The sequence below is a fragment of the Pseudomonas sp. L-22-4S-12 genome, assembly GCF_009799935.1.
In the GTDB taxonomy this organism is placed as follows: domain Bacteria; phylum Pseudomonadota; class Gammaproteobacteria; order Pseudomonadales; family Pseudomonadaceae; genus Aquipseudomonas.
In genome coordinates this window covers 222,541-277,558 of record NZ_WELL01000001.1, presented here as the reverse complement: position 1 = coordinate 277,558, position 55,018 = coordinate 222,541, and the positions used below count along the sequence as shown (strand labels likewise).

Here is a 55,018-nt window from a genome sequence, read left to right as displayed (position 1 = left end):
AGTCGGGCAGGGGATGCTGGCGGCTGTCGAAGACGAAGTTCAGGCTGACCGCGCCGTCGGCCTGCTCGATGCCCTGCAGCTGCCAGTCCAGGCCGCGCACCGCGCCATGCGCCGGGCTGATCGTGCCGCCGGCGTACTGCGCCTGCACCGCCGGCGGGTTGCGCCGCAGGTCGCCGAACCAGGGCCAGCACACCGGCACGCCGCCGCGCACCGACTGGCCGCGGTGGTAGGCGGCCTGCTCGCTGAGCCAGATGATCGGCGCCTGCGCGCCGTGCTGGTAATGCAGGATCTGCGCGCCCTGCTGGGCCACCAGCAGTTCGGCGTCGCCGACATGCACGCGCCAGCAGGTCAGTTCATCCAGCTCGACGCGTTCGACAGAGGGGAGGGCGTTCATCTCGGTATCCGCACGCTAAAAGTAGAGGTGTACCGCAGACTTCGGCGAAAGGCCAGTGCCGCGGCGCGGCGCGTGGGTGGGTGCGGCTTGTCGCTGCCGCCGGCGTGCTAGAGCGTCCGCGTGCCCCATGCGGGGCGGCGCGCGCCGGCAGCCGATGGCTGGTGCGCGGGCTGCGGCCTGGGGCCGGCTCAGCCGCGGCGCGGCGGTACCGGGCGGGTGCGGCCGCTGCCGTCGATGGCGACGAACACGAACACCGCCTCGGTGACCTTGCGCCACTCGCTGGACAGCGGGTCGTCGCTCCACACCTCGACCAGCATCTGGATCGAGCTGCGGCCGATTTCCAGGGCCTGGGTATAGAAGGACAGCTGCGCGCCGACGGCCACCGGGACCAGGAAGGCCATGCGGTCGATGGCCACGGTGGCCACCCGGCCGCCGGCGACCTTGCTGGCCATGGCGGTGCCGGCCAGATCCATCTGCGACACCAGCCAGCCGCCGAAAATATCGCCGAAGCCGTTGGTTTCGCGCGGCAGCGCGGTCAGCTGCAGGGCCAGATCGCCTTGCGGTATCGGATCTTCCTGTTCGAGCTCGATCATGGTGGGCCCCGTGCCGGTGTTCTTATGTTTGGAGTGGTATGGGAGATTCTGCAAAGGCTTGGCCGGCGGCCAGGCCTTTGCGCAATCGCCCGCGGCCCAGCGGGCCTGACGCGCAGTATATCGGGCGGCGCGTCAGACGACGACCGCCCGGTTCTGCATTTGTCGCCCGATTGTGCGGCCCAGACGGCGCTTTCGGCGCCCCGAAGCCTCGCGGCGACGGCAGGTCCTAAGACCGCTGCAATTTGCTATCGTGCCCCGGCTGCCGCTGGCAGCCGTCCCTCGACTCTTAGAAGAAGCTGCCGACCATGCCTTCCGTGCCCTCCAGCGCTGCGCCCGCGGCGCGCCCGTTGACCCGTGGCGATTACAAGACGCTGTCGCTGTCCGCCCTGGGCGGCGCCCTGGAATTCTACGATTTCATCATTTTCGTGTTCTTCGCCGCGGTGGTCGGCAAGCTGTTCTTCCCCGCCGACATGCCCGAGTGGCTGCGCCAGCTGCAGACCTTCGGCATCTTCGCCGCCGGCTACCTGGCGCGGCCGCTGGGCGGCATCATCCTGGCCCACTTCGGCGACCTGCTCGGGCGCAAGCGCATGTTCACCCTGAGCATCTTCCTGATGGCCGTGCCGACCCTGCTCATGGGCCTGCTGCCGACCTACGCGCAGATCGGCATCTGGGCCCCGCTGGCGCTGCTGGCGCTGCGCGTGGTGCAGGGCGCGGCGATTGGCGGCGAGGTGCCGGGGGCCTGGGTGTTCGTCGCCGAGCACGTGCCGGCGCGGCATGTCGGCTTCGCCTGCAGCACCCTGACCGCCGGGCTGACGGTGGGCATCCTGCTCGGCTCGCTGACCGCCAGCCTGATCAACCGGGTGTTCAGCCCCGAGGAGCTGGCGGCCTACGCCTGGCGCATCCCGTTCCTGGTCGGCGGGGTGTTCGGCCTGATTTCCGTGTACCTGCGCCGCTGGCTGCACGAGACCCCGGTGTTCGCCGAGATGCAGCTGCGCCAGGCGCTGGCCGCCGAGCTGCCGCTGAAGGCGGTGGTGCGCGAGCACAGGCCGGCGGTGTTGCTGTGCATGCTGCTGACCTGGGTGCTGTCGGCCGGCATAGTCGTGGTGATCCTCATGACCCCGAGCCTGCTGCAGACCCTGCATGGCTTCAAGCCGGCCGATGCGCTGCAGGCCAACAGCCTGGCCATCGTCTGCCTGAGCCTGGGCTGCGTGCTGGCCGGCTGGGCGGCCGACCGCTTCGGCGCCAGCCGGGTGTTCGTGCTCGGCGGCCTGCTGTTGCTGCTCAGCTCCTGGGCCTTCTACAGCAGCCTGGCCAGCCAGCCGCAACTGCTGCTGCCGCTGTACGCCCTGGCCGGCCTGGGCGTGGGCAGCATCGGCGCGATTCCGCTGGTGATGGTCCGCGCCTTCCCGGCCGTGGTGCGCTTCTCCGGGCTGTCGTTCTCCTACAACCTGGCCTATGCCATCTGCGGCGGGCTGACGCCGATCCTGGTCAGCCTGCTATTGAAGTGGAGCCCGCTGGGCCCGGCCTACTATGTCGGCGCCCTGTGCCTGCTGTTCATGCTGATCGGCGGCTGGCTGTGGCAGCGCCGCGATGCGGCGCAGGTGCTGGCGTAGGTTGGGTTGAGCGCAGCGAAGCCCAACGGCGGTGCCCGGTCCAGCCTCGCGGCTGGCTTGTCGGCAGGCCGTTGGGCTTCGGCGCTACGCACCTCAACCCAACCTACGCTCACCAGGCCCGCAGGCGCGCCTTGGTAATTTCCCGCGCTTTAATCTAATTGTCACAATCCGTTCATAGAGTGGTCATGCGGCCTGCAGATACTTGGCCCCGTTCAATCCAACCCTATCCTGCTTGGAGCAAGGCATGAAACTGAAGCGTTTGATGGCGGCCCTGACTTTCGTCGCCGCTGGCGTAAGCGCCGCTACCGCAGCGGCTGCTATCGACCCGGCTCTGCCGACCTACGAAAAGACTTCCGGTGTATCGGGCAACCTGTCCAGCGTCGGCTCCGACACCCTGGCCAACCTGATGACCCTGTGGGCCGAGGAATACAAGAAGCTCTACCCGAACGTGAACATCCAGATCCAGGCCGCCGGCTCCTCCACCGCGCCGCCCGCGCTGACCGAAGGCACCTCCAACCTCGGCCCGATGAGCCGCGAGATGAAGGACAACGAGCTGCAGGCCTTCGAAGAGAAGTTCGGCTACAAGCCGACCGCCATCCCGGTCGCCGTCGACGCCCTGGCCGTGTTCGTGCACAAGGACAACCCGATCAAGTCGCTGGACATGGCCCAGGTCGACGGCATCTTCTCCGCCAACCGCCTGTGCGGCGGCAGCAACGTGCAGAACTGGGGTGACGTCGGCCTCTCCGGCGAGTGGGCCGGCAAGCCGGTGCAGCTGTTCGGCCGCAACTCGGTATCCGGTACCTACGGCTACTTCAAAGAAGAAGCCCTGTGCAAAGGCGACTTCAAGCCTAACGTCAACGAGCAGCCGGGTTCGGCTTCCGTGGTGCAGTCGATCTCCAGCACCGTGAACGCCATCGGTTACTCGGGCGTCGGCTACAAGACCGCCAGCGTCCGTGCCGTGCCGCTGTCGAAGAAGGGCGGCGAAGCCTTCGAGGCCAACGAGGCCAACGCCCTGGCCGGCAAGTACCCGCTGTCGCGCTTCCTGTTCGTCTACGTCAACAAGGCGCCGAACAAGCCGCTGAGCCCGCTGGAAGCCGAGTTCGTCAAGCTGGTGCTGTCCAAGCAAGGCCAGGAAGTCGTGCTCAAGGATGGCTACATCCCGATGCCGGCCAAGGTGGCCGCCAAGGCGCTGAAGGATCTGGGTCTGTAACCGGCCCCGCCAGTGCCCGGGCCACAAGCCCGGTGCGCCAGCCGATACGCCCGCTACTCTTTGGAGTCGCGGGCGTTGTCATGTCACCACGCTGTAATCTTTCTGTCACACAAGGTGGCTAGATTTAAGCGCCTGCTCAAATCAGGGGCGCGCGTGCGCAACCGCCCAGAGAATTTCGCATGAACGACTTGGCCAACGACACCATGACCGCTTCCTCGGACAACAGCCAACGGCTGGACTTCAACACCCCGGCCCTGCTGCGCAAGCGCCGCATGCGCGCGCTCAAGGACCGGATGACGCGCTGGTACGTGAGCGTCGGTGGTCTGGCCGTGCTGGCCTGCATCACCCTGATCTTCTTCTACCTGGCTCACGTGGTGCTGCCGATGTTCGGCGGCGCCGAGCTGACTTCGCGCAAGGCCCAGCAGCCGGCCTGGCTGGCCAGCCAGGGCGAGGCCCTGTTGCTGGCCGTGGAAGAGCAGAACAAGGTCGCGATGCGCCTCAGTCGCGCCGGCCAGGTGCAGTTCTTCAGCCTCAAGGACAGCGCCCTGCTGAATGACTACCAGCTGCCGCTGCCGGCCGGCGTTGGCATCAGCTCGGTCAGCCAGGACCAGCCCGGCAGCCGCCGCGTGGTACTCGGCCTGTCCAACGGCCAGGTGCTGCTGTTCCAGCACGACTACAAGGTCAGCTACCCGGACAACGTCAAGACCATCACCGCCAAGGTCAACTACCCCTTCGGCGAGGTGCCGCTGGTGCTGGATGCCCAGGGTCGCGCCCTGGAACACGTGGCCGTCAGCCAGAACGACGATACCCTGCTGCTCAGCGCCTCCACCGGTGCCGAGCTGCACCTGCTGTCGATCACCCGCAGCGAGAACCTGCTCACCGGCGAGTCGAGCCTGGAGGAGCAGCGCATCGCCCTGCCGCAGATCGCCGAGCCGATCAAGGCCATGGTCATCGACCCGCGGCAGATGTGGCTGTACGTGATCAACGGCAAGGCCACCGCCGATGTCTTCGACCTGCGCAGCAACAGCCTCAACGGCCGCTACAAGCTGCTCGAGGGTTCGGCCGAGGTGACCAGCGTCAGCCAGCTGCTGGGCGGCATCTCGCTGATGGTCGGCGACAGCCAGGGCACCATCGCCCAGTGGTTCATGGTCCGTGATGCCGACGACAAGTCGACCCTGACCCGTATCCGCGACTTCCAGCTGAACGGCCAGGCGATCACCCAGATCCTCCCGGAAGAACGCCGCAAGGGCTTCCTCGCCCTGGATGCCGCAGGCCGCATGGGCATCTTCCACAGCACCGCGCACCGCACCCTGCTCACCGAGCAGGTCGCCGATGGCGCCGCCATTGCCGCCCTGTCGCCGCGCGCCAACCGCGTGCTGGTCGAGTCCCAGGGCCAGGTGCAGCGCTTCGTGGTCGACAACCCGCACCCGGAGATTTCCTGGAGCGCGCTGTGGAGCAAGGTCTGGTACGAAAGCTACGACGAGCCCAAGTACGTCTGGCAATCGACTTCGGCCAACTCCGACTTCGAACCGAAGATGAGCCTCGCCCCGCTGACCTTCGGCACCCTCAAGGCGGCCTTCTACGCCATGCTGCTGGCCGCGCCGCTGGCCATCTGCGCGGCGATCTACACCGCCTACTTCATGGCCCCGGCCATGCGCCGCAAGGTCAAGCCGGTGATCGAGCTGATGGAAGCGCTGCCGACGGTGATCCTCGGCTTCTTCGCCGGCCTGTTCCTCGCCCCCTATGTGGAAGGCCACCTGCCCGGCATGTTCAGCCTGCTGCTGCTGATGCCGGTCGGCATCCTGCTGGCCGCCTACGCCTGGAGCCGCCTGCCGGAGAAAGTCCGCCTGCTGATCCCGGACGGCTGGGAAGCGGCGCTGCTGATCCCGGTGATCCTGCTGATCGGCGCCGGCTCCCTGGGCATGAGCGGTCACCTGGAGAACTGGTTCTTCGGCGGCGACATGCGCCTGTGGATCAGCAATGACTTAGGCATCGCCTTCGACCAGCGCAACGCCCTGGTGGTCGGCCTGGCCATGGGCTTCGCGGTGATCCCGAACATCTACTCGATCGCCGAAGACGCCGTGTTCAGCGTGCCGAAGAGTCTGACCTTCGGTTCCCTGGCCCTCGGCGCCACGCCCTGGCAGACCCTGACCCGGGTGGTGATCCTCACCGCCAGCCCGGGCATCTTCTCGGCGCTGATGATCGGCATGGGCCGTGCGGTGGGCGAGACCATGATCGTGCTGATGGCCACCGGCAACACGCCGATCATGGACATGAACATCTTCGAAGGCCTGCGCACCCTGGCCGCCAACGTGGCGGTGGAGATGCCGGAGTCGGAAGTCGGCAGTACCCACTACCGCGTGCTGTTCCTCTCCGCGCTGGTGCTGCTGACCTTCACCTTCGTGATGAACACCCTGGCGGAAGTGATCCGTACCCGCCTGCGCAAGAAATACGCATCGCTCTGAGAACTGGGAAGGTAGATGTCCGTGAAAAGCAAAGAGCAAAACCTCAAGTCCTGGTTCAAGAGCGGCGCGCCCTGGGTGTGGATGACCGCCGGTGGCGTGTCCATCGCGGTGATCATGACCATCGGCCTGCTGGCGGTGATCGCCACCCGCGGCCTCGGCCACTTCTGGCCGGCCGACGTGATCGAGTCGCGCTACCAGGTGCCGGGCGAGGAATCGCGCATCATCGCCGGCGAGCTGGTGCAGGCCGAGGAAGTGCCGCGTGCGCGCCTGGCCGCCGCCGGCCTGCCGGTGGACGTCAAGGGCGGCGAGTTCATGACCCGCGAGCTGCTCAAGGTCGGCAACCGCGAGCTGTTCGGCGCCGACTTCAGCTGGGTGGTCGCCGAGTGGATGAGCGAATCGCGCACCCCGGAAAACCTGCTGGTGATGGAGCGCCGCGAGTGGGGCAACTTCTACGGCTACCTGGTCAACGTCAAGCAGAGCGGCCAGCTGGTCGCCGAGGGTGAGGCGGCCTGGGGCGAGCTGCAGCAGCGCATCGCCCGTATCGACGAGCTGCACGCGCAGATCGCCAAGCTGGAGAAGAAGGACATCGGCCGCATCAACGCCGGCCTCGAGCGCCTGCGTCTGCAGACCCGCGGCCTGGAGCTCAAGGGCCAGCTGGACGCCGCGGCCCAGGCCGACCTGGACGCCCAGCGCGCCGAGTGGGACGCCCAGTACAAGGTCCTGGAAGCCCAGCTGACCGAGCTGCACAGCGCCTTCAACCGCGACAGCGTGACCGTCAAGACGGTCGATGGCCGCGAAGAGGAAATCAGCCTGGGCAAGGTGGTGCGCGCCTTCCAGCCGAACGCCATGGGCACCTTCGACAAGCTCGGCTTCTACTTCGCCAAGCTGTGGGAGTTCGTCAGCGACGAGCCGCGCGAGGCCAACACCGAGGGCGGCATCTTCCCGGCCATCTTCGGCACGGTGATGATGACCCTGATCATGGCGGTGATCGTCACCCCGTTCGGCGTGATGGCGGCCATCTACCTGCGCGAGTACGCCAAGCAGGGCCTGATGACCCGCATCATCCGCATCGCGGTGAACAACCTGGCCGGCGTCCCGGCGATCGTCTACGGCGTGTTCGGCCTGGGCTTCTTCGTCTACGTGCTGGGCGGCTCGATCGACCGCCTGTTCTTCCCCGAGTCCGCGCCGGCGCCGACCTTCGGCACCCCGGGCCTGCTGTGGGCCTCGCTGACCCTGGCGATCCTCGCCGTGCCGGTGGTGATCGTCGCCACCGAGGAAGGCCTGGCGCGCATCCCGCGGGCCCTGCGCGAAGGCTCCCTGGCCCTCGGCGCGACCAAGGCCGAGACCCTGTGGAAAGTGGTGCTGCCGATGGCCAGCCCGGCCATGATGACCGGCATGATCCTCGCCGTGGCCCGCGCCGCCGGCGAAGTGGCGCCGCTGATGCTGGTCGGCGTGGTCAAGCTGGCGCCGGCGCTGCCGGTGGACGGCAACTACCCGTACCTGCACCTGGACCAGAAGATCATGCACCTGGGCTTCCACATCTACGACGTCGGCTTCCAGAGCCCCAACGTCGAGGCCGCCCGCCCGCTGGTGTACGCCACCGCGCTGCTGCTGGTGCTGGTGATCGCCCTGCTCAACCTGAGCGCGGTGTTCATCCGCAACCACCTGCGCGAGAAGTACAAGGCGCTGGATCATTAATGCATTGCGCCGCCGCAGCCAGGCTGCGGCGGCAACCACGAATTGTTAGCGTAGGGAGCATCCCATGCAGCACGAAGTACACACCCACGGCATCAACATGGCGGCCCTCGGTCGCGAGAAGCAGGGCCTCGACCTGACGCAGGAAAGCGTGGCCCTGGAAGTGCCCGGCCTCAACCTGTTCTACGGCGACAAGCAGGCGCTGTTCGATGTCAGCCTGAACATCCCGAAACAGCGGGTGACCGCCTTCATCGGCCCGTCCGGCTGCGGCAAGTCGACCCTGCTGCGCACCTTCAATCGGATGAACGACCTGGTCGACGGTTGCCGCGTGGACGGCCAGATCCTCCTCGACGGCCAGGACATCTACAAGAAGGGCGTGGACGTCGCCGAGCTGCGCCGCCGCGTCGGCATGGTGTTCCAGAAGCCCAACCCGTTCCCCAAGAGCATCTACGAGAACGTGGTGTACGGCCTGCGCATCCAGGGCGTGAACCAGAAGCGCGTGCTCGACGAGACCGTGGAGTGGGCGCTGAAGAGCGCGGCACTGTGGGACGAGGTCAAGGACCGCCTGCACGACTCGGCCCTCGGCCTGTCCGGCGGCCAGCAGCAGCGCCTGGTGATCGCCCGTACCGTGGCGGTGCAGCCGGAAGTGCTGCTGCTCGACGAACCCTGCTCGGCGCTGGACCCGATCTCCACCCTCAAGGTCGAGGAGCTGATCTACGAGCTGAAGAGCAAGTACACCATCGTCATCGTCACCCACAACATGCAGCAGGCCGCGCGGGTTTCCGACTACACGGCGTTCATGTACATGGGCAAGCTGATCGAGTTCGGCGACACCGACACCCTGTTCACCAACCCGGCGAAGAAGCAGACCGAAGACTACATCACCGGGCGCTACGGCTAGGTCGTCACCCGTAGGGTGCGCCAGGCGCACCATGGGGCGGTGCGCGCGGCGCACCCTACACACAGCTTCCGCGGAGCCAGACAATGATGAACAAAGACAACCTCACCCAGCACATCTCCCAGCAGTTCAACGCCGAGCTGGAGGAGGTGCGCAGCCACCTGCTGGCCATGGGCGGCCTGGTCGAGAAACAGGTCAACGACGCGGTCACCGCGCTGATCGAGGCCGACTCCGGCCTGGCCCAGCAGGTGCGCGAGATCGACGACCAGATCAACCAGATGGAGCGCAACATCGACGAGGAGTGCCTGCGCATCCTCGCCCGCCGCCAGCCGGCCGCCTCCGACCTGCGCCTGATCATCAGCATCTCCAAGTCGGTGATCGACCTGGAGCGCATCGGCGACGAGTCGTCGAAGATCGCCAAGCGCGCCATCCTGCTGTGCGAGGAAGGCGAGGCGCCGCGCGGCTACGTCGAGGTGCGGCATATCGGCGACCAGGTGCGCAAGATGGTGCAGGAGGCGCTGGATGCCTTCGCCCGTTTCGACGCCGACCTGGCCCTGTCGGTGGCGCAGTACGACAAGACCATCGACCGCGAGTACAAGACCGCCCTGCGCGAGCTGGTCACCTACATGATGGAAGACCCGCGCTCGATCACCCGCGTGCTCAACGTGATCTGGGTGCTGCGTTCGCTGGAGCGCATCGGCGACCACGCGCGCAACATCGCCGAACTGGTGATCTACCTGGTGCGCGGCACCGATGTGCGGCACATGGGCCTGGCGCGCATGCAGGAAGAAGTGCAGGGCACCGGCAAGACCGAGTGAGCCGCGCCAGCGCGCGCAGCGGCTGGCTCGGCCGGGCGCGCGGCAATTTCCGGCGGCGCCATGGTTGGCCTTGAGCCATCATCCGCGGCTATGCTGTGAGGATTGTCGCAGGAGTGGCCGATGAGCAAAGTCAGTGTGCTGGTGGTGGACGACGCAACCTTTATCCGCGATCTGGTGAAGAAGGGGTTGCGCGACCATTTCCCCGGCATCCAGATCGAGGAAGCGATCAACGGGCGCAAGGCCCAGCAGATGTTGAGCCGGCAGGCGGTCGACCTGATCCTCTGCGATTGGGAGATGCCCGAGCTGTCCGGCCTGGAGCTGCTCAGCTGGTGCCGCGAGCAGGACAGCCTGAAGGTCGTGCCGTTCATCATGGTCACCAGCCGCGGCGACAAGGACAACGTGGTGCAGGCCATCCAGGCCGGGGTCTCCGACTTCATCGGCAAGCCGTTTTCCAACGAGCAGCTGGTGACCAAGGTGAAGAAGGCCCTGCACCGCGCCGGCAAGCTGCAGACGCTGATGTCCAGCGCGCCGCCGAAGATGCTCAGCACGGGCGCCTTCGCCAATGATTCCCTGGCCGCCCTGACCGGCGGCAATGCCGATGTGATCAAGCCGGCGGCCAAGGCCGTGGCTCCCGCTCCGGGCTTTGCCAAGGCCGCCGCGCCCGCGGCCAAGTCGGCGGCCAGCGCCGCACCGAGCGGCCGTGGCCAGGGCCAGCTGCGCCTGCCCGGCGGCAACATGGCCTGCGTGATCAAGGCGCTGAGCATCAAGGAGGCGCTGCTGGTGGTCAAACGCGGCGAGCCGCTGCCGCAGGTGCTGGAAAGTGCGGTGCTCGACCTGGAGCAGGGCGAGGCCGCCGAGACCGCGCGGCTCAATGGCTACCTGCACGCGGTGGCGGCGCTGGAGCCCACGCCGGCCAGCGAATGGCTGCAGATCACCTTCAAGTTCGTCGACCGCGACCCGCAGAAGCTCGACTACCTGTCGCGCCTGATCGCCCGCGGCAGTGCGCAGAAACACTTCGTCCCCGGCGCGTAGGCTGGGTTGCGGCGCGCAGCGCCGAAGCCCGGCATGGGCCGGCTCTGCCACTGCGCGTTGCGCGTTGCGCGTTGCACGTTGGGCTTCGCTGCGCTCAACCCAACCTACAACTGGCCGCGTTGATCGCCAGCAGGCTGGCCCCTACAGAAAAGCCGTTGCCTCGATGCAAAAAGCCGCTTCCACCGGTGAGGTGAAAGCGGCTTTTTGTCGGGCGGCTGGCTTAGCCGGCCAGCATGCGTCCGCACTCTTCCAGGTTGATGTGCCACTGCAGCGCCTCGCGCAGCAGGTGCGGGGTGTGCCCGCCCTTGGCGCAGGCGCGCTCGAAGTAGTCGTTCAGCGGCCCGCGGAAGTCCGGGTGCACGCAGTTGTCGATGATCACCCGCGCCCGCTCGCGCGGCGCCAGGCCGCGCAGGTCGGCCAGGCCGACTTCGGTGACCAGGATGTCGACGTCATGCTCGCTGTGGTCGACGTGGCTGACCATCGGCACCACGCTGGAAATCGCCCCGCCCTTGGCGATGGATTTTGTGACGAAGATTGCCAGGTGCGCGTTGCGGGCGAAGTCGCCGGAGCCGCCGATGCCGTTCATCATCTTGGTGCCGCCGACGTGGGTCGAGTTGACGTTGCCGTAGAGGTCGAACTCCAGCGCCGTGTTGATGCCGATGATGCCCAGGCGCCGCACCACTTCCGGGTGGTTGGAGATTTCCTGCGGGCGCAGCACCAGCTTGTCCTTGTACTTTTCCAGGTTGCCGAACACCCGCGCGTTGCAGCGCTCGGACAGGGTGATTGAGCAGCCCGAGGCGAAGTTCATCTTGCCGGCGTCGATCAGCTCGAAGGTCGAGTCCTGCAGCACTTCGGAGTACATGGTCAGGTTGTCGAACGGCGAATCGATCAGGCCGCACATCACCGCGTTGGCGATGCTGCCGATGCCGGCCTGCAGCGGGCCGAGGTTGCTCGGCATGCGCCCGGCGGCCACTTCCTTCTCGAAGAAGGCGATCAGGTGGTCGGCGATGCCCTGGGTGTCGGCGTCCGGCGCGGTCACCGTGGAATAGGAGTCGGCCTGCTCGGTGATGACGATGGCGACGATCTTCGCCGGGTCGATGGGGATGGCGCTGCTGCCGATGCGGTCGTCCACGCGGGTCAGCGGGATCGGCGTGCGGGTCGGCCGGTAGGTGGGGATGTAGATGTCGTGCAGGCCTTCCAGGTTCGGGTTGTGCGCCAGGTTGATCTCGACGATCACGCGCTCGGCGAAGATGGCGAAGCTGGCCGAGTTGCCCACCGAGGTGGTCGGCACGATATGGCCCTGCTCGGTGATGGCCACCGCCTCGATCACCGCGATGTCCGGCTTCTTCAGCTGGTGGTTGCGGATCTGCTCGACGGTATCGGACAGGTGCTGGTCGACGAACATGACTTCGCCGGCGTTGATCGCGCGGCGCAGGGTCGGGTCGACCTGGAACGGCATGCGCCGGGCCAGCACGCCGGCTTCGGTGAGCTGCTTGTCGAGGTCGTTGCCCAGGCTGGCGCCGGTCATCAGGCTGATCTGCAGCGGCTGGCGCTTGGCCCGCTCGGCCAGCGCGCGCGGCACCGCCTTGGCTTCGCCGGCGCGGGTGAAACCGCTCATGCCGACGGTCATGCCGTCCTCGATCAGATTGGCGGCGTCGGCCGCGCTCATCACCTTGGCCAACAGCGCGGGCAGGCGCACACGATCGCGATACATGGGGAAACCTCGGGGGCAGCGAAAACGAGGCCGGAAGTCTAGGCGCTGGGGGCACGCCCGCCACTCATACCTAAGTCGAATGGATCGCTCTGTTCCGGGCTTTGCAGACGAGCGGTCGAATTCCGCCGCGGAGGCAATGCCGACTGTCGCACAGCCGCGCCCGCCGGCTCTCGCGCGGCCTGGGCGGCGCTGCTAGTCTTACTAACCCCCGGATAACCAAAAACCACTCGATCCGTGAAGTCATGCTAAGGCCCGTATTGCTCTTCTGCGCTCTGTTGCTGGCCACCGGCCAGGCCAGCGCGCTGACCATCTACAAGTACGTCGACGCCAACGGCGTGGTGACCTATAGCGACAAGGCCGTGGCCGGCGCCCAGGTGTTCGTGTTCCGTGACCGCATGATCGAGCGCCTGGACAACCTGGTGAAGCTGGAAACCAAGAAGCACGAGGCCGGCGAGACCCTGCTGATCCGCAACGACCTGTATGCCCCGGTGGAAATCGAGCTGAGCCTGAACCGCGTGGTCAACGCCACGGGCGCCCCGGCGCAGCCTATCCGCTGGGTGCTGCCGCCGCGCAGCAAGATCCGCCTGGCCACCCTGGCCCCCGTCGACGCCAGCCAGCCGATGAGCTACAAGCCGCGCCTGCGCTACGCCATGGGCGACCCGCGGCTGCAGCCGCAGCTCTACCGCTACCCGCTGCCCTGGCGCGGCGGGCCGTTCAAGCTGACCCAGGGCGCCAACGGCCGCTACAGCCATTTCACCCCCAAGGGGCGCTATGCCCTGGATATCGCCATGCCGCAAGGCACGCCGATCGTCGCCGCGCGCGGCGGCATGGTGGTGAAGACCGAGAATCAGCAGAGCGGGCGCGGCACCAACCCCTCCGGCAACTTCGTGCGCATCCTCCACGACGACGGCACCATGGGCGTCTACCTGCACCTGCTGCGCGGCTCGGTGAGCGTGCACGAGGGGCAGCGAGTGGAGGCCGGCACGCGCCTGGCCAGCTCCGGCAACACCGGCAACAGCACCGGCCCGCACCTGCACTTCGTGGTGCAGCGCAACGTCGGCCTGGCGCTGGAGTCGATTCCCTTCAACTTCGCCCAGCCGGTCGACAGCCTGCCCAACTTCGCCGTCGGCGGGGAGTAGGCTGGGAACGCCGGTGCAGGGCTCCTCGTGGGGGTAGGTTGGGTTGAGGAGCAACGCGACGAAGCCCAACGGCGGACGGATAAGCCGCGACGCTGCCTGAGCCTTCGCTCGTTGGGCTTCGCCGCTACGCGGCTCAACCCAACCTACAGCGCCTTTGCGGCGCCACTTAATCCAGCTTGAGCACCTTGGCCAGGACGATCTTCGGCCCCTTCATCTTCTTGACGATGATGCGCAGGCCTTCGCTCTCCAGCACTTCCTCCTCTTCCGGCACGCGGTTGAGGCTCTCGTAGACCAGCCCGGCCAGGGTCTCGGCCTCGATGTGGTCGAGGTCGATGCCGAGCAGGCGCTCGATCTTGAACAGCGGGGTGTCGCCACGTACCAGCAGCTTGCCTGGCTGGTAGGCGAGGATGCCGCGCTCGGCCTTGTGGTGTTCGTCCTGGATGTCGCCGACCAGGGCTTCCAGCACGTCTTCCATGGTCAGGAAGCCGACCACCTTGCCGTCCGCCTCCTCGACCAGAGCGAAGTGCGCGCCGCCCTGGCGGAACTGTTCCAGCAGGCTGGACAGCGGCATGTGCTTGGTCACCCGCTCCAGCGGATGGAGCAGCTCGCTGAGCTTGAACTTGGACGGCAGCATTTCCAGCAGCGACAGCTGCAGCAGCAGGTCCTTGATGTGCAGCAGGCCGATGAAGTGGCCGGCCTCCTCGTCGTACACCGGGAAGCGGCTGTACTTGTGGCGGCGGAACAGGCTGAAGACATCCTCCAGCTTGGCGTCGCTGTTGAGGAACACCAGGTCCTCGCGCGAGTTGGCCCAGTCGACCACCTCCAGCTCGCCCATTTCCACGGCCGAGGCCAGCACGCGCATGTCCTGGTCGCTGGGGTCGCTGGCGCGGCTGGAGTGGAGGATCAGCTTGAGTTCGTCGCGGCTGTAGTGGTGCTCGTGGTGCGGCCCCGGCTCGCCCTGGCCGGCGAAGCGCAGGATGGCGTTGGCGCTGGCGTTGAGCAGGAAGATCGCCGGGTACATGGCCCAGTAGAACAGGTACAGCGGCACCGCGGTCCACAGCGACAGCAGCTCGGGCTTGCGGATCGCCCAGGACTTGGGCGCCAGCTCGCCGACCACGATATGCAGGTAGGAGATGATGAAGAAGGCGACGAAGAAGGCGATGGCATGCACCAGCTTCGGCGAGTCGATGCCGGCGTATTCCAGCAGCGGGCCGAGCAGGTGGGCGAAGGCCGGCTCGCCGACCCAGCCGAGGCCGAGGGAAGCCAGGGTGATACCCAGCTGGCAGGCCGACAGGTAGGCGTCCAGCTGGTTGTGCACGGTGCGCAGGATGCTCCCGCGCCAGCCGTTCTGCTCGGCCAGGGCTTCGACCTTGGTCGAGCGCAGCTTGACCATGGCGAACTCGGCGGCGACGAAGAAGCCGTTGAGCAGAACGAGGAACAGGGCGAACAGCACGAGGCCGAAATCGGCGAAATAGGTGGCGGCGGTGTAACTAGGAGAAGGGTCCATGGGGTCTGTGGTTGGCTAATGACCGCTAAAGGGTGGCGGCTGCTGGCGGCGAATGCAAGCCGCAAGCGCCGGCGCTCTGGTTTGCGGATGTGCTGGCCGGGGCCGGATCAGCCGCGGCGGATCACCTGTTGTGCGGGGAAGTGGCAGGTGAAGGTGCTGCCCTTGCCCAGGCTGCTGCTGATGTCCAGGCGCGCCCGGTGGCGCAGCAGCACATGCTTGACGATGGCCAGGCCGATGCCGGTGCCGCCGGTGTTGCTGGCGCGGCTGGAGTCGACCCGGTAGAAGCGCTCGGTGAGGCGCGGCAGGTGCTTGGGCTCGATGCCGATGCCGCTGTCGGCCACGCTGAAGTAGGCGCCGTTGTCGTCGCCCCACCAGCGGATGCGGATCTCGCCTTCGTCCGGGGTGTACTTCACCGCATTGAATATCAGGTTGGAGAAGGCGCTGCGCAGCTCGGCCTCGCTGCCCTTGAGCCTGACGTGGGCGTCGGCCTCCAGGCTGATGCGGTGGTGACGGGCGCCGGACAGCGCCTGGGCATCGTTCTTGATGGAGAGCAGCAGCAGGTCGACGGCCACCGGATGATTGTCCGAGGGGTAGTCGGTGGCCTCCAGCTTCGCCAGCAACAGCAGGTCATTGAGCAGGTTCTGCATGCGCGCCCCCTGCTGCTGCATCTGCTGCAGGGCGCGCAACCAGCGCGGATTGACCTCTTCGACGTTGTCCAGCAGGGTCTCCAGGTAGCCGGCGATCACCGTCAGCGGTGTGCGCAGCTCGTGGGAGACGTTGGCGACGAAGTCCTTGCGCATCTGTTCCAGCTGGTACAGGCGGGTGACGTCGCGCACCAGCATCAGGTGTTCCTGGTTGCCGTACTGGGTGATCTGCAGTTGCAGGCGCAGGTGGTCGTTGACCGGCGAGGGCAGGTCGAGGGCGTCCTGGTAGTTGCCCTGCTCGAAGTATTCCTTGAAGCGCGGATGGCGCACCAGGTTGGTGATCGACTGCCCGCTGTCCTGCGGGGTCTTCAGGCCGAGCAGGGTTTCCGCGGCGCGGTTCCACCACTCCAGGTTGCCGTCGCTGTCGAGCATGATCACCCCGTCGCGCAGGGCGGCGGTGGATTCCTGCACGCGGTCGATCACCGCCTGCAGGCGCCCGCGCACGCGCTGGTCGCGGCGTTGCAGATGGTAGATGTTGTCGAACACCTCGCCCCACAGGCCGTAGCCTTCCGGTGGCGCATCGTCGGGTTGGCGCTCGCGCAGCCACTGGTGCAGGCGCAGCAGTTGCTTGAGGTGCCAGGCCAGGTAGAGGCCCAGGCCGATGGCCAGGCACCAGGCGTACTGCCCGCTGAGCAGGCCCAGCAGGCCGCAGCCCGCCAGCAATAACAACAGGCGGCGCACCACGGCGCCGCGCCAGTTCTGATTCACCTAGCGCGTCCTTTCAGTAACCACAGCCGAACGCTATGGCGGCTCAATTCTTGGTGGAGAAACGATACCCGGTGCCACGTACCGTCTGGACCAGGTTCTCGTAGACCTCGCCGAGCGCCTTGCGCAGGCGACGGATATGCACGTCGACGGTGCGCTCCTCGACATACACGTTGCCACCCCAGACCTGGTCGAGCAACTGGCCGCGGGTGTAGGCGCGTTCCTGGTGGGTCATGAAGAACTGCAGCAGGCGGTATTCGGTGGGGCCCATCTCGGCCGGCTTGCCGTCGATGGTGACGCGGTGGCTGATCGGGTCGAGCAGCAGGCCGCCGACTTCGATCGGCGCCTCGCCATCGCTCGGCGCGGCGCGGCGCAGCACGGCCTTGAGGCGGGCGACCAGTTCGCGCGGGGAGAACGGCTTGGTGATGTAGTCGTCGGCGCCGACTTCCAGGCCCTGGATCTTGTTGTCCTCTTCGCCCTTGGCGGTGAGCATGATGATCGGGATGTCGTCGGTCAGCTCGTCGCGCTTGAGCCGGCGCGCCAGCTCGATGCCGCTGGTGCCCGGCAGCATCCAGTCGAGCAGGATCAGGTCCGGCTTGCGGTCGACGATCAGCGCGTGGGCCTGCTGGGTGTTTTCCGCTTCCATGCAATCGTAGCCGGCCATTTCCAGGGCCACTGCGATCATTTCGCGGATCGGTGCTTCGTCATCAACGATCAGGATGTTCTTGCCAACCATGGACCGAGCCTCGGGTCGTCTGTCTTGCGCCGCATTAGATAACGGAATTATTGCAGCGATATGACAGCTCTGCGGCGGGCCTTTGCTTAACGTAGGCCATAGTCGACGGCGATGCCGATCAGCACCGCCAGGCCGGCCCAGTGGTTGTGCAGGAAGGCGGCGAAGCAGGCCTGCGGCTCGCGCTGGCGGGTTTGCCAGAACTCCCAGGCGAAGCAGGCGGCGGCGCCGAACAGGCCGAGCAGGAACCAGATGCCCAGGCTGAAACGCGCGCCGGCCATGGCCAGGCACAGCAGGCTCAGGCCCTGCAGGCAGAGGATGATCAGCCGGTCGGCTTCGCCGAACAGGATGGCGGTGGATTTCACCCCGATCTTCAGGTCGTCCTCGCGGTCGGTCATCGCGTAGTAGGTGTCGTAGGCCACGGTCCACAGCAGGTTGGCCAGGTACAGCAGCCAGGCGGCGGCCGGCAGGTTGCCGCTCTCGGCGCTGAAGGCCATGGGGATGCCCCAGGAATAGGCCGCGCCGAGCACCACCTGGGGGTAGAAGGTGTAGCGCTTCATGAAGGGGTAGCAGGCGGCCAGGGCCAGGGCGCCGAAGGACAGCCAGACCGTGAAGGCGTTGGTCAGCAGCACCAGGCCGAAGCTCAGGGCCACCAGCACGGCGAACAGGCTCAGCGCCTCGCGGGAGCTGATCTTGCCGCTGGCCAGCGGGCGGTTGCGGGTGCGGCTGACATGGCCGTCGAAGTCGCGGTCGGCGAAGTCGTTGATCACGCAGCCGGCCGAGCGCATGAGGATCACTCCGAGGCTGAAGATGACCAGGTTGCCCAGGCTCGGCACGCCCTTGGCCGCCACCCACAGGGCGCCCAGGGTCGGCCACAGCAGCAGGTAGATGCCGATCGGCCGATCCAGGCGCATCAGCTGGATGAAGTCCCAGGCCCGCGGGTGCAGGCGATTCAGCGATTGCAGCAGGGTGGTGTACATCGGCGACTCTCCGGTCCAGGTGCGCCGATTATACGGAGCCGGGCGTTCCAGGAAATCGGCGGGTGCGCCGCCTGGGTCACGCTTGCGCGATCGGCGTGGGGTTACCGAGCGGCCTGGGCCTGCGTCCAGAACGCCGGCAGGAACACTTCCGCCACCAGCACGCCGAGGCCGTCGCGGCAGAAGTTCGAGCGCCGCGCCCACAGGCGCTCCTCGCGCACCTCGCCGGGCAGCCAGGCGGCCGGGTAGCGGCAGACCTGTAGCTCGCCGCGGGCGAAGGCGCGGTCGCTGAACAGCAGTTCGCCCAGCGAGCGGCTGCCGAGCTTGCCCAGTTCGAAACCGGAGCCTTCCAGGGCGCTGCGCGCCGCCACGCTGCGGGCGAACACCCAGGGCTGCTCGGCGCCGCGCAGGTACACCTCGCGCACCCAGCCGAGGCTGCCGGCCGGGACCTGCAGGCTGTGGCATTCATCGGCGCGCAGCACCTGCCAGCCCTGCGCCAGCGGCAGTACACTGAACTGGCCGGCGCTGAGGGCGTCCAGGCGGCGGGTCAGCGAGCCCTCATCGAACAGCCAGTCGCGCTGCAGGGCGGTGGGTGCAGGGTGCAGCTGGGCACAGGTGAGCCAGCGTGGCGGATGGGCGAGGGCGGCGGATGGCACGGCGGACAGGCTTTGGCGGCGACAGACGGCGGCGAGCTTAGCATGCCGGGCCGCCAGGTAGACCGTCGTCCGGCACTTGCATGCAGGCGCGCATGCCAGTAAAAAGCCTGCTGATTTTTTGACCAGGCAGCGCCCGCAGAGGCGCCCGGTCCGGCCGATGACGAGGTGGATGGAATGAAGAAGTGGCAATGTGTGGTCTGCGGCCTGATCTATGACGAGAGCCTGGGCTGGCCGGACGACGACATCGCTCCCGGTACGCGCTGGGAAGATGTCCCGGCCGACTGGCTGTGCCCGGATTGTGGCGTGGGCAAGGGCGACTTCGAGATGATCGAAATCGGCTGATCGGCCGCGCCTGCTGCACCCTGAACGGCGGCCCTGGGGCCGCCGTTTGCGTAGGTGCGAGGTGCCCGCCGCCGACCGTTGGTCTGGCGAGCTGGTACGGGCGTGCCGGGCGGCGCCGGGAAATCCGGGCTTCTGGCGTAAATGCCGTTCGTTATGTCGTGAATGCCTTGCTATTGGTGGCCTAAAACGCCGGGCACTACTGGCGCAGTGCCGGATGGCGTGCCATTCTCCCCCCGGTCTGCCGCAGCGCAGAGCTGTTGCGGCGCCTTGGGCGCTGTTCCGGACGGACAGCACGGACACAAAAACAACAAACCGTCAAAGAGGCATCTATGCGTAAACCCGAACTCGCCGCGGCCATTGCCGAAAAGGCTGACCTGACCAAAGACCAGGCCAATCGTGTACTCAACGCCGTTCTCGAAGAAATCACCGGCGCGCTGAACCGCAAGGACAGCGTGACTCTGGTTGGTTTCGGCACCTTCCTGCAGCGCCATCGTGGTGCCCGCACCGGGAAAAACCCGCAAACCGGCCAGCCGGTGAAGATCAAGGCCAGCAATACCGTGGCTTTCAAGCCGGGTAAGTCGCTGAAGGACGCCGTCAACTAAGGCGCCCTGATCCGGGGTCGCCAGGCCCCGGATTGCTTCATCCTCTGTGATCTCGTGCTCTGTCCAAGAAGATGTAGTCCTTCCCGCAACCCGCTACAATGCGCCGCCGATTTCCCCGACTTCGAGGCTGTGCGCCATGAAATTCCGCTTTCTCCTCTGGATGCTGGGCCGCCTGATGGCCAAGGCCAGCCGTACCAATCCTGACTTCCAGCAACAGCTGGCGGGCAAGGACATGGTGTTCCAGCTGCATACCCTGGATGGCAAGGTCTCGCGCCAGTACATCATCAAGGACCAGCGCATCACCAGCCGTGCCGGCAAGGCCGGCGAGCCGGCGTTCGCCATCGGCTTCAAGGATGCACCGTACGGCTTCGCCACCATGAATGCGAAGAACAAGCAGCTGGCCTTCATGCAGGGCATCCAAAACAAGGACATCCAGATCCAGGGCAACCCGGCGCTGGTGATCTGGTTCCAGGGCCTGTTCAAGTACATCATGCCGAAGAAAAACAAGACCGCCGTCAAGAAAGCGGCCTGAGGCCCGACCCGGACGCTGGCCTGTGCCGTGGGCATTGGCTAGGCTGGGCCCCTTTTCCGCAAGCCGTGGTCATCATGCGTCTGCTGACATCCCTCTCCCTGCTCCTGCTCCTGGCGACCCCGCTGCAGGCCGCGCCGGTCGAACCCACGCTCAAGCGCGTGCTCGAACTGGCCGGCGTGCAGCTGCTCTGCGAGCAGACGCCGGCGCTGTTGCAGCGCGGCCTGCCCGCCGCCCAGCAGAAGCAGGTGGCCAAGGCCTTCGGCGCCGAGGCACTGTGTGCCGACCTGGCCAAGCGCCTGGCCGGCACGCTGCCCCAGGCCCAGCTGGAGGCGGCGCTGCAGCTGCTCGACAGCCCGCTGGCCAGGGAGTTCAGCGAGGCCGAGCGCACCCTGGGAGCCGACGGCGGCCTGGCCGCCTACCGTGCCCAGCTCGGCGAGCGCCCGCCGCGGGCCGAGCGCCTGCAGCTGGTGCAGCGCCTGGACCAGGCGGCGCACACCACCGAGCTGGCCACCCTGCTGCGTTATGAGGTGGGCAAGACCCAGGCGCTGCTGGCCTTGCGCAGCCGCGGCGAGAATCTCTCGGAGCAGGCCCTGGGCGAGCAGACGGCCGCCCAGGTCGCCCCGCTGCGCGCTTCCAGCGCCAGTGGCGTGGAGGCCTTCATGCTCTACGCCTACCGCCAGTCGCCCAGCGCCCAGCTGGCCGAATACGCCGCACTGTATGAGCAGGACGCAGTGCGCGCCCTGCTCGACGCCAGTGTCCGCGAGCTGCCCAAGGTGTTCGCCGCACGGCGCGCGCTGCTGAAATAGCCGGTGCAGACAGTCAAAAGGGGCCGCGAGGCCCCTTTTTCGTTACCCATCCCCGGAAAATCCGGGGGGTGATCGCCGCCGCTCAGTGCGGGTGATGAAACTGCGCCGCCAGTTCGCGCAGCGCCACTTCCGCCTGCAGCACCTTGTTCAGCGCGTCCTCGGCCTTGTCGCGACTGATGCCCAGGCGCTCGAACAGCTCATCCGGGATCTCGCCCTGCGGGCCGCTACCGATGCCGCGGCTGCGCAGCAGGCTGACGGCCAGGCAGACCAGGTTCGGATAGGCGCTGTGCGGGCCGTCGTAATCCGGGTCGTGCTGGAAGCGCAGGGCGCTGGCCAGCTCCTCGGGCATGTCCCAGAAGCGCATCAGCCAGGCGCCGATCTGCTCGCGAGTGATACCCAGCAGGTGCTGCTCGATATAGCTCGGCGGCAGGTGCGGGTTGACCTCCAGGTGCCGGCAGATCAGCGAGAAGTGCGGCGGGAAGACATGGGCCAGGACCAGGTAGCCGAAGTTGTGCAGCAGCCCGGCGAGGTAGGTCAGGCCGGCTTCCGGGCGCTGCGCGCGGGGCATGGCGCGGGTCAGGCCCTCGATCACCGCGGCGCTGTAGATCGCCTGCTGCCAGTAGGGAGTGGCCTGCTGCGGCTGGTCCTTGGGCAGGGACAGGGTCTTGCCCAGGGCCAGGCCGAGGGCCAGGTTGATCACCAGGTCGAAGCCCAGCACGCGGACGATGGCGTCTTCCACCGAGCGGATCTTGCCGGGTGCGGCGTAGTAGGGCGAGGCCGCCCAGCTGACCACCTGGGCGGCCAGCGCCGGGTCGGTCTCGACCACGCCGGTGATGTCGTCCACCGTGGCATCCGGGTCGACGCGCAGCTTGATGATCTTCTGCGCGGTTTCTGGCAGCGGTGGAATCTCGATGGTTTCTTCCAGGCGCTGCTGGATGCGCCGGGCAGTGAAGGCCTGCACCGCCTGGGTGATTTCCGCGCGGTCGTCGTCCGGGCGGTCGAGGTTGGGCCTGATCGCCAGCACCGGCTCGCCGAAGCGCGCGGCGCTGGCCTTGCTCAGCAGCACGCTCTTGTAGGCGTCGCTGGCGATTTCCAGCAGCACGCCGGGTTCGCCGGATTCCACCAGCAGGCTGCTTTCCTGCAGCAGGCGCTCGTCGTACAGGCACGGCGAGCTGGTCAGCGGCGGCAGGCCCGGCAGGGCGCCGAGGCTGTGCTTGGCCAGCATGCGTTCCAGGCGCTCCGGCTTGACCGCCGCCAGCTTGCGCCCGGTCAGCTCGGTCAGGCGGTTGAGATCGAGCAACTGACTCTGCGGGAACAGCACCAGCAGGGCACCGACCGCATCGTCGAGCAGCACCGCCTGCACCCGCCGGGCGGCCGGCAGGTCGGCATGCTCGTGGCATACCGTGCAGGCCACGCCGAGCTTGTCCAGCAGCTGGAGGATCACCGCCGGCGGACGCGGCGCAGGGTCGGGGGCGAGGGCAACTTCGGTCATGGGCAACATCCGGCAGGGGAACTACTGGCTGGGAGTATAACCAGCCGCTTGCGCGCGCGTGGTTGCCGCCGGACAGGTGACCAGCGGTGCGCTGTCGATTGGCTCACACTTGGCCATACTGCTGGCCATGCCGCAGCCAGCGCTCGAGCAGCGGGCTGACGTGCTGCGGCCAGTGTTGCAGCAGGCTCTGCGCGGCGTCGCGCACGGCCGGCAGCAGGTCGGCGTCGCGCATCAGGTCGGCCACCTTGAACTGCAGCAGGCCGGTCTGGCGGGTGCCGAGCATCTCGCCGGGGCCGCGCAGTTCCAGGTCCTTCTCGGCGATCACGAAGCCGTCGCAGGTCTCGCGCATGATCCCCAGGCGCGCGCGGCCCAGCTGCGACAGCGGGGCGTGATAGAGCAGCACGCAATGGCTGGCCGCGCTGCCGCGGCCGACCCGGCCGCGCAGCTGGTGCAGCTGGGCTAACCCCAACCTTTCCGGGTTCTCGATAATCATCAGGCTGGCGTTGGGCACGTCGACGCCGACCTCGATCACCGTGGTGGCGACCAGCAGCTGCAGCTCGCCGCGCTTGAATTCATCCATCACCGCGGCCTTCTCGGCCGGCTTCATGCGCCCGTGGATCAGGCCCACACGCAGCTCGCCCAGCGCCGCCGAGAGTTCCTCGAAGCTGGTCTCGGCGGCCTGGCAGGTGAGCTCCTCGGATTCCTCGATCAGGGTGCACACCCAGTAGGCCTGGCGCCCTTCGCGGCAGGCGATGCGCACCCGCTCGACCACTTCGATGCGGCGGCTGTCGGCGATCACCAGGGTGTTCACCGGGGTGCGTCCCGGCGGCAGCTCGTCGAGGATCGAGGTGTCGAGGTCGGCGTAGGCGCTCATCGCCAGGGTCCGCGGGATCGGCGTGGCGGTCATGATCAGCTGGTGCGGGCACAGGCGGCCATTAATGCCTTTCTGCCGCAGGGCCAGGCGCTGCTGCACGCCGAAGCGGTGCTGCTCGTCGATGATCGCCAGAGCCAGACGCTGGAACTGCACTTCGTCCTGGAACAGCGCATGGGTGCCGACCACCATCGGTGCGCCCGCGGCGATCTGTTCCAGGGCGGCGGCGCGGGCCTTGCCCTTGAGCTTGCCGGCCAGCCAGGCGACTTCGATGCCCAGCGGCGCCAGCCAGCGTGAGAAGTTGAGGAAATGCTGCTCGGCGAGGATCTCGGTGGGCGCCATCAGCGCCACCTGGTAGCCGGCTTCCAGGGCCTGCAGGGCGGCCAGGGCGGCGACCACGGTCTTGCCGGCGCCGACATCGCCCTGTACCAGGCGCAGCATGGGCTCGTCCTGGGACAGGTCGTAGGCGATCTCCGCGCCGACCCGCTGCTGCGCGCCGGTGGGGGCGAAGCCGAGGTTCTGCAGGAACAGCTGCGGCAGGCGCTTGGCCAGCGGCAGGCGCGGCGCCTGCTGGGCGCGGACCTGCTCGCGCAGGCGCTGCAGGGACAGCTGGTGGGTCAGCAGTTCCTCGAAGGCCAGGCGGTGCTGGGCCCAGTGGCGGCCTTCGGCCAGCTCTTCCAGGTCGGCATCCGGCGGCGGCCGGTGCAGGTAGCGGATCGCCTCGTCCAGCGGGCCGAGGCGGTAGTCGCGGGCCAGTTCGGCCGGCAGCCAGTCGGGCAGGCTGTGCGGGGCGAGGCGGGCCAGGGCCAGCTGGCTGAGGCTGCGCAGGCGCTGCTGGGTGAGGCCTTCGGTGGTCGGGTAGATCGGTGTCAGGGTCTGCTCGACCGGCGCCACCTCATCGGCGCCGAGGGCGCGGTATTCCGGGTGGTAGATCTCCAGGCCGGAGGCGCCGGGGCGTGCCTCGCCGTAGCAGCGCACGTGGGTGCCGCGCTTGAGGCCGTCCTTCTGCGCCTGGCTGAAGTGGTAGAAGCGCAAGGATAGGGTGCCGCTGCCGTCCTGCAGGCGCACCAAGAGGCTGCGGCGCTTGCCCATGACGATATCGGCACCGGCCACCACGCCTTCGATCACCGCATCCTGGCCGGGGCGCAGGGCGCCGATCGGCACCACGCGGGTGCGGTCCTGGTAGCGCAGGGGCAGGTGGAACAGCACATCCTGCAGGGTTTCCAGGCCGACCCTGGCGAGTTTTTCCGCCAGCGCCGCGCCCACTCCCTTGAGCGCGGTGACCGGTACCCGGGCCAGTTCGGTCATGCCGGCAGGGTTTGACCTTGCGGACGCGCGGCCACCGAGCACAGGCGGATCGAGTCGGCGAGCAGCTCGATGGCCTTGGGCCGCGGGAAGCTGGCGCGCCAGGCGATGGCCACTGTGCGGAAGGGCACCGGCGGAGTCAGCGGGCGCACCTCGATCACGCCGGGGGCGTAGTGGTGGCTGTCCACCGCGGAGAACGGCAGGATCGAGATGCCCAGGCCCGAGGCGACCATGTGGCGGATGGTTTCCAGCGAGCTGGACTCGATGGTGGTGTGCTTGTTTTCTTCGGTCTTGCGCGTGGCCGGGCAGGCTTCCAGCACCTGGTCGCGGAAGCAGTGGCCCTCGCCGAGCAGCAGCAGGCTCTTGTCGTTGAGCAGGCTGGCGTCGATGTGTTCCTTGGCGGTCCAGGGGTGGCCGGCCGGCATCAGCACGTAGAACGGCTCGTCGTACAGTGCCTTGGTCAGCACGTCGGCCTCAACGAATGGCAGGGCGATGATGATCGCGTCCAGCTCACCGGTGCGCAGCTTGTCGCGCAGCACGTGGGTGAAGTTTTCCTCGATGTACAGCGGCATGTCCGGGGCGACCCGGTGCAGCTGCGGAATCAGGTGGGGGAACAGGTAGGGGCCGACCGTGTAGATGGCGCCGATCTTCAGCGGCGCGGTCAGCTGGTTCTTGCCGGCCTGGGCCAGCTCGCGGATGCCCTGGGCCTGCTCCAGCACCTTCTGCGCCTGGGTGACGATGCCTTCGCCGACCGGAGTCAGGCGCACCGCGCTCTTGCTGCGCTCGAAGATCAGCACGCCGAGCTCGTCCTCGAGCTTCTTCACCCCCACCGAGAGGGTCGGCTGGCTGACATGGCAACGCTCGGCGGCCCGGCCGAAATGCTGTTCCTGGGCGAGGGTGACGATGTAGCGCAGTTCGGTGAGGGTCATAGTCTGAATCCATTGAGATGCGCTCAAGCATAGCGGCTGTCTTCAATGGAACCAACTGCTCTAAATGTCTAGATTTGCCCGCCCCTCGGGTGCGCACCAGCGGCCCGCCGCAGGGTGCGCATGGCGGGTCCTGCGGGCTTAGCGGCGATCCAGGGAATAGACGAAGGGCGCGACTATCTCGAGCTGGCCGTTCTGCAGCATCTCGGCCGGCGGTGGCGGCAGCGGCTGGGCGCGGCGGATCATCTCCAGGGTGGCGCGGTCCAGCGAGGCGCTGCCGGAGCGGCCGGCGAGAGAGTAGGAGAGCACCTTGCCGCGGCCGTCGACCACGAAGCGCAGGCGGTTGACGCCCTCGAAGCCGCGCCGGCGGGCGTCGTCCGGGTAGCGCTTGTAGCGGCTCAGATGGCTGAGCAGCTTGCTCTGCCAGCTGATCTCGGCCTTGCTCGGCGCGCTGACCGCGGCCTGCTGCGGGGCGGCCGGCTTGGCATCGGCGGCGGCCACCGGCGCCGGCGGGGTGTCCTGCGGCGGGTTGTCCGCCGGCTTGACCTGCGGCTTGGGCTCGACCGGCTTGGGCGGGCGTGGCTTGGGCTGGGATTTCGGCGGGGCGACGGCCAGCTTCGGCTTCGGCGCCTCGACCAGCTTGGGCTGCGGCTCGGGTTCCTGCGGCTGGAGCTGCGGCGGTGGCGGCGGGGCCGGCTTGGGCGCGGCGGCCAGCGGCTCCAGCTCGATCAGCATGGCGGCCGGCGGCACTTGCAGTGGCATGGCCTGCGGGCGCCAGTACAGGGCCCAGAGGAACAGACCGAGGTGCAGGGCGAGCACGAGGATCAGGCTGACGCCCCACAGCGGCAGCTTGCGCAGGCTGCTGCTCATTGGCCGCCGACCGTTTCCAGGCCGACCAGGCCGATCTTCAGGTAGCCGGCGCCGCGCAGGTTGTCCATCACGGCCATCAGCTCGGCGTAGTCCACGCCCTTGTCGCCACGGACGAAGATGGTCTTGTCCTTGTCGGCGCCGGTCAGCTGGTCCAGGGCGCTGCCGAGCTGGGCCGCTGCGACCTGCTGGTTGTCGAGGAATAGGCTGCTGTCTGCCTTGATGCTCAGGTAGATCGGCTTGTCCGGGCGCGGCGCCGGTTTGGCCGTGGAGGCCGGCAGGTCGACCTTGACGTCGACGGTGGCCAGCGGCGCGGCGACCATGAAGATGATCAGCAGCACCAGCATCACGTCGATAAAGGGCGTGACGTTGATCTCATGGCTTTCCTGGAGATCGTCGCCACCTTCGTTCAGATGCAGGCCCATGGCTCAGACCGCCTTGACCATGTGCGGTTGCGCGCTGCGCTCGGACACGGCCGGCAGGTCGAGGTCGCGGCTGACCAGCAGCAGCACCTGGGCCGAGGCATCGGCGACCTGCGCCTTGTAGCTGGCGATGGAGCGGGCGAAGACGTTGTAGATGATCACCGCGGGAATTGCCGCGACCAGGCCCAGGGCGGTGGCCAGCAGGGCTTCGGCGATGCCCGGGGCGACCACGGCGAGGTTGGTGGTCTGCGATTTGGCGATGCCGATGAAGCTGTTCATGATGCCCCACACGGTGCCGAACAGGCCGACGAAGGGCGCGGTGGAGCCGATGGTGGCGAGCACGCCGGTGCCCTTGCTCATCTCGCGGCCGCAGGCGGCGACCAGGCGCTCCAGGCGGAAGCTGACCCGCTCCTTGATGCCGTCCTTTTCCTTGCTGCCGGCGGAGAGCTTCAGCTCCTCGCGGGCGTCGTCGATCAGCAGGGCGCTGAAGCTGTGCTTGGCGCGGGCCTGCTCGGCGGCCTGGTTGAGGTTGCGCGCACTCTTCAGATCGAGCAGTTCGCGCTGCAGGCGGCGGCGGGCGCTGACCAGCTCGAGGCTCTTGGCGATCCAGATGGTCCAGGTCAGCACCGAGGCCAGCATCAGGCCGATCATCACCGCCTTCACCACCACGTCGGCGTTCTGGTACATGCCCCAGGGCGACAGGTCGTGGACGCCTTCCTCGGCGGCGGCCGGCTGCTGGCCCAGGGCGTCCAGCGCCTGCAGGGCGGCGACCAGCTGCTGCGCGTCGGCCTCGGCGATGCCCTGGTCCTGCATGAATTGCTGCTGCACCGCGCCGATCTGCTCGGCGCTGGCCTGCTCGCCGAGGGCGGCGAGCTTCTCGCGCAGGGCGTTCAGCCTGGGGTCTGCGCTGGCGGCCGGGACCGCGGCGGTGAGGTCGGGCTGACCGGTGCCGGCGGTGGGTGCCGGAGCGCTCTGCTGCACGGCCGGCGCCGGCGCGGCGGGCACTTCTTCGGCGTAGCCGACAACCGGCAGCAGCAGGCCGAACAGGGCCAGGGCGAGCCGGCGCAGCTGCACTTGCGCGGTGGCGGCGATGGAGTGGGCGGGTTGGCTGAATGGGTTCATGCTGGCCGGACCTGAAGAAGAAAAAGAGCGTTGGCGGCCACCGGCGCAGGGGCGCGGTGGAGCAAAAGTGCCGGCATTATTGCAAGTAATTCTTGTTAACAAAAGAGTAATTCGCATTTACATCTCCCGGCGCTTGGCCGCCGGAGCCCCTGGCGCTAGGCTGGGCGCCCTGTTTCGTGGAGTTGAGCATGCCTGCCTCCCCCTCTCTGCTGATCGCCGGTTGCGGCGATGTCGGTGGCCGCCTGGCCCAACGGCTTATTGTGGCCGACTGGACGGTTTACGGTTTGCGGCGCGATGTCGCACGCCTGCCGGCCGCCGTGCTGCCGGTGCCCGGCGACCTGCAGGCCGACAGCCCGCCGGCGGCCTGGCCGCAGGGGCCGCTGGACTACCTGGTGTACTGCGCGACGCCGGCCCAGCACGACGAGGCAGGGTATCGCGCCGCCTATGTCGATGGCCTGCGCCATGTGCTGGCCTGGCTGGCCGCGGCGGGCCAGTGCCCGCGGCGCCTGCTGTTCGTCTCCAGCAGCGGCGTGTACGGCCAGCAGGGCGGCGAATGGATCGACGAGGATTCCCCGGCCGAGGCGCCCGGCTACTCCGCCCGGATCATGCGCGAGGCCGAACAGCTGGCGCTGCACAGCGGGCTGCCGGCGACCGCGGTGCGCCTGACCGGCATCTACGGCCCGGGGCGCACCTGGCTGCTCAACCAGGTGCGCCAGGGCTATCGCGCGGCCAGCGAGCCGCCGCTGTACGGCAATCGCATCCATGCCGACGATGCCGCCGGGTTGCTGGCCTTCCTGCTGCAGGCCGACGCCCGGGGCGTGGCGCTGGCCGACTGCTATATCGGCGTGGACGACGAGCCGGCGCCGCTGCACGAAGTGGTCGGCTGGTTGCGCGAGCAGCTGGGCGTCAGCCACTGGGCCGAGGAGTCCGCGGTGCGCCGCTCCGGCAGCAAGCGCTGCAGCAATGCGCGGGCGCGGGCGCTCGGCTGGGCGCCGCACTACCCGAGCTATCGCGAGGGCTACGCGGCGCTGCTGGCCGCCGATCAGTCGTCGCTGCGGCCGCTGTAGCGACCGCTGTCGTCGTAGCGCCGGCCATCGTCGTCTTCGCGGCCCTGGTAGCGCCCGGCGCTGTCATAGATCCGTCCGTTGCGGTCCTGGCGCCCGTTGTAGCGGCCGCTGGCGTCATAGCGCCGGCCGTCTTCGTCGGTGCGTCCGCTGTAGCGGCCGCTGCTGTCATAGGCGCGCCCGTCGTCATCGGTGCGCCCCAGGTAGCGCCCGCTGCTGTCGTAGTGGCGTTGTTCGGCCTGGGCGCTCAGGCTGAGGAGCAGGCAGCACAGCAAAATCAGGCGCATGGGGGAAACTCCACAGGGAAAACCGTTGGAGTGCGGCGGATCAGTCGCGTTCCAGCAGCCAGGCCTGGCGTCCGGGATGCAGCTCGGGCACTTCGTCCAGCTGGGCGCGGTTGAGGGCCTCGAGGATGCGCAGCTGTTCGCCGTCGCGCTGGAAGATCCACGAGCGGCCCTGTTGGCCGAGTTGCAGCCACAGGCTGTCGTGCTCGCCGCTCATCGAGGCGCAGTCGCCGGCCAGGCACAGGGCATAGCGTTCGGCGCCCGGCAGGCCCTCGATGCGGCCGTCGGCGTGGAACAGCACCAGGCCTCCCTGGCCGAGGCCTTCGCGGATCTTCCAGGTGCCGCCCAGGTAGGCGTCGTACAGCGCCGCCTCGAAGCTGCTGCCCGGCGGCGCGTCGGCCGCGGCGGGCTGCCGCGGCTTGCTGAAGCGTTGCTCGGGGCCGTTGCTGTTGGCCTGCTGGACCAGCTCGTCGTCGTGCAGGCTGAGCTGCTCGTGGATGTCGCCGTGGTAGTCGACCCGCCACTGGCCGGACTGCTGCGCCGTCAGCCGGCCTTCAGCCAGTTCGAAGCCGTTGCTGTAGGTGGCCAGGCCGCGCTGGCTGTCGATCTGCCATTCCAGGTTCGGTCCGTAGGCCAGCAGTGCCTCGCGCAGCGGCCCGCCTTCGCGGGCCGCCTCGATCAGCGGCTGGTTGATCCAGATGCCGTCCGGGCTGCCGGGGCCGGCACAGCCGCTGAGCAGGCCGCAGCACAGGGCGAAGGCGAGCAGTCGACGCATGGCGGGAGGCCTCCGGCCGGATGGATCAGTCGAGGACCAGGATGCCGTCCATTTCCACCAGGGCGCCGCGCGGCAGGGCCGCCACGCCGATGGCGGCGCGCGCCGGGTAGGGCTGCTCGAAGTAGCGGCCCATGACTTCGTTGACCTTGGCGAAGTGGCTGAGGTCGGTGAGGAAGATGTTCAGCTTGACCAGGTCCTTGAAGCTGCCGCCGGCGGCTTCGATCACGGCCTTGAGGTTCTCGAACACCTGCACGGTCTGTTCCTCGAAGCCCTGCACCAGTTCCATGGTTGCCGGGTCCAGCGGGATCTGGCCCGACAGGTACACGGTGTTGCCGGCCTTGATCGCCTGGGAGTAGGTGCCGATGGCGGCCGGGGCCTTGTCGCTGCTGATGACGCTCTTGCTCATGGTGAGTTCCTTGTTATTGAGGGGGTTGCGCAGCCTGTTGGCTGCGGCACAAAGGGGTCAGGCGCGCATGCGGGTGATGCGGATCACGCCGGTCAAGGCACGCAGTTTCTTGATCACGCGGGCCAGGTGCACGCGGTCGTGCACGCTGACCACCAGCTGGACCACGCTGATGCGGCCATCGCGCTCGTCCATGCTGATCTTCTCGATGTTGCCGTCGGCGGCGTTCACGCTGCTGGCCAGCAGGGCGATCAGGCCGCGCTGGTGTTCCAGCTCGACACGCAGTTCGACATTGAATTCGCCGGTGACATCCTTGGCCCAGTTGAGCTGGATGCATTTTTCCGGGTTGTGGCGGATCTCGCTGATGTTCTTGCAGCTGTCCAGGTGCACCACCATGCCCTTGCCGGCCGACAGGTGGCCGACGATCGGGTCGCCGGGGATCGGCGTACAGCACTTGGCATAGCTCAGTACCAGGCCTTCGGTGCCGCGGATGGCCAGCGGGCCTTCGGCGCTCGGCAGCTGGTCGCCGCTCTCGCTGAGCAGGCGCCGCGCCACCACGTAGGCCATGCGGTTGCCCAGGCCGATGTCTTCCAGCAGGTCCTCGATGACTTCCAGGCGGTATTCGCCGAGCACCGCCTGCACCCGCTCGGCCGGCACCTTGTCGAGGTGGCTGGCGAAGCCGGTGAGCACCTTGTTCAGCAGGCGCTCGCCGAGGTTGATCGACTCCGAGCGGCGCTGCAGCTTGAGCGCATGGCGGATATGGGTGCGTGCCTTGCCGGTGACCACGAAGTTGAGCCAGGCCGGGTTAGGCCGGGCGCCGGGGGCGGTGACGATTTCCACCGTCGAGCCGCTTTCCAGGGCCTGCGACAGCGGCGCCAGGCGGCGGTTGATGCGGCAGGCGATGCAGCTGTTGCCGACGTCGGTGTGCACCGCGTAGGCGAAGTCGACCGCGGTGGAGCCTTTCGGCAGCTCCATGATGCGGCCCTTGGGCGTGAACACGTAGACCTCGTCCGGGAACAGGTCGATCTTCACGCTCTCGATGAATTCCAGCGAATTGCCGGCGCGCTGCTGCAGTTCGAGGATGCCCTTGACCCACTGCCGTGCGCGGGCATGGCTGCCCTTGGGTTGCTCGTCCTCGGCGGACTTGTACAGCCAGTGGGCGGCGATGCCGTTGTTGGCCAGCTCTTCCATCTCGCGGGTGCGGATCTGGATCTCGATCGGCACGCCGTGCATGCCGAACAGGGTGGTGTGCAGCGACTGGTAGCCGTTGGCCTTGGGGATCGCGATGTAGTCCTTGAAGCGGCCGGGCAGGGGCTTGTACAGGTTGTGCACGGCGCCGAGCACGCGGTAGCAGGTGTCGACCTTGTCGACCACGATGCGGAAGGCGTAGACGTCCATGATCTCGTTGAACGCCCGGCGCTTGCCGCGCATCTTCTTGTAGATGCTGTACAGGTGCTTCTCGCGGCCGATCACCTCGCCCTGCATGCCTTCGCGCTGCAGGCAGGCGGTGATCGATTCCTCGATCTTGTTGACGATTTCCTTGCGGTTGCCGCGGGCGCGCCTGACCGCCGTGCGGATGCGCTCGGAGCGCATCGGGTACATGGCCTTGAAGCCGAGGTCCTCGAATTCCACGCGCATGCTGTGCATGCCCAGGCGGTTGGCGATGGGTGCGTAGATTTCCAGGGTTTCCTTGGCGATGCGCCGGCGCTTCTCGCCAGCCAGCACTTCCAGGGTGCGCATGTTGTGCAGGCGGTCGGCCAGCTTGACCAGGATCACGCGGATATCGCGGGCCATGGCCATGGCCATCTTCTGGAAGTTCTCGGCCTGGGCCTCGGCCTTGGTCTCGAAATTCATCTGGGTCAGCTTGCTGACCCCGTCGACCAGTTCGGACACCGTCTCGCCGAACTGCGAGGTGAGGGCTTCCTTGGCGATGCCGGTGTCCTCGATCACGTCGTGCAGCATGGCCGCCATCAGGCTCTGATGGTCCATGTGCATGTCGGCGAGGATGCTGGCGACGGCGAGCGGGTGGGTGACGTAGGCTTCGCCGCTGCGGCGGCGCTGGCCGTCGTGGGCCTGCTCGGCGTAGAAGTAGGCGCGGCGGACCAGGTTGACCTGGTCCGGGCCGAGGTAGGTCGAAAGGCGTTCGGCGAGTGTGTCTATGCTCGGCAAGGTGGCACCCCCTGCCGCACTGGCTGACTGCGAGTCGCGCGACTTCGACCCATGGCCTTACAGAGGCTCGTTGGCCTCGTCCTCGAGGGGGGCGAAGAACGGCTCTTCCTCGACCAGGTCGTCCTGGGCGATCACGTCATAGTCGACCAGGCCGGCGGCGATTTCGCGCAGGGCGACTACGGTCGGCTTGTCGTTTTCCCACGCCACTTTCGGCTCTTTGCCGCCGGTGGCCAGCTGACGCGAGCGCTTGGTGGCGAGCATGACCAGCTCGAAGCGGTTATCGACGTTGTCCAGGCAATCTTCAACGGTAACGCGGGCCATGGTGTTCCTCGTAGCAAATGCAGATAAAGAGCTGGGCCCGGATGGGCGAGCGGACTGAATAGTCTAAAAAATCACCAGCATTAAGGGAAGCACTGATTTCCCCGCTCAGACCAGCAGTTCGCTGAGCAGGCCGGCGTGGCGCTGCTGCTGCACGTGCTGGAGCAGCTGATTGGCGCGGAAGATCGCCTTTAGGTCGGTCAGGGCGTGGGCGAAATCGTCGTTGATCAGGATGTAGTCGTACTCGACGTAGTGGCTCATCTCGCTGACCGCCTCGTGCATGCGCCGCTCGATGATCTCGCCGCTGTCCTGGCCGCGGTTGGTCAGGCGATGGCGCAAGGCCTCTTGCGTGGGCGGCAGGATGAAGATGGATTTGGCCTGGGGCATCAGCCGGCGCACCTGCTGGGCGCCCTGCCAGTCGATCTCGAGAATCAGGTCGTAGCCTTCGGCGAGGGTCTGCTCGACCCACTTCTGCGAGGTGCCGTAGAGGTTGTCGAAGACCTGGGCATGCTCGAGGAAGTCGCTGTGCTCGAGCATGGCGACGAACTTTTCGCGGCTGACGAAGTGGTAGTTGACCCCGTCCACTTCGCCCGGGCGCATGGCGCGGGTGGTGTGCGAGACGGAGACGCGGATCTGCGCCTCGCTGTCGATCAGCGCCTTGACCAGGCTGGTCTTGCCGGCGCCGGAGGGCGCGGAAACGATGTAGAGGGTGCCGGTGGTGACGGTCATGGATGCATCCTGAAAACGTTGTTCGTAGCCTAGCAGGGGCTTACTCGATGTTCTGGACCTGTTCGCGCATCTGCTCGATCAGGACTTTCAAATTGACCGCGGCCTGGGTGCTGCGCGGGTCGAAGGCCTTGGAGCCGAGGGTATTGGCCTCGCGGTTGAGTTCCTGCATGAGGAAGTCCAGGCGCCGGCCGGCGGCGCCACCGGCCTTGAGCACGCGGCGCACTTCGGCCACGTGGGTGCTCAGGCGATCCAGTTCTTCGGCCACGTCGCTCTTCTGCGCCAGCAGCACCAGCTCCTGCTCCAGGCGCTGCGGGTCCAGCTCGGCGCGCATCTCGGCGAAGCGCGCCTCGATCTTCTGCCGCTGGTTGGCCAGCATCTCCGGCACCAGTGCGCGCAACGCGGTGACTTCCGCGCCGATGCCATCCAGGCGCTCGTTGAGCAGCTTGGCCAATTCGGCACCTTCGCGGCCACGGCCGTTCTTCAGCTCGGCCAGGGCCTGGTTGAACAGGTCGAGGGCGGCGGCATTCAATGCCTGCGGGTCGGCCGCGTCGGCCACCAGCACGCCGGGCCAGGCCAGCACTTCCAGGGGATTGAGCGGCGCCGGCTGCTGGATCAGGGCGGCCACTTCCTCGGCGGCGCTGATCAGCTGGCGGGCGCGCTGGCTGTCGACCTGCAGGGGCTTGCCGGTGTTTTCCTCGGCGACGCGCAGGGTGCATTCCACCTTGCCGCGCGACAGACCCTGGCGCAGGGCCTCGCGCACCGCGCCTTCGAGGTCGCGGAAGGCATCCGGCAGGCGCAGGTGGGGTTCCAGGTAGCGGTGGTTGACCGAGCGCAGTTCCCAGCTCAGGGTGCCGTGGGCGCCGGCCCCTTCGACGCGGGCGAAGGCGGTCATGCTGTGCACCATGGGAAAACCTCTCGGATCGGAAACTGGGGCGCGGGATTGTAACGCAGAGCGACCGCCGGCCCAATCGGGCATGTCGCATGGCCGGTGGGCGCCCTATAATGCCGGCAGATTCCCGCTCCTTATCAGGTATACGCAGATGAAACGTCCCAGTGGCCGTGCCCCCTCCCAGTTGCGCTCCGTACGCATTACCCGCAACTACACCAAGCATGCCGAGGGTTCGGTACTGGTCGAGTTCGGCGATACCAAGGTCATCTGCACCGCCAGCGTCGAGTCCGGCGTGCCGCGTTTCCTCAAGGGCCAGGGTCAGGGCTGGCTGACCGCCGAATACGGCATGCTGCCGCGCGCCACCGGCGAGCGCAACGCGCGCGAGGCCAGCCGCGGCAAGCAGGGCGGGCGTACCCTGGAAATCCAGCGCCTGATCGGCCGCTCGCTGCGTGCCGCGCTGGACATGAGCAAGCTGGGCGAGAACACCATCTACATCGACTGCGACGTGATCCAGGCCGACGGCGGTACCCGTACCGCGTCCATCACCGGCGCCATGGTGGCCCTGGTCGATGCCCTGAAACTGCTGAAAAAGCGCGGCGCGCTGAAGGGCGAGCCGCTCAAGCAGATGGTCGCCGCGGTCTCCGTGGGCATGTACCAGGGCGAGCCGGTGCTCGATCTGGACTACCCGGAAGACTCCGCCGCCGAAACCGATCTCAACGTGGTGATGACCAGCGCCGGTGGCTTCATCGAGGTGCAGGGCACCGCCGAAGGTGCACCTTTCCAGCCGGAAGAGCTGAACGCCATGCTCGCCCTGGCCCAGCAGGGCATGCGCGAGCTGTTCGAGCTGCAGCTGGCGGCCCTGGCCGACTGAGTCGGCACGACGACGCGGAGGATGAGCATGGACGAGCAGAACCTGGTGCCCACGCCGAGCGCGGAGGCCCGTCAATGGGCGATGCTGTGCCACTACGCGGCCTTCTTCTGGGTCCTTGCGCCGATGATCGGCAATGTCATCGGCCCCCTGGTGGTCTGGCAGCTGAAGAAAGACCTGGATCCCTTCGTCGATCAGCAGGGCCGCGAGGCGCTGAACTTCCAGATCACCTACAGCATCGCCATGATGGTCTGCGGCGCGCTGGCCTGGGTGCTGATCGGCTTCCCGCTGATGCTGCTGGTCGGCGTGACCGCGCTGGTGCTGACCATCATCGCCGGGATCAAGGCCAACGAAGGCCAGGCCTACCGCTATCCGCTGTGCCTGCGCCTGATCAAGTGACCCCCATTCTGCCGGCTCCGCCCGGGGCCGGTTGTTTCATCCCCTGTTAAGTAAGGAAACCTGACGTGGCTGGAGCCAATCTGTTAGCCCTGCTCGATGACATCGCCAGCGTGCTGGACGATGTCTCGGTGATGACCAAGGTGGCGGCGAAGAAGACCGCTGGCGTGCTCGGCGACGACCTGGCGTTGAACGCCCAGCAGGTCACCGGGGTCAAGGCCGACCGCGAGTTGCCGGTGGTCTGGGCAGTGGCCCGCGGCTCGCTGATCAACAAGCTGATCCTGGTGCCGGCCGCGCTGCTGATCAGCGCCTTCGCGCCCTGGGCGGTGACGCCGCTGCTGATGCTCGGCGGCGCCTTCCTGTGTTTCGAGGGCTTCGAAAAGCTGGCGCACAAGTTCCTTCACAGCCAGGCCGAGGACAGCGGCCAGCATGCCGCGCATGTGCAGGCGCTGGTCGATCCGGCGGTGGACATGCAGGCCTTCGAGAAGGACAAGATCAAGGGCGCGGTGCGCACCGACTTCGTGCTGTCGGCGGAAATCATCGCCATCACCCTCGGCGTGGTGGCCAGCCAGCCGTTCCTGCAGCAGGTCACGGTGCTGTCCGGCATCGCCCTGCTGATGACCGTGGGCGTCTATGGCCTGGTCGCCGGCATCGTCAAGCTGGACGATGCCGGGCTCTACCTCAGCCGGCGCGCCAGTGCGGTGCTGCAAGCCTTCGGGCGCGGCATCCTGTGGCTGGCGCCCTGGTTGATGAAGGCGCTGTCGGTGGTCGGTACGGCGGCGATGTTCATGGTCGGCGGCGGCATCCTCACCCATGGCATTCCCGGCGCCCATGAGCTGATCCAGCACTGGGTCGAGGCCGTCGGCACTGTGCCGGGCGCGGGTGGCGTGCTGGCCGTGCTGGCGCCGACCCTGGTCGATGCCCTGTTCGGGGTGCTGGTGGGGGCGCTGGTGCTGGGCGTGGTCGGTGCGGCCGGCAAGGCCTGGGGTGCATTGCGCGGCGGAGCCGCCGGCTAGAGCGTGGAGCTGGCTGCTTAGACGCTAAGCAGCCAGTCGTAGTCGACGATCAGCGGCGCGTGCTGGGAGAAGCGCGGCTGGCGCGGCAGCTTGGCGCTGCGCACGGTGCGGCGCATGCCGGGGGTGAGCAGCTGGTAGTCGAAGCGATAGCCGAGGTTGAGCATTTCCGCCTGCTCGTTGTCCGGCCACCAGCTGAACTGGTCGCCTTCGCGGCTGACTTCGCGCAGCGCATCGACGTAGCCCATGGTGCCGATCACCTCGTCCAGCCAGGCCCGCTCGGGGGCGAGGAAGCCGGGGATCTGCTGGCAGTCGCGCCAGTTCTTCACGTCGAGCTTCTGGTGGGCCACGTACAGCGAGCCGCAGTAGATGTACTCGCGGCGCTTGCGCCGTTGCTTGTCCAGGTAGCCGGTGAAGTCGTCGATGAACTTGAACTTCTGGTTGAGGCTCTCGTCGCCACCCTGGCCCGAAGGCAGTAGCACGGTGGCGATGCTGACCTTGTCGAAGTCCGCCTGCAGGTAGCGCCCGTAACGATCCGCCATCTCGAAACCGAGGCCGTGAATCACCGCCTTCGGTTGCAGGCGGGAATACAGCGCGACACCGCCCTGCTCGGGAATCTCGCCATCGGCGGCGTAGAGGAAGTAACCATCCAGCTGGAAGGCCGGATCGTCCAGTTCGACGGAGGAGGCGCGGGTGTCTTGCAGGCAGATCACGTCGGCATTCTGGGCCTGCAGCCAGCTGAGCAAGCCGCGCTCGACCGCCCCCTGAATGCCATTCACGTTGACACTGATGATCCGCATAAATAGCCCCCAAAAACACCTGCGTGTATGATACCTGAGCTCATTCCTAATTAGCCAAATTCATAGCTACAACCGTGCCGTTCGGGGCTTTTCATGCAGGCGTACCAGCGCGAATTCATCCGTTTTGCCATCGAACGCGGCGTGCTGCGTTTCGGTGAGTTCACCCTCAAGTCCGGGCGCACCAGCCCCTATTTCTTCAATGCCGGGCTGTTCAACAGCGGCCTGGCCCTGGCCAAGCTGGGGCGCTTCTATGCGTCCGCGCTGGTCGACAGCGGCATCGACTTCGATGTGCTGTTCGGCCCGGCCTACAAGGGTATCCCGCTGGCGGCGGCGACCGCGGTGGCCCTGGCCGAGCAGCATCAGCGCGACCTGCCCTGGTGCTTCAACCGCAAGGAAGCCAAGGATCACGGCGAGGGTGGCACCCTGGTCGGCGCGCCGCTCAGCGGCCGGGTGATGATCGTCGATGACGTGATCACCGCCGGTACCGCGATCCGCGAAGTGATGCAGATCATCCAGGCCCAGGGCGCCCAGGCGGCCGGCGTGCTGATCGCGCTGAACCGCCAGGAGCGCGGCCAGGGCGAGCTGTCGGCGATCCAGGAGGTCGAACGCGACTATGGCATGCCGGTGGTCAGCATTGTCTCGCTGGAGCAGGTACTGGATTATCTGGCCGGCGATGCCGAGCTGAAGCAGCACCTGCCGGCGGTCGAGGCGTATCGCGCACAGTACGGCATCTAGCGTTCCCCATTACCAGCACAGGGTGTTCTGTTCATGCTCAAACCGGTTGCGCTGCGTTGTACGTTGTTCCTGGCCCTGGGGATGCCGATCCTGGCCGGGGCTGCGGAGATGTACCGCTATGTCGATGAGCGCGGTCTGACCGTGATCAATCGCCTCGGCGTGCCGCCCGAGTCTGTGGCCAAGGGCTATGAGGTGCTCAACGAGCAGGGCCGGGTGGTTCGCGTGGTGCCGCCGGCGCCGAACGCCGAGGAGCGCAAGCGCCTGGCCGAGGAGAAGGCCAAGGCCAAATCCGATGCCCAGCTGCTGCGCATCTACTCCGAAGTCGGTGATGTCGACCGCGCGCGTGATCGCAAGCTGGCCGAGCTGGACGGGGTGATCGGCGTGGCGCAGGGCAACCTGCAATCCCTGCGTACCCAGCAGGCCAATCTGCAGGCCAAGGCCGCCGAGCACGAGCGGGCCGGACGCGCGGTGCCCGAGCATCTGCTGGTGCAGATCGAGAATCTGAAGACCGAGCAGGCTGGGGTGGAGAAGGACATCCAGCGCTACCGCGAGGGGCGGGTCGCCGAGGAAGCGGCCTTTGCCGCGGATCGGGCGCGTCTGCTGGAGTTGCGCCAGCGCTGAGTGCCGGCCTGGCAGGTACGAGCCTGCCGGGCCGTCAGTCCGCTCGCTTACTTGCTATTGCTGATCAGCGTGCCGACACCGCTGTCGGTGAAGATTTCCAGCAGCACCGCATTGGGTACCCGGCCGTCGATGATGTGCGCGCTGGTCACGCCGCCTTGCACGGCTTCCAGGGCGCAGCGGATCTTCGGCAGCATGCCGCCGTAGATGGTGCCGTCGGCGATCAGTGCATCGACCTGCTCGGTGGAGAGCCCGGTCAACACCTCGCCCTGCTTGTCCAGCAGCCCGGCGATATTGGTCAGCAGCATCAGCTTCTCGGCCTTCAGGGCCTCGGCGACCTTGCCGGCGACCAGGTCGGCGTTGATGTTGTAGGACTCGCCGCCTTCACCCACGCCGATCGGCGCGATCACCGGGATGAAATCGCCCTGCACCAGCATGTTCAGCAGGTCGGTGTTGACGGCGGTGACTTCGCCGACATGACCGATGTCGATGATCTCCGGCTGGGTCATCTCCGGGGTCTGCCGGGTGACCTGCAGTTTCTTGGCGCGGATCAGGCCGGCGTCCTTGCCGGTCAGGCCGATGGCGCTGCCGCCGTGCTGGTTGATCAGGTTGACGATGCTCTTGTTGACCTGGCCGCCGAGGACCATCTCCACCACGTCCATGGTGGCGGTGTCGGTGACGCGCATGCCATCGATGAAGTGGCTTTCAATGCTCAGGCGCTTGAGCAGATCGCCGATCTGCGGGCCGCCGCCATGCACCACCACCGGGTTGATGCCGACCGCCTTCATCAGCACGATGTCGCGGGCGAAGCCTTCTTTCAGCTCCTCGCTTTCCATGGCGTTGCCGCCGTACTTGATCACCAGGGTCTTGCCGACGAAGCGACGGATATAGGGCAGCGCTTCGGACAGGACCTTGGCGACTTGGGTGGCGGCATCACGGTTGAGGATCATGGCGCAATGGGCTCCAGGTTGGATCAGAACGGCAGGTTGAGGTCGGGGGCGACGGTGTAGAGCTGGGCACGGAAGACTTCCTTGATCCGCTCCAGTTCCGCATCGGTCTCCGCTTCGAAGCGCAGCACCAGCACCGGCGTGGTGTTGGAGGCGCGCACCAGGCCCCAGCCCTTGGGATAGTCGACACGCACGCCGTCGAGGGTGGTCAGGTTGGCCTCGCCCCAGACGCCGTCGCTTTGCAGCTGGTCGATGAGCTGGAACTTGTTCTCGTCGGTGACGGTGATATTGATTTCCGGGGTCGAGATATCGGCCGGGAAAGCGGCGAATACCTGCTCCGCGTTGCGCTTCTCCTGGCTGAGGATCTCCAGCAGGCGCGCGGCGCTGTAGATGCCGTCGTCGAAGCCGAACCAGCGCTCCTTGAAGAAAATGTGCCCGCTCATCTCGCCGGCCAGCAGGGCGCCGGTTTCCTTCATCTTCTTCTTGATCAGCGAGTGGCCGGTCTTCCACATCACCGGACGGCCACCGTAGCCGCTGATCAGGGCGCCCAGGCGCCGGGTGCACTTGACGTCATAGATGATGTCGGCGCCGGGATTGCGCGACACCACGTCCTTGGCGAACAGCATCATCAGGCGGTCGGGGAAGACCATGTTGCCGGCGTTGGTCACCACGCCGACGCGGTCGCCGTCGCCGTCGAAGGCCAGGCCCAGGTCGGCGCCCTCGGCCTTGACCCGGGCGATCAGGTCGACCAGGTTTTCCGGCTTGCCCGGGTCCGGGTGGTGGTTGGGGAAGTTGCCGTCGACCTCGCAGAACAGCGGGATCACCGTGCAGCCGAGGGCCTCGATCAGTTGCGGGGCGATCACCCCGGCCACGCCGTTGCCGCAGTCGACCACCACCTTGAGCGGTTTGGCGATGGCGATGTCGCCGACGATCTGCTTGAAGTAGGGCGCCAGAATGTCGACCTGTTCGACGCTGCCGACGCCGCTGGCCAGCTCGTTGTTGTCGATGCGCGCCTTCAGCGCCTGGATCTGCTCGTTGGCCTGGGTGTCGCCGGCGATGACGATCTTGAAGCCGTTGTAGTCCGGCGGGTTGTGGCTGCCGGTGAGCATGACCCCGGACTTGCCTTTGAGCACGTGGGTGGCGAAGTACAGCGCGGGGGTCGGCACCATGCCGACGTCGCTGACCTGGCAGCCGCAATCGAGCAGGCCCTGGATCAGTTGCTGGACCAGCTGCGGGCCGGACAGGCGGCCATCACGGCCGACGGCCACGCAGGGCTCGCCCTTGGCCAGGCTCTCGGAGCCGATGGCGCGGCCGATCCAGTAGGCCGCCTCGGTGGTCAGGGTGTCGCCGACCACGCCGCGGATGTCGTAGGCGCGGAAGATGCTGGCGGGCAGCTTCGGTGGGGTTTGCTGGGCACTGTCCATTGATGTTTGCTCCAATCCCAGGAGGTCCTGGTCTTCGTCGAGAATGTCGATATCGAGGATATCGGTGTCTTGGAACGGCGATTCGGCCGGCCGGGCCGGTCTGTTCGCGAGTTCCGCCTTGGCAGTAGCGGGTGGACTGCCGGCCTCGTCGGGCGAGGCTTCTTGTTTGCGGCGCGGCAGGCGCGCCAGGGTCTGGGCCAGGCCGTCGAGGGCGGTCAGGCTCAGGCTGAAGGCTTTGACCGACTTGCCATTGGACAGCTCCTGGAGCATCTGCCCGAGCTGGCGCACATCGTTGCGCAGGCGACTCTGCAGCTGGCTGTGCAGCAGGGCCAGGCCGCACAGGGCGCCGACGGCGGCGAGCAGGGCGGCCAGGCCCAGCAGGACGGGCGACAGTGCCGGTGCCTGCAGGTTCGGCCCCGGGGCGAAGCTGAGCGTCCAGTTCGGGTTGCCGCTGGCGAACGTTTGGGCGCTTTCGCTGGTCGGCTCGCCGCGGGTGCTGAGCAGCTGGGCGGCGGTGTCGCCGAACTGCTGGCTGAGCTGCATCTGGCCGATGCCAGCCGGCAGCGCGGGCAGGCTGTTGAGCAGGCGTTCGAGGTCGACCACCAGCAGCAGGGTGCCCTGTAGCTGGCTCTGGTCGGCGCTGCGCAGCGCCGCGGCGCTGTACACCAGCCAGCGCTCGCCGATCCGGTAGGCCTCGGCTGCCGGCACCTGGCCATTTTCCAGGCGGCGCAGCAGGTCCAGGGCGGCAAAGTTCATCGGCCCGTTGCGGCCGATATCCAGGCTGGCCCGGCCCGGGGCATTGAGGTGCACGTCGACCACGCCCTGCCAGTGCTGCTGGCTGCGCTCGGCGGCAGCGATCAGGCTGCGGTCGCCGCTGCGCAGGGCTTCGAGCAGCGCCGGGTTGCCGGCGACGGCCTGGGTGTCGGCCTGCAGCTGTTGCAGGGCGTGTTGCAGGGCGCTGGCCTGGCTGCTGCCCCAGGCCTGGACCAGCTGCTGTTGCTGCTGGCGGTCGCTGCCGTTCAGGCTGAGCCAGAGCAGCAGGGCGGCAGCCAGCAGCCCGCCGAGGGCGACCAGCGCCCCCGGCAGCAGGGCCTGGCGGCTGGTGCCTGGTGCCGGTGCCGCGGGGCTGACCGGAATCGGGCTGGCGTCATCCTTGGCAGTGCGCTTGAACAGTTTCACGCAGTGTCTCCTGAGCAGTTCGTCCGGGTATGGCGGGTCAGTGGCTGCCGGAATGGCCGAAGCCGCCGGCGCCGCGCTGGCTTTCGTCGAACTGTTCGACCAGCTCGAAGTGCGCCTGCACCACCGGCACCAGCACCAGCTGGGCGATGCGTTCGCCCACGGCGATGGTGAACGGGGTCTGCCCGCGGTTCCAGCAGGACACCATCAGCTCGCCCTGGTAGTCCGAGTCGATCAGACCGACCAGGTTGCCCAGCACGATGCCGTGCTTATGGCCCAGGCCCGAGCGCGGCAGGATCAGCGCGGCCAGGCCCGGGTCGCCGATGTAGATCGACAGGCCGCTGGGGATCAGCAGGGTCTGCCCGGGCTCCAGCACGGTGTCCTGCTGCAGCATGGCGCGCAGGTCGAGGCCGGCCGAGCCGGGGGTGGCGTACTGCGGCAGGGGGAAGTCGCTGCCCAGGCGCGGGTCGAGAATCTTGGCTTGCAAAGCGTGCATGGCGGGCCCTGTGAACGGTCGGAAATGGATCAGGCGCGGGTCAGGCGCTCGGCGATGAAGCTCACCAGCTGGCGGGCGATCTTGCCCTTGCTGGTCTGGGCGAAACTGGTCGCCTGCAGCTCGCGGTCGATGATGGTGATGGCGTTTTCCTCGCTGTTGAAGCCGATGCTGGGGTTGGCCACGTCATTGGCGACGATCAGGTCGAGGTTCTTGTCCTGCAGCTTGCGCGCCGCATAGCCGAGCAGGTTCTCGGTTTCTGCCGCGAAGCCCACGCTGAACGGGCGGTCTGCCCGGCCGGCGAGAGTGGCGAGGATATCCGGGTTGCGCACCAGCTGCAGGAGCAGGCCGTCGCCGGTGCTGGGGTCTTTCTTCATTTTGTGCGCGGCGACCACTTCCGGGCGGTAGTCGGCGACCGCCGCGGAGGCGATCAGCAGGTCGCAGGGCATCGCGGCCTCGCAGGCGGCGAGCATGTCGCGGGCGCTGATCACGTCGATGCGGCTGACCCGGTCCGGGGTCGGCAGGTGCACCGGGCCGCTGATCAGGGTGACCCTGGCGCCGGCCTCGACCGCGGCTTCGGCCAGGGCGAAGCCCATCTTGCCGGAGCTGTGGTTGGTGATGTAGCGCACCGGGTCGATGTTTTCCTGGGTCGGCCCGGCGGTGATCAGCACGTGCTTGCCGCTCAGGCTGTAGCGCTGGAAGCAGTCGGCGGCGCGCTGGGCCAGTTCTTCGGCTTCGAGCATGCGGCCGGGGCCGACGTCGCCGCAGGCCTGGCTGCCGGCGGCCGGGCCGAACAGGCGCAGGCCGCGGCTTGCCAGCAGTTGCGCATTGGCCTGGGTGGCCGGGTCGCGCCACATGGCCTGGTTCATCGCCGGGGCCAGGGCCACGGTGGCATCGGTGGCCAGCACCAGGGTGGTCAGCAGATCGTCGGCCACGCCCTGGGCCAGGCGCGCCATCAGGTCGGCGGTGGCCGGGGCGATCAGCACCAGATCGGCCCACTTGGCCAATTCGATATGGCCCATGGCGGCTTCGGCGGCCGGGTCGAGCAGGTCCAGGCTGACCGGGTGGCCGGATAGCGCCTGCAGGGTCAGCGGGGTGATGAATTCGCGCCCGCCGCGGGTCATTACCACGCGAACTTCGGCGCCCTGGTCGCGCAGGCGACGCACCAGTTCGGCACTCTTGTAGGCGGCAATGCCGCCGCCGACGCCGAGGACAATGCGTTTCCGATAAAGCCGCTGCATAGGCCTGCCTTGATCAGTAGGGTTGTGTGGAGTGCTGGCGGCGTTGGCGTTCCCTCCCCAGGGCCAGGCATCGGCGATGGGCGCCGCGGTGCTGCCGAGGTCGCTACTGCCCGCCGATTTGCCAGGCAAACGCCGCGAAAAAGCCGGGCTAAGATAGCACAGGGCCCGCGCCGGAACAGCGGGCCGGCTCGACAGGGAGGTGTCATGAGTATTCGCGACTGGCCCGCGGCGGAACGCCCGCGGGAGAAGCTTCTGGAGATGGGCGCGGCGGCCCTGACCGACGCCGAATTGCTGGCGATTTTCCTGCGCACCGGGGTCACCGGGCAAAGCGCGGTGGACCTGGCCCGGCATCTGCTGCAGGACTTCGGCAGCCTGCGCGCGCTGCTCGAGGCCGATTTGGCCTGCTTCAGCCGGCGCCTGGGCCTGGGCCCGGCCAAATATGCGCAGCTGCAGGCGGTGCTGGAGATGGGCCGGCGCCACCTGGCCGAGCGGCTCAAGCGCGAGTCGGCGCTGGAAAGCCCGCAGGCGGTGCGCGACTACCTCAAGGCGCGCCTGCGCCACGAGCCCCACGAGGTATTCGGCTGCCTGTTTCTCGATGCCAAGCACCGGGTGATCGAGTTCGAGGCGCTGTTCCACGGCAGCATCGACGGCGCCAGCGTCTATCCGCGCCAGGTGGTCAAGCGGGCCCTGGCGCACAACGCGGCCGCGGCGATCCTGGTGCACAACCATCCGTCCGGGGTGGCCGAGCCCAGCCAGGCCGATCGCATGCTCACCGGGCGCCTCAAGGAAGCGCTGGCGCTGATCGAGGTGCGCGTGCTCGACCACTTCATCGTCGGCGATGGCGAGCCGTTGTCCCTGGCCGAATACGGCTGGCTGTAGCGCTCAGTCGAGCCGCACCTTGGCAAAATCCTGGCGGCCGAAGGGGTTGACCCGATAGCCCTGCACGTTGCTGCGCAGCAGGGCGAAGGCGGTCGGGTGGGCCAGCGGCAGCCACAGCGCCTGTTCCTGGATGATCGTCTGGGCCTGCTGGTACAGGCCGCTGCGCGCCGTCTGCTCGGCGCTGAGCTTGCCGGCGGCGATCAGCTTGTCCAGCTGCGGGTCGCAGAAACGGGCGAAGTTCAGCCCGGACTGCAGCGAGGCGCAGGAAAACTGCGGGGTGAGGAAGTTGTCCGGATCGCCATTGTCGCCGGCCCAGCCCATGAACAGCAGGTCATGCTCGCCGGCCTTGGCGCGCTTGATCAGCTCGCCCCATTCGATCACGCGGATCTCGGCGCGGATGCCGACCTTGGCCAGGTCGGCCTGCAGCAGTTGCGCACCGAGGCTGGGGTTGGGGTTGAGCAGGCTGCCCGACGGGCGGGTCCAGAGCGTCGTGCTGAAACCCTCCGCCAGCCCGGCTTCGGCCAGCAGCGCCTTGGCCTTGGCCGGGTCATGGGAGTAGCCGGGCAGGTCTTTGGCGTAGCTCCAGGTGGTCGGCGGGTACGGGCCGCTGGCCGGCGTGGCGCTGCCCTCGAACACCGCCTGGAGGTAGCTGGCCTTGTCGAAGGCCAGGTTGATCGCCTGGCGCACCTGCGGCTTGTCCAGCGGCGGGTGCTGGCTGTTGAAGGCGACGAAGGCGGTCATGAAGGCCGGCGTCTCGCTGATCCGCAGGGCCGGGTCCTGGCGCGCCGCCTGCACATCCAGCGGTTTGGGCGACAGGGCGATCTGGCACTCGCCGCGGCGCAGCTTCTGCAGGCGCACGTTGGCGTCCGGGGTGATGGCGAAGATCAGGCCGTCCACCGCGGGCTTGCCGGCGAAGTAGTCCGGATTGGCCGTGTAGCGCACCACGGCATCCTTCTGGAAGCGCTTGAGGATGAACGGACCGGTGCCGACCGGCGCGCTGTTGAGCTTCTCCGGCGTGCCGGCCTGGAGCAGCTGCGCGGCATATTCGGCCGAGTAGATGGAGGCGAAGCCCATGCTCAGGGTGGCGAGAAAGGTGGCGTCCGCCTGGTTGAGGGTGAAGCGCACCTGCAACGGGGTCGGCGCCTCGACGTGCTTGATCAGCGCCGGCAGCTGCATCGACTGGGCGTGCGGGTAGCCGCCGGGCGCGCTCTTGTGCCAGGGATGGGCGGGCTCGAGCATGCGCCGGAAGCTGAACAGCACGTCCTCGGCGTTCAGCTCGCGGCCCGGGCTGAACCACTCGGTGCGCTGGAATTTCACTCCGGGGCGCAGCTGGAAGTCCCACACCAGACCGTCGGCCGATACCGTCCAGCTGCTGGCCAGGCTCGGCTGCAGCTGGCCGCTGGTGGCATCGAATTCGACCAGGCGGTTCATCAGCACGTCGGCCGAGGCATTGGTGGTGGTCAGCGCGTTGTACTGCACCACGTCGAAACCATCCGGGCTGGCCTCGGTGCAGACGCTGAGCACGGCGGCCTGGCTCAGCAGCGGGGCGAACAGCAGGGGCAGGGCGGCAAGGCGCATGGGCGGGATCTCCGTGGGACAATGGGGCGGCAAGGGTCTACCCTAGACCAAGGGTCGGAGCGGGACAATCGGCAAGCGGCGACGAGCGGTAAAGCCGGCGCGGCCCTGCAAACCCGCCGCAGAGCGCGCCGTCCCGGGTCACCCCGCGGCCGGAAAGACAGGCTCAACCTTGCGAGTGCCAGGGTGTTCTGGTATAAAGCAGCGCTCTTTTCTAGGGGCCCGCCTCCTGCGCAAGCAGACAAGCGCGGTAAGACCCCCGAGAAACGTGGCGCTGAGCGCCAAATGACTATTGAGTTCAAGCGGCCAACCCATGCCGGGTTGGGCATGTGGTTTAGAGGGCTGAGGCATGTCGAGAGTCTGTCAAGTTACCGGTAAGGGTCCGGTAACCGGGAACAATATTTCCCACGCAAACAACAAAACCCGTCGTCGTTTCCTGCCGAACCTGCAGCATCACCGCTTCTGGGTCGAGTCCGAGAAGCGTTTCGTGCGTCTGCGCGTTTCCGCCAAGGGCATGCGTATCATCGACAAGCGCGGCATTGACGTAGTGCTGTCCGAGCTGCGCGCTCGCGGCGAAAAGGTCTAAGGAGCAAATCATGCGTGAACTGATCCGTTTGGTGTCAAGCGCCGGTACCGGCCACTTCTACACCACCGACAAGAACAAGCGCACCACCCCGGACAAGATCGAGATCAAGAAATTTGATCCGACCATCCGCAAGCACGTGATCTACAAGGAAGCCAAGATCAAGTAATTGATCGGCGACCACGAAAAAACCCGCCTTCTGGCGGGTTTTTTCATGCCTGCAGAAAAGTGCCGGCGGCTGGCACTCGCTGCCCGGTTCGGGCCATGGCGTTCTTCTGGCGGATGCGGCGCAGCGGCGCTGGCGCCTAGTCGCGCCTGAGCAGGCTCGCCGGCACCTGCCCGAGCAGTGCGGCGGGCAGCCGCAGCATGCTCGCCGCGCGGCACTGGGCGGCCTGTTCGGGCCCCTGGTCGGCCGGCAGGGCGAGCAGTTCGGCGCTGAGGTTGAGGACCAGCGCCTCGCGCGAGAACACCCCGTTGCCCAGGCCGTAGTACGCGGCGATCAGCTCGCGCAGGCCGAAGGGCAGGCGCCAGCGGATGCGCAGGGCCGAGCCATAGCTGGCGGCACGCTGGCGCAGGGCGCTGTCGATCTGTTCGCTGCTCAGTTCGCCGCCGGCATCCAGCCAGTCCTGCAGGCTGCGCAGCAGGGCCAGTTCGCCGATGTTGTGCAGCAGGCCGGCGGTGTAGCACAGCTCGGCATCCAGGCCCAGGCGCCCGGCCAGCCAGAAGGCCAGTTCGGCGCTGTGCTGGGCCTGTTGCCCGGTGTGCCCGGCCAGCTCGCTCAGGCGCGGGTCCTGCAGGCGGGCGTTGCGCTGGATGGCCAGGCCCAGCACCAGGTTCAGGCTGCGCGCCACGCCTAGCCGGTGCAGCGACTGGGCCAGGGTCTGGCTGGCGGCGCCGCGGTGTTCCGCCGCGCTGTTGGCGGCGGCGATCAGGCGCGCGGTGATCTGCGGGTCGCGGGCGAACTCCTGCTCCAGCTCGCCCAGGCTCGCCTCGCTGGCCTGCAGGCTGCGGGCCACGGCGTCGCGCAGGTCGCCGAGCAGCGGCGCGCCCTGGCCGGCCTCGCGGACGTCATCGAGGTATTGGTTGAGGTCGCTGACCAGCAGTGCCGGCGGGTAGGTCGGGGCCGGCCCCGTGCCTTGCAGCAGGCCCTGCAGGCGCTGGCGCAGCAGTTCGGCATTGAACGGTTTGGCCAGGTAGGCGGTGGGCGCCAGCGGCAGGGCGGCGCGCACGCTGCGGGCATCGGTATGCCGGCTGATCAGGATGAACGGCAGCGCCGGGGTGCGCGGATGGCGGCGCACCTGGCGCAGCAGTTCGACGCCGTCGAGGACGGCCAGTTCGCCATCGGCGATCACCAGGTCCGGCAGCTTGCGCCGGCAGCGGGCCAGGGCCGCCTGGCCATCGGCAACCGTGGTGACCACGGCATCGCGGCGCACATCCAGCACCAACTGGGCCAGCAGGTCGGCTGTCCAGGGGTTCGCTTCGGCAATCAGGATCTCCGGAGCGGCAACCGGGGCAGTCATGGAAACCTCAACGACAGTGGCGGAATAAGGACAGGCGAGCGGCGCACGGGCGCTACCGCTCGCCCGCAGGAGCGGGGCAATCCGCAGATTGTTGATTGCCGCGACAGGTTATCCCTGCGACGTCTGGATGGCGATAGCCGCCGCCGGGGTTTCGTCACTTTCCGGCCCGGGCGGGGCGCGACCTACTGTCGCAGCGAGCAGCGCCTTGCTGGCCTCCAGCACTTCGGCCTGGCGCGGCTCCGTGGCCAGCATGCGCGCCACCACCAGCGCGCCGACGCACTGGGCGAGGATGGCCCAGGCCAGCTCGCCACTGCCCAGCACTTCGGCCCAGGCCTGCTGCAGGCGCACCAACCAGTGCTCGGCCTGCTCGCGCACGCGGATATCGGCGCGGGCGATCTCGGCACCCAGGGTGGGGATGGCGCAGCCACTGTCCGGATGCTGCACGTGGGCCAGGCTCAGGTAGCGCTCCAGGCAGCGCTGCAGTTTGGCGCGACTGGCTTCAGCACTGTCACCGAGCAGCGCCACGCTGTGGCTCAGCTCGCGCTCGACGATGGCGCTGAACAGGTCGTTCTTCGACGGAAAGTGACTGTAGAAGGCTCCGCCGGTCAGGCCGATCGCCTTCATCAGGCTGTCCACGCCGGCTGCGGAAAAACCGCCCTGCTTGGCGATGGCACCGCTGCTGTGCAACAGCTTTTCGCGGGTCTGGGCCTTGTGCTCGGGCGAATAGCGCATGGGAGTCTCCGCTGCTAAACCTGCTTGACGATGGGGGCGAGCGTAGCATAACGTCCGTTTAGCTAACGATCGTTTAGTAAAGGATGAAAGCCATGAACACGCAGAACAACGACAACAAAGTGGTACTGGTGATCGGCGCCGGCGACGCCACCGGCGGGGCGATTGCCAAGCGCTTCGCCCGCGAAGGCTATATCGCCTGCGTGACCCGGCGCAGCGCCGACAAACTGCAGCCGCTGGTCGATGAGATCCGCGCCGCCGGCGGCCAGGCCCATGGCTTCGCCTCGGATGCGCGCAAGGAGGAGGAGGTCGCCGCGCTGGTCGAGCAGATCGAGAGCACCATCGGTCCGATCGAGGCCTTCGTCTTCAACATCGGCGCCAACGTGCCGTGCAGCATCCTCGAGGAGACCGCGCGCAAGTACTTCAAGATCTGGGAAATGGCCTGCTTCTCCGCCTTCCTCACCGCCCAGGCGGTGGCGCGGCGCATGGTCACCCGCGGCTGCGGCACCATCCTGTTCACCGGCGCCACCGCCGGCCTGCGCGGCGCCTCGCACTTCGCCGCCTTCGCCGGCGCCAAGCACGGCGTACGCGCTCTGGCGCAGAGCATGGCGCGCGAGCTGGGCCCGTTGAACATCCACGTCGGCCATGTGGTGGTGGATGGCGCCATCGACACCGCCTTCATCCGCGACAGCTTCCCCGAGCGCTACGCGCTGAAGGAGCAGGATGGCATCCTCAACCCCGAGCATATCGCCGACAGCTACTGGTTCCTGCATGCCCAGCCGCGCGATGCCTGGACCTTCGAACTGGATCTGCGCCCCTGGATGGAAAAGTGGTGACCTGCATCGACCCGCTGCGCGGCGCCCAGGCGTTGTTGGCGAAGCGCTGCGGAATGCTCATTGGCAGCAGCCAACTGCGCGTTCTCCCCACTTCGCCGCCTAGCCTGAGCGCCGCTCGCTGGGGCGCGAAAACTCGTTAAAACAAGCACATGAGAGAATTCATTGATGAGCAAATCCGTCGAGTTCTACTTCGACTTCGGCAGCCCCACCACCTACCTGGCCTGGACCCAGCTACCGGCGATCTGTGCCGCGGCGGATGCCGAGCTGGTGTACAAGCCCATGCTGCTCGGTGGCGTGTTCCAGGCGACGAAAAACGCCTCGCCGATCACCATCCCCAGCAAGGGCCGCTTCATGATCCAGGACCTGCAGCGCTTCGCCCGCCGCTACCAGGTGCCGATGCAGTTCAACCCGCACTTCCCGATCAACACTCTGGGCCTGATGCGCGGTGCAGTGGCCGTGCAACTGCGCATGCCGGAGCGTTTCGACGCCTATCTGAGCGCAATCTTCAAAGCCATGTGGGGCGATGCGCTGAACCTCGGCGACCCTGCCGTACTCGGTACGGTATTGGCCAAGGCCGGCTTCGATGCGCAGCAACTGCTGGCGCTGACGAGCGAGCAGGAGGTCAAGGACCAGCTCAAGGCCACCACCGAAGAAGCGGTGAAGCGCGGCGTGTTCGGCGCGCCGAGCATGTTCGTCGGCAACGAGCTGTTCTTCGGTCAGGACCGCCTGGACTTCGTCGCGGAAGCCCTGGCCGCTTGAGTGGAGGTGCGCGGCTGAAGCCGCTCCTACGGGAGCGCGGGAGCCCGCTGCACATGCGTAGGAGCGGCTTCAGCCGCGAAAGAGATTCGCTTTTGCGACTGAATCCGCCTCACTAAAGCCAGAAAGCAGGCAAAAAAAGACCCGCTTGCGCGGGTCTCGAAGAAACGCCTGGCCTGGTGAGCCTCAGGCGGATTCGGTGAGGCTTCCAGCGGGACCGGAAGCCTCGGCAGAGCAGTTACGCTAGTTCGTCGAAGCATTCGGCGACGATGGCAATGCCCTTTTCCAGCTGGGCATCGGGGATGGTGACCGGCATCAGGAAGCGGATGACGTTGTAGTAGGTGCCGCAGGACAGCAGGATCAGGCCCTTGTCGCGGGCACGAGCGACGATCTTGCCAACCAGCTCGGCCGCCGGCTTGGCGTGATCGCCGTTCTCGAACAGTTCGATGGCGACCATCGAACCCAGGCCGCGCACGTCACCGATCACCTTGTGCTTGGCGGCGATCTCACGCAGGCCGGCCTTGAGCTTCTCGCCCACGGCCTGGCTGCGCTCCAGCAGCTTCTCTTCGTCGAACACTTTCAGCACGGCCAGGGCCGCGGCGCAGGCGATCGGGCTGCCGGCATAGGTGCCGCCCAGGCCGCCGGGAGCGATGGCGTCCATGATTTCGGCCTTGCCGCACACGCCGGAGATCGGGAAACCGCCGCCGACCGATTTGGCGAAGGTGGTCAGGTCCGGGACGATGCCCAGCTGCTCGGTGGCGAAGAAGGTGCCGGTACGGCCGGCGCCGGTCTGTACTTCGTCGGCGATCAGCAGGATGCCGTGCTGGTCGCACAGGGCGCGCAGGCGCTTCATGAAGGCCGGCGAGTTGACGTAGAAACCACCTTCGCCCTGGACCGGCTCGATGATGATGGCGGCCACGTCGCTCGGCTGCGCGTCGTTCTTGAAGATGCGCTCGATGCTGGCGATCGACTCGTCTTCGCTGATGCCGTGCAGTTCGCACGGCGCCAGGGCGCGGAACACGCCGCCCGGCATCAGGCCCATGCCGGCGGAGTAGGGCACGACTTTACCGGTCAGGCTCAGGGTCATCATGGTGCGGCCGTGGTAGGCGCCGGTGAAGGCGATCACGCCGGCACGGCCGGTGGCGGCGCGGGCGATCTTCACGGCGTTCTCGACCGCTTCGGAGCCGGAGGTGACCAGCAGGGTCTTCTTGGCGAAGTTGCCCGGCACACGCTTGGCGATTTCTTCACAGAGCTCGATGTAGGGCTCGTAGGCCAGCACCTGGAAGCAGGTGTGCGACAGCTTGGTCAGCTGCTCCTGTACGGCGGCCACCACTTTCGGGTGCAGGTGGCCGGTGTTGAGCACGGCGATACCGCCGGCGAAGTCGATGAACTCGCGGCCTTCGACGTCCCACACGGTGGCGTTCTCGGCGCGCTCGGCGACGATCGGGTGGATTTGACCTACACCGCGCGGAACAGCGGCAGCACGGCGTTGCAGAATGGATTCGTTGGTCTTGCTCATGGTTTCCTCATCGGCCGCTGGATTGATGCGGCTTGGTCCAAGGATGATGACGATGGGGCGGGGCCTGGCAGCTAACGATGATCGAACTGCCAGGCTCCTGCCGATTCGTCTGCAGGGTTCGCCGGTGCCACCACCGGAAACGCCGACGCCGGGTGACCACGGCTCCTGCCTGTCACCCGACACCCACGGAAATCAGTTAACTCAGATACCGCCGAGGCACAGGTACTTCAATTCCAGGTAATCCTCGATGCCGTACTTGGAGCCTTCGCGACCCAGGCCGGAGGCTTTCACGCCGCCGAACGGCGCCACTTCGGTGGAGATCACCCCGGTGTTGATGCCGACCATGCCGTACTCCAGCTTTTCCGCCACGCGGAACACGCGGCCCAGGTCGCGGGCATAGAAGTAGGAGGCCAGGCCGAACTCGGTGTCGTTGGACATGGCGATCACTTCGGCCTCGTCCTTGAAGCGGAACAGCGGCGCCAGCGGGCCGAAAGTCTCTTCCTTGGCCACGGCGGCATTGTTCGGCACGTCGATCAGGATAGTCGGCTCGAAGAAGCTGCCACCCAGGCTGTGCGGCTTGCCGCCGGCGACCAGCTTGGCGCCTTTGCTGATGGCGTCCTCGATGTGTTCCTGGACCTTGGCCACGGCCTTGTTGTCGATCAGCGGGCCGGTGGTGGTGCCGTCTTCCAGACCGTTACCGATCTTCAGCTTGGCCACGGCGGCTTTCAGCTTGTCGACGAAGGCGTCGTACACGCCGTCCTGAATATACAGGCGGTTGGCGCAGACGCAGGTCTGACCGTTATTGCGGTACTTGGAGATCAGCGCGCCTTCCACGGCGGCATCCAGGTCGGCGTCGTCGAAGACGATGAACGGCGCGTTGCCGCCCAGCTCCAGGGACACCTTCTTGATGTCCTGGGCGCATTCGGCCATCAGCTGGCGACCGATTTCGGTGGAGCCGGTGAAGGTCAGCTTGCGCACGATCGGGTTGCTGGTCAGCTCGCCGCCGACTTCGCCGGCGCTGCCGGTGACCACGCTGAACACGCCAGCCGGAATCCCGGCCTTCTCGGCCAGGGCGGCCAGGGCCAGGGCGGAGTACGGGGTCTGCGAAGCAGGCTTGAGCACCATGGTGCAGCCGGCGGCCAGGGCCGGGCCGGCCTTGCGGGTGATCATCGCCGAGGGGAAGTTCCACGGGGTGATGGCCGCGGTCACGCCGATCGGCTGCTTGAGCACGATGATGCGCTTGTCCGGCTGGTGGCCGGGAATGGTGTCGCCATAGATGCGCTTGGCTTCTTCGGCGAACCACTCGAGGAAAGAGGCGGCATAGGCGATTTCGCCCTTGGCTTCGCTCAGCGGCTTGCCCTGCTCGATGGTCATCAGGCGGCCGAGGTCGTCCTGGTTTTCCATCATCAGTTCGAACCAGCGGCGCAGGCGGTTGGCGCGATCCTTGGCGGTCAAGGCGCTCCAGGCCGGCAGGGCGCGCTCGGCGGCTTCGATGGCACGACGGGTTTCCGCGCGGCCCATTTTCGGTACATGGCCGATGATCTCGCCGGTGGCCGGGTTGTTGACCGCGATGGTCTGGCCGCTGTCGGCGTCCAGCCACTGACCGTCGATATAGGCTTGCTGGCGGAACAGCTGGGCGTCTTTCAGTTGCATCTTGTTCTCCTGGTAAGGGCGCCGAGGGGCAGGCAGCACAGCAGCGATTCGCAAGGACGAGGTGCCGGCGTTTGAAATGTCAAACGAATGCTAGGGCCGGCGTCGACAAAGGGCAAGAGCTATGTTCGATAAAACCAACGAAATAACCAAAAAGTATGAGAGACGGCCTGTGCCCGGGGCTTCCCCCGCTTTTCCATTGGCGCTCAGTCGCCCCCAGCCTTCCAGCCGCGCCGGCATGAGTCGGCGCAGTGACATGGCTGTTCGATATTAAGAACAGGCCTCTGGCGGCGCCCTGTAGTGTTTTCCACCCCGCGCTACAGCACCTGGCGCAGCCCTTCGCGGTACTGGCTGGGGCTCTGTCCGCTCCAGCGCTTGAAGGCCCGGCTGAAGCTGCTGCTGTCGGCGAAACCGAGCAGGTAGGCGACTTCGCTGATCGAGCAGTCGGCCTCACCCAGGTGCTGCAGGGCCAGGGCATGGCGGGTCTCG

General features: G+C 67.3%; 55 protein-coding genes (2 of these 55 running past the window's edge). 23 read left to right on the top strand and 32 right to left on the bottom strand.

Going from position 1 to position 55,018, the window contains the following annotated elements; translation table 11 throughout:
- A protein-coding gene (locus tag F3I16_RS01315; protein ID WP_160491981.1) for a D-hexose-6-phosphate mutarotase crosses the window boundary here: on the bottom strand, positions 1-394 show its start. The gene continues 509 nt to the left of window position 1, outside the view; only the first 394 of its 903 coding nucleotides appear in the window; the start codon lies at positions 392-394; its stop codon lies beyond the left edge, outside the window.
- Between the two features lie 188 nt (positions 395-582).
- Positions 583-987, bottom strand: coding sequence for an acyl-CoA thioesterase (locus F3I16_RS01310; RefSeq protein WP_160077719.1), 405 nt, complete (start codon positions 985-987; stop codon positions 583-585).
- Positions 988-1,292: 305 nt separating this feature from the next.
- On the opposite strand from F3I16_RS01310, the gene F3I16_RS01305 reads away from it, so the two are divergent.
- The 7 genes from F3I16_RS01305 (at position 1,293) to F3I16_RS01275 (ending at position 10,718) form a co-directional block, all read left to right on the top strand.
- The gene (locus F3I16_RS01305; RefSeq protein WP_160491980.1) at positions 1,293-2,600 is read left to right on the top strand and encodes an MFS transporter; all 1,308 of its coding nucleotides are present in this window, start codon (positions 1,293-1,295) and stop codon (positions 2,598-2,600) included.
- Positions 2,601-2,844: 244 nt separating this feature from the next.
- Positions 2,845-3,810 (top strand): PstS family phosphate ABC transporter substrate-binding protein, encoded by a 966-nt coding sequence (locus tag F3I16_RS01300; protein WP_160491979.1) that lies wholly within the window; start codon positions 2,845-2,847, stop codon positions 3,808-3,810.
- A gap of 179 nt (positions 3,811-3,989) precedes the next feature.
- Entirely contained in the window at positions 3,990-6,275 is a 2,286-nt protein-coding gene (locus F3I16_RS01295; protein ID WP_160491978.1) for an ABC transporter permease subunit, read from the top strand.
- An 81-nt stretch (positions 6,276-6,356) separates the two neighbouring features.
- Complete coding sequence (gene pstA, locus F3I16_RS01290) at positions 6,357-7,973, top strand: phosphate ABC transporter permease PstA (protein WP_372239597.1); 1,617 nt, start codon at positions 6,357-6,359, stop codon at positions 7,971-7,973.
- Positions 7,974-8,037: 64 nt separating this feature from the next.
- The gene (pstB, locus tag F3I16_RS01285) at positions 8,038-8,871 is read left to right on the top strand and encodes a phosphate ABC transporter ATP-binding protein PstB (protein WP_160488171.1); all 834 of its coding nucleotides are present in this window, start codon (positions 8,038-8,040) and stop codon (positions 8,869-8,871) included.
- Positions 8,872-8,954: 83 nt separating this feature from the next.
- The gene (phoU, locus tag F3I16_RS01280) at positions 8,955-9,686 is read left to right on the top strand and encodes a phosphate signaling complex protein PhoU (protein ID WP_160491976.1); all 732 of its coding nucleotides are present in this window, start codon (positions 8,955-8,957) and stop codon (positions 9,684-9,686) included.
- A 120-nt stretch (positions 9,687-9,806) separates the two neighbouring features.
- Positions 9,807-10,718: a response regulator gene (locus F3I16_RS01275; protein WP_160491975.1), complete on the top strand. Its 912-nt coding sequence runs from the start codon at positions 9,807-9,809 to the stop codon at positions 10,716-10,718.
- Between the two features lie 220 nt (positions 10,719-10,938).
- Here F3I16_RS01275 and F3I16_RS01270 read toward each other — a convergent pair whose 3' ends face one another.
- Positions 10,939-12,432 carry an acetyl-CoA hydrolase/transferase family protein gene (locus tag F3I16_RS01270; RefSeq protein WP_160491974.1) on the bottom strand — a complete coding sequence of 498 codons (1,494 nt, stop codon included), beginning with the start codon at positions 12,430-12,432 and terminating at the stop codon, positions 10,939-10,941.
- A 242-nt stretch (positions 12,433-12,674) separates the two neighbouring features.
- Between F3I16_RS01270 and F3I16_RS01265 the strand changes: the two genes are divergently transcribed.
- Complete coding sequence (locus F3I16_RS01265) at positions 12,675-13,571, top strand: peptidoglycan DD-metalloendopeptidase family protein (RefSeq protein WP_160491973.1); 897 nt, start codon at positions 12,675-12,677, stop codon at positions 13,569-13,571.
- Positions 13,572-13,737: 166 nt separating this feature from the next.
- On the opposite strand, the gene F3I16_RS01260 is transcribed toward F3I16_RS01265, so the two are convergent.
- The 5 genes from F3I16_RS01260 to F3I16_RS01240 form a co-directional block, all read right to left on the bottom strand.
- Positions 13,738-15,078: a hemolysin family protein gene (locus F3I16_RS01260; protein ID WP_160491972.1), complete on the bottom strand. Its 1,341-nt coding sequence runs from the start codon at positions 15,076-15,078 to the stop codon at positions 13,738-13,740.
- A 107-nt stretch (positions 15,079-15,185) separates the two neighbouring features.
- Positions 15,186-16,490 (bottom strand): phosphate regulon sensor histidine kinase PhoR, encoded by a 1,305-nt coding sequence (phoR, locus tag F3I16_RS01255; RefSeq protein ID WP_160491971.1) that lies wholly within the window; start codon positions 16,488-16,490, stop codon positions 15,186-15,188.
- A 43-nt stretch (positions 16,491-16,533) separates the two neighbouring features.
- Complete coding sequence (gene phoB, locus F3I16_RS01250) at positions 16,534-17,223, bottom strand: phosphate regulon transcriptional regulator PhoB (RefSeq protein ID WP_160077743.1); 690 nt, start codon at positions 17,221-17,223, stop codon at positions 16,534-16,536.
- Positions 17,224-17,309: 86 nt separating this feature from the next.
- Positions 17,310-18,200, bottom strand: a complete 891-nt coding sequence (gene ubiA / locus F3I16_RS01245) for a 4-hydroxybenzoate octaprenyltransferase (RefSeq protein WP_160491970.1) — start codon at positions 18,198-18,200, stop codon at positions 17,310-17,312.
- A gap of 101 nt (positions 18,201-18,301) precedes the next feature.
- Positions 18,302-18,853 carry a chorismate lyase gene (locus tag F3I16_RS01240; protein WP_160077747.1) on the bottom strand — a complete coding sequence of 184 codons (552 nt, stop codon included), beginning with the start codon at positions 18,851-18,853 and terminating at the stop codon, positions 18,302-18,304.
- Between the two features lie 174 nt (positions 18,854-19,027).
- Between F3I16_RS01240 and F3I16_RS01235 the strand changes: the two genes are divergently transcribed.
- From F3I16_RS01235 to F3I16_RS01220, 4 genes are all read left to right on the top strand, one after another.
- Positions 19,028-19,195 (top strand): rubredoxin, encoded by a 168-nt coding sequence (locus tag F3I16_RS01235; protein ID WP_160077749.1) that lies wholly within the window; start codon positions 19,028-19,030, stop codon positions 19,193-19,195.
- 329 nt (positions 19,196-19,524) lie between these two features.
- Entirely contained in the window at positions 19,525-19,797 is a 273-nt protein-coding gene (locus F3I16_RS01230) for an HU family DNA-binding protein (RefSeq protein ID WP_160077751.1), read from the top strand.
- A gap of 136 nt (positions 19,798-19,933) precedes the next feature.
- Positions 19,934-20,329 carry a helicase gene (locus F3I16_RS01225; RefSeq protein WP_160077753.1) on the top strand — a complete coding sequence of 132 codons (396 nt, stop codon included), beginning with the start codon at positions 19,934-19,936 and terminating at the stop codon, positions 20,327-20,329.
- A 74-nt stretch (positions 20,330-20,403) separates the two neighbouring features.
- A complete protein-coding gene (locus F3I16_RS01220) occupies positions 20,404-21,135 on the top strand; it encodes a hypothetical protein (RefSeq protein WP_160491969.1) in 732 nt (243 codons plus the stop codon).
- An 82-nt stretch (positions 21,136-21,217) separates the two neighbouring features.
- Here F3I16_RS01220 and F3I16_RS01215 read toward each other — a convergent pair whose 3' ends face one another.
- From F3I16_RS01215 to exbB, 6 genes are all read right to left on the bottom strand, one after another.
- The gene (locus tag F3I16_RS01215) at positions 21,218-22,627 is read right to left on the bottom strand and encodes an aminoacyl-tRNA deacylase and HDOD domain-containing protein (RefSeq protein WP_160491968.1); all 1,410 of its coding nucleotides are present in this window, start codon (positions 22,625-22,627) and stop codon (positions 21,218-21,220) included.
- Positions 22,628-22,730: 103 nt separating this feature from the next.
- Entirely contained in the window at positions 22,731-24,806 is a 2,076-nt protein-coding gene (recG, locus tag F3I16_RS01210; RefSeq protein ID WP_160491967.1) for an ATP-dependent DNA helicase RecG, read from the bottom strand.
- Positions 24,803-25,732: a hydrogen peroxide-inducible genes activator gene (locus F3I16_RS01205; RefSeq protein WP_160491966.1), complete on the bottom strand. Its 930-nt coding sequence runs from the start codon at positions 25,730-25,732 to the stop codon at positions 24,803-24,805. The genes recG and F3I16_RS01205 overlap by 4 nt, the downstream gene beginning before the upstream one ends.
- A gap of 138 nt (positions 25,733-25,870) precedes the next feature.
- Positions 25,871-26,599 carry an energy transducer TonB gene (locus F3I16_RS01200; RefSeq protein ID WP_160491965.1) on the bottom strand — a complete coding sequence of 243 codons (729 nt, stop codon included), beginning with the start codon at positions 26,597-26,599 and terminating at the stop codon, positions 25,871-25,873.
- Entirely contained in the window at positions 26,596-27,021 is a 426-nt protein-coding gene (gene exbD / locus F3I16_RS01195) for a TonB system transport protein ExbD (RefSeq protein ID WP_160491964.1), read from the bottom strand. Before exbD ends, F3I16_RS01200 begins: the two co-directional genes overlap by 4 nt.
- Before the next feature lie 3 nt (positions 27,022-27,024).
- Positions 27,025-28,140 (bottom strand): tonB-system energizer ExbB, encoded by a 1,116-nt coding sequence (gene exbB / locus F3I16_RS01190; protein WP_160491963.1) that lies wholly within the window; start codon positions 28,138-28,140, stop codon positions 27,025-27,027.
- Positions 28,141-28,328: 188 nt separating this feature from the next.
- Here exbB and F3I16_RS01185 point away from each other — a divergent pair, with 188 nt between their 5' ends.
- Complete coding sequence (locus F3I16_RS01185; RefSeq protein WP_160491962.1) at positions 28,329-29,207, top strand: NAD-dependent epimerase/dehydratase family protein; 879 nt, start codon at positions 28,329-28,331, stop codon at positions 29,205-29,207.
- Here the strand turns inward: F3I16_RS01185 and F3I16_RS01180 are convergent.
- The 7 genes from F3I16_RS01180 to F3I16_RS01150 form a co-directional block, all read right to left on the bottom strand.
- Positions 29,183-29,491, bottom strand: coding sequence for a type IV secretion protein Rhs (locus F3I16_RS01180; protein WP_160491961.1), 309 nt, complete (start codon positions 29,489-29,491; stop codon positions 29,183-29,185). The genes F3I16_RS01185 and F3I16_RS01180 overlap by 25 nt on opposite strands.
- A gap of 40 nt (positions 29,492-29,531) precedes the next feature.
- Positions 29,532-30,263 carry a hypothetical protein gene (locus F3I16_RS01175; RefSeq protein WP_160491960.1) on the bottom strand — a complete coding sequence of 244 codons (732 nt, stop codon included), beginning with the start codon at positions 30,261-30,263 and terminating at the stop codon, positions 29,532-29,534.
- A gap of 25 nt (positions 30,264-30,288) precedes the next feature.
- On the bottom strand, positions 30,289-30,669 hold the full coding sequence (locus F3I16_RS01170; RefSeq protein ID WP_160491959.1) for a RidA family protein: 381 nt from the start codon (positions 30,667-30,669) through the stop codon (positions 30,289-30,291).
- A gap of 57 nt (positions 30,670-30,726) precedes the next feature.
- On the bottom strand, positions 30,727-32,835 hold the full coding sequence (gene spoT / locus F3I16_RS01165) for a bifunctional GTP diphosphokinase/guanosine-3',5'-bis pyrophosphate 3'-pyrophosphohydrolase (protein ID WP_160491958.1): 2,109 nt from the start codon (positions 32,833-32,835) through the stop codon (positions 30,727-30,729).
- Positions 32,836-32,892: 57 nt separating this feature from the next.
- Positions 32,893-33,156 carry a DNA-directed RNA polymerase subunit omega gene (gene rpoZ, locus F3I16_RS01160; RefSeq protein ID WP_160077779.1) on the bottom strand — a complete coding sequence of 88 codons (264 nt, stop codon included), beginning with the start codon at positions 33,154-33,156 and terminating at the stop codon, positions 32,893-32,895.
- Positions 33,157-33,261: 105 nt separating this feature from the next.
- Complete coding sequence (gmk, locus tag F3I16_RS01155) at positions 33,262-33,882, bottom strand: guanylate kinase (protein WP_160491957.1); 621 nt, start codon at positions 33,880-33,882, stop codon at positions 33,262-33,264.
- Positions 33,883-33,922: 40 nt separating this feature from the next.
- Positions 33,923-34,786, bottom strand: coding sequence for a YicC/YloC family endoribonuclease (locus tag F3I16_RS01150; RefSeq protein ID WP_160491956.1), 864 nt, complete (start codon positions 34,784-34,786; stop codon positions 33,923-33,925).
- 136 nt (positions 34,787-34,922) lie between these two features.
- Here F3I16_RS01150 and rph point away from each other — a divergent pair, with 136 nt between their 5' ends.
- From rph to F3I16_RS01135, 3 genes are all read left to right on the top strand, one after another.
- Positions 34,923-35,642 (top strand): ribonuclease PH, encoded by a 720-nt coding sequence (gene rph / locus F3I16_RS01145; protein ID WP_160491955.1) that lies wholly within the window; start codon positions 34,923-34,925, stop codon positions 35,640-35,642.
- Between the two features lie 27 nt (positions 35,643-35,669).
- Positions 35,670-36,038, top strand: a complete 369-nt coding sequence (locus tag F3I16_RS01140; RefSeq protein WP_160491954.1) for a DUF4870 domain-containing protein — start codon at positions 35,670-35,672, stop codon at positions 36,036-36,038.
- A gap of 65 nt (positions 36,039-36,103) precedes the next feature.
- Complete coding sequence (locus F3I16_RS01135) at positions 36,104-37,051, top strand: DUF808 domain-containing protein (protein ID WP_160491953.1); 948 nt, start codon at positions 36,104-36,106, stop codon at positions 37,049-37,051.
- A 17-nt stretch (positions 37,052-37,068) separates the two neighbouring features.
- Here F3I16_RS01135 and F3I16_RS01130 read toward each other — a convergent pair whose 3' ends face one another.
- Entirely contained in the window at positions 37,069-37,848 is a 780-nt protein-coding gene (locus tag F3I16_RS01130) for an exodeoxyribonuclease III (protein WP_160491952.1), read from the bottom strand.
- A 93-nt stretch (positions 37,849-37,941) separates the two neighbouring features.
- Here F3I16_RS01130 and pyrE point away from each other — a divergent pair, with 93 nt between their 5' ends.
- The gene (gene pyrE / locus F3I16_RS01125) at positions 37,942-38,583 is read left to right on the top strand and encodes an orotate phosphoribosyltransferase (RefSeq protein ID WP_160491951.1); all 642 of its coding nucleotides are present in this window, start codon (positions 37,942-37,944) and stop codon (positions 38,581-38,583) included.
- 33 nt (positions 38,584-38,616) lie between these two features.
- Positions 38,617-39,204 carry a DUF4124 domain-containing protein gene (locus F3I16_RS01120; protein ID WP_160491950.1) on the top strand — a complete coding sequence of 196 codons (588 nt, stop codon included), beginning with the start codon at positions 38,617-38,619 and terminating at the stop codon, positions 39,202-39,204.
- A gap of 47 nt (positions 39,205-39,251) precedes the next feature.
- Here the strand turns inward: F3I16_RS01120 and argB are convergent, their stop codons facing one another.
- The 4 genes from argB to coaBC form a co-directional block, all read right to left on the bottom strand.
- On the bottom strand, positions 39,252-40,151 hold the full coding sequence (argB, locus tag F3I16_RS01115; RefSeq protein ID WP_160491949.1) for an acetylglutamate kinase: 900 nt from the start codon (positions 40,149-40,151) through the stop codon (positions 39,252-39,254).
- 23 nt (positions 40,152-40,174) lie between these two features.
- Positions 40,175-41,572, bottom strand: coding sequence for a phosphomannomutase/phosphoglucomutase (gene algC / locus F3I16_RS21040; RefSeq protein ID WP_218573124.1), 1,398 nt, complete (start codon positions 41,570-41,572; stop codon positions 40,175-40,177).
- Positions 41,573-42,788: 1,216 nt separating this feature from the next.
- A complete protein-coding gene (gene dut, locus F3I16_RS01105; protein ID WP_160488203.1) occupies positions 42,789-43,244 on the bottom strand; it encodes a dUTP diphosphatase in 456 nt (151 codons plus the stop codon).
- A 29-nt stretch (positions 43,245-43,273) separates the two neighbouring features.
- Positions 43,274-44,482 (bottom strand): bifunctional phosphopantothenoylcysteine decarboxylase/phosphopantothenate--cysteine ligase CoaBC, encoded by a 1,209-nt coding sequence (coaBC, locus tag F3I16_RS01100; protein WP_160491947.1) that lies wholly within the window; start codon positions 44,480-44,482, stop codon positions 43,274-43,276.
- Between the two features lie 204 nt (positions 44,483-44,686).
- On the opposite strand from coaBC, the gene radC reads away from it, so the two are divergent.
- Entirely contained in the window at positions 44,687-45,361 is a 675-nt protein-coding gene (radC, locus tag F3I16_RS01095) for a DNA repair protein RadC (protein WP_160491946.1), read from the top strand.
- Positions 45,362-45,364: 3 nt separating this feature from the next.
- Here the strand turns inward: radC and F3I16_RS01090 are convergent, their stop codons facing one another.
- Positions 45,365-46,939, bottom strand: a complete 1,575-nt coding sequence (locus F3I16_RS01090; protein ID WP_160491945.1) for an ABC transporter substrate-binding protein — start codon at positions 46,937-46,939, stop codon at positions 45,365-45,367.
- Positions 46,940-47,285: 346 nt separating this feature from the next.
- On the opposite strand from F3I16_RS01090, the gene rpmB reads away from it, so the two are divergent.
- Positions 47,286-47,522 carry a 50S ribosomal protein L28 gene (gene rpmB, locus F3I16_RS01085; protein ID WP_039806568.1) on the top strand — a complete coding sequence of 79 codons (237 nt, stop codon included), beginning with the start codon at positions 47,286-47,288 and terminating at the stop codon, positions 47,520-47,522.
- A 10-nt stretch (positions 47,523-47,532) separates the two neighbouring features.
- Positions 47,533-47,688: a 50S ribosomal protein L33 gene (rpmG, locus tag F3I16_RS01080; protein ID WP_160077807.1), complete on the top strand. Its 156-nt coding sequence runs from the start codon at positions 47,533-47,535 to the stop codon at positions 47,686-47,688.
- 136 nt (positions 47,689-47,824) lie between these two features.
- Here rpmG and F3I16_RS01075 read toward each other — a convergent pair whose 3' ends face one another.
- Entirely contained in the window at positions 47,825-49,039 is a 1,215-nt protein-coding gene (locus F3I16_RS01075) for an HDOD domain-containing protein (RefSeq protein ID WP_160491944.1), read from the bottom strand.
- Between the two features lie 108 nt (positions 49,040-49,147).
- On the bottom strand, positions 49,148-49,771 hold the full coding sequence (locus F3I16_RS01070) for a TetR/AcrR family transcriptional regulator (RefSeq protein ID WP_160491943.1): 624 nt from the start codon (positions 49,769-49,771) through the stop codon (positions 49,148-49,150).
- Between the two features lie 92 nt (positions 49,772-49,863).
- Here F3I16_RS01070 and F3I16_RS01065 point away from each other — a divergent pair, with 92 nt between their 5' ends.
- Together F3I16_RS01065 and F3I16_RS01060 are read left to right on the top strand one after the other, a co-directional pair.
- Positions 49,864-50,604 (top strand): SDR family oxidoreductase, encoded by a 741-nt coding sequence (locus F3I16_RS01065; protein ID WP_160491942.1) that lies wholly within the window; start codon positions 49,864-49,866, stop codon positions 50,602-50,604.
- A gap of 165 nt (positions 50,605-50,769) precedes the next feature.
- Complete coding sequence (locus F3I16_RS01060) at positions 50,770-51,363, top strand: 2-hydroxychromene-2-carboxylate isomerase (protein ID WP_160491941.1); 594 nt, start codon at positions 50,770-50,772, stop codon at positions 51,361-51,363.
- 235 nt (positions 51,364-51,598) lie between these two features.
- On the opposite strand, the gene gabT is transcribed toward F3I16_RS01060, so the two are convergent.
- The 3 genes from gabT to F3I16_RS01045 all read right to left on the bottom strand — a co-directional run.
- Positions 51,599-52,879 carry a 4-aminobutyrate--2-oxoglutarate transaminase gene (gabT, locus tag F3I16_RS01055; protein WP_160491940.1) on the bottom strand — a complete coding sequence of 427 codons (1,281 nt, stop codon included), beginning with the start codon at positions 52,877-52,879 and terminating at the stop codon, positions 51,599-51,601.
- A gap of 201 nt (positions 52,880-53,080) precedes the next feature.
- Positions 53,081-54,532 (bottom strand): NADP-dependent succinate-semialdehyde dehydrogenase, encoded by a 1,452-nt coding sequence (gabD, locus tag F3I16_RS01050; RefSeq protein ID WP_160491939.1) that lies wholly within the window; start codon positions 54,530-54,532, stop codon positions 53,081-53,083.
- A gap of 314 nt (positions 54,533-54,846) precedes the next feature.
- Positions 54,847-55,018, bottom strand: partial view of an AraC family transcriptional regulator gene (locus tag F3I16_RS01045; RefSeq protein WP_160491938.1) — the end only. It continues 842 nt past the right edge of the window; only the last 172 of its 1,014 coding nucleotides appear in the window; the start codon falls outside the window, past its right edge; its stop codon occupies positions 54,847-54,849.

Coding starts and splice junctions, on each gene's coding strand:
- F3I16_RS01310 (WP_160077719.1), bottom strand. CDS start 987: ATGATCGAGCTCGAACAGGAAGATCCGATACCGCAAGGCGATCTGGCC.
- F3I16_RS01305 (WP_160491980.1), top strand. CDS start 1,293: ATGCCTTCCGTGCCCTCCAGCGCTGCGCCCGCGGCGCGCCCGTTGACC.
- F3I16_RS01300 (WP_160491979.1), top strand. CDS start 2,845: ATGAAACTGAAGCGTTTGATGGCGGCCCTGACTTTCGTCGCCGCTGGC.
- F3I16_RS01295 (WP_160491978.1), top strand. CDS start 3,990: ATGAACGACTTGGCCAACGACACCATGACCGCTTCCTCGGACAACAGC.
- pstA (WP_372239597.1), top strand. CDS start 6,357: ATGACCGCCGGTGGCGTGTCCATCGCGGTGATCATGACCATCGGCCTG.
- pstB (WP_160488171.1), top strand. CDS start 8,038: ATGCAGCACGAAGTACACACCCACGGCATCAACATGGCGGCCCTCGGT.
- phoU (WP_160491976.1), top strand. CDS start 8,955: ATGATGAACAAAGACAACCTCACCCAGCACATCTCCCAGCAGTTCAAC.
- F3I16_RS01275 (WP_160491975.1), top strand. CDS start 9,807: ATGAGCAAAGTCAGTGTGCTGGTGGTGGACGACGCAACCTTTATCCGC.
- F3I16_RS01270 (WP_160491974.1), bottom strand. CDS start 12,432: ATGTATCGCGATCGTGTGCGCCTGCCCGCGCTGTTGGCCAAGGTGATG.
- F3I16_RS01265 (WP_160491973.1), top strand. CDS start 12,675: ATGCTAAGGCCCGTATTGCTCTTCTGCGCTCTGTTGCTGGCCACCGGC.
- F3I16_RS01260 (WP_160491972.1), bottom strand. CDS start 15,078: ATGGACCCTTCTCCTAGTTACACCGCCGCCACCTATTTCGCCGATTTC.
- phoB (WP_160077743.1), bottom strand. CDS start 17,223: ATGGTTGGCAAGAACATCCTGATCGTTGATGACGAAGCACCGATCCGC.
- ubiA (WP_160491970.1), bottom strand. CDS start 18,200: ATGTACACCACCCTGCTGCAATCGCTGAATCGCCTGCACCCGCGGGCC.
- F3I16_RS01235 (WP_160077749.1), top strand. CDS start 19,028: ATGAAGAAGTGGCAATGTGTGGTCTGCGGCCTGATCTATGACGAGAGC.
- F3I16_RS01230 (WP_160077751.1), top strand. CDS start 19,525: ATGCGTAAACCCGAACTCGCCGCGGCCATTGCCGAAAAGGCTGACCTG.
- F3I16_RS01225 (WP_160077753.1), top strand. CDS start 19,934: ATGAAATTCCGCTTTCTCCTCTGGATGCTGGGCCGCCTGATGGCCAAG.
- F3I16_RS01220 (WP_160491969.1), top strand. CDS start 20,404: ATGCGTCTGCTGACATCCCTCTCCCTGCTCCTGCTCCTGGCGACCCCG.
- F3I16_RS01215 (WP_160491968.1), bottom strand. CDS start 22,627: ATGACCGAAGTTGCCCTCGCCCCCGACCCTGCGCCGCGTCCGCCGGCG.
- recG (WP_160491967.1), bottom strand. CDS start 24,806: ATGACCGAACTGGCCCGGGTACCGGTCACCGCGCTCAAGGGAGTGGGC.
- F3I16_RS01205 (WP_160491966.1), bottom strand. CDS start 25,732: ATGACCCTCACCGAACTGCGCTACATCGTCACCCTCGCCCAGGAACAG.
- F3I16_RS01200 (WP_160491965.1), bottom strand. CDS start 26,599: ATGAGCAGCAGCCTGCGCAAGCTGCCGCTGTGGGGCGTCAGCCTGATC.
- exbD (WP_160491964.1), bottom strand. CDS start 27,021: ATGGGCCTGCATCTGAACGAAGGTGGCGACGATCTCCAGGAAAGCCAT.
- exbB (WP_160491963.1), bottom strand. CDS start 28,140: ATGAACCCATTCAGCCAACCCGCCCACTCCATCGCCGCCACCGCGCAA.
- F3I16_RS01185 (WP_160491962.1), top strand. CDS start 28,329: ATGCCTGCCTCCCCCTCTCTGCTGATCGCCGGTTGCGGCGATGTCGGT.
- F3I16_RS01180 (WP_160491961.1), bottom strand. CDS start 29,491: ATGCGCCTGATTTTGCTGTGCTGCCTGCTCCTCAGCCTGAGCGCCCAG.
- F3I16_RS01175 (WP_160491960.1), bottom strand. CDS start 30,263: ATGCGTCGACTGCTCGCCTTCGCCCTGTGCTGCGGCCTGCTCAGCGGC.
- F3I16_RS01170 (WP_160491959.1), bottom strand. CDS start 30,669: ATGAGCAAGAGCGTCATCAGCAGCGACAAGGCCCCGGCCGCCATCGGC.
- rpoZ (WP_160077779.1), bottom strand. CDS start 33,156: ATGGCCCGCGTTACCGTTGAAGATTGCCTGGACAACGTCGATAACCGC.
- gmk (WP_160491957.1), bottom strand. CDS start 33,882: ATGACCGTCACCACCGGCACCCTCTACATCGTTTCCGCGCCCTCCGGC.
- F3I16_RS01150 (WP_160491956.1), bottom strand. CDS start 34,786: ATGGTGCACAGCATGACCGCCTTCGCCCGCGTCGAAGGGGCCGGCGCC.
- rph (WP_160491955.1), top strand. CDS start 34,923: ATGAAACGTCCCAGTGGCCGTGCCCCCTCCCAGTTGCGCTCCGTACGC.
- F3I16_RS01140 (WP_160491954.1), top strand. CDS start 35,670: ATGGACGAGCAGAACCTGGTGCCCACGCCGAGCGCGGAGGCCCGTCAA.
- F3I16_RS01130 (WP_160491952.1), bottom strand. CDS start 37,848: ATGCGGATCATCAGTGTCAACGTGAATGGCATTCAGGGGGCGGTCGAG.
- pyrE (WP_160491951.1), top strand. CDS start 37,942: ATGCAGGCGTACCAGCGCGAATTCATCCGTTTTGCCATCGAACGCGGC.
- F3I16_RS01120 (WP_160491950.1), top strand. CDS start 38,617: ATGCTCAAACCGGTTGCGCTGCGTTGTACGTTGTTCCTGGCCCTGGGG.
- argB (WP_160491949.1), bottom strand. CDS start 40,151: ATGATCCTCAACCGTGATGCCGCCACCCAAGTCGCCAAGGTCCTGTCC.
- algC (WP_218573124.1), bottom strand. CDS start 41,572: ATGGACAGTGCCCAGCAAACCCCACCGAAGCTGCCCGCCAGCATCTTC.
- dut (WP_160488203.1), bottom strand. CDS start 43,244: ATGCACGCTTTGCAAGCCAAGATTCTCGACCCGCGCCTGGGCAGCGAC.
- coaBC (WP_160491947.1), bottom strand. CDS start 44,482: ATGCAGCGGCTTTATCGGAAACGCATTGTCCTCGGCGTCGGCGGCGGC.
- radC (WP_160491946.1), top strand. CDS start 44,687: ATGAGTATTCGCGACTGGCCCGCGGCGGAACGCCCGCGGGAGAAGCTT.
- F3I16_RS01090 (WP_160491945.1), bottom strand. CDS start 46,939: ATGCGCCTTGCCGCCCTGCCCCTGCTGTTCGCCCCGCTGCTGAGCCAG.
- rpmB (WP_039806568.1), top strand. CDS start 47,286: ATGTCGAGAGTCTGTCAAGTTACCGGTAAGGGTCCGGTAACCGGGAAC.
- rpmG (WP_160077807.1), top strand. CDS start 47,533: ATGCGTGAACTGATCCGTTTGGTGTCAAGCGCCGGTACCGGCCACTTC.
- F3I16_RS01075 (WP_160491944.1), bottom strand. CDS start 49,039: ATGACTGCCCCGGTTGCCGCTCCGGAGATCCTGATTGCCGAAGCGAAC.
- F3I16_RS01070 (WP_160491943.1), bottom strand. CDS start 49,771: ATGCGCTATTCGCCCGAGCACAAGGCCCAGACCCGCGAAAAGCTGTTG.
- F3I16_RS01065 (WP_160491942.1), top strand. CDS start 49,864: ATGAACACGCAGAACAACGACAACAAAGTGGTACTGGTGATCGGCGCC.
- F3I16_RS01060 (WP_160491941.1), top strand. CDS start 50,770: ATGAGCAAATCCGTCGAGTTCTACTTCGACTTCGGCAGCCCCACCACC.
- gabT (WP_160491940.1), bottom strand. CDS start 52,879: ATGAGCAAGACCAACGAATCCATTCTGCAACGCCGTGCTGCCGCTGTT.
- gabD (WP_160491939.1), bottom strand. CDS start 54,532: ATGCAACTGAAAGACGCCCAGCTGTTCCGCCAGCAAGCCTATATCGAC.